Source organism: Agrobacterium pusense (assembly GCF_900102105.1).
Taxonomy (GTDB): domain Bacteria; phylum Pseudomonadota; class Alphaproteobacteria; order Rhizobiales; family Rhizobiaceae; genus Agrobacterium; species Agrobacterium pusense.
This window is the reverse complement of sequence record NZ_FNBB01000004.1, coordinates 345585-401839: the sequence shown is the minus strand read 5'-3', so window position 1 is coordinate 401839 and position 56255 is coordinate 345585. Positions and strand designations below refer to the sequence as shown.

Sequence of the window (56255 nt, the reverse complement as noted above, 5' to 3'; positions counted from 1 at the left end):
TCATCATCAGGCTACGTATCGCGTCTTCGCGCTGGGGAGCGCTCCGGGTTTTGGTTATCTCCATGGTCTGGACGCCCGGATCTACATGCCGAGAAAGACGGTGCCATCAATCAGAATGGAAAAGGGCTGCGTCACGATAGGGGGCATGCAGACTGGGGTGGCAATGCTGACGGGTCCCAATGGCTGGAATTCCATTGGTTATGCCGACTTGCAGATGTTCGATCCGGCTTCGGCAACCCCGGCACTGCTCGCCCCTGGCGATATTGTTCGCTTCATTCCTGAAAGGATCGAGCTATGATGGAGATTGTCGAGACAGGTCCCTTCAACACCGTACAGGATCTCGGCCGCCCCGGCTTTCGGGATATCGGCGTTTCGGCTGGCGGCGCGATGGATCCACTCGCTGCCAGCATCGGTAACATCCTCGTTGGCAATCCGGCTGGCTCCGCCACCGTCGAGGTGCAGACTTTTCCGTTCAAGCTGCGCTTTACAGTACCGAGCGTATTCGCGGTCACCGGGGCAGACGGTAATTATCTGCTTAACGGAAAAGAGCAGTTGTCCTGGTCTGCCCGGCAGGCCCATGGAGGAGACGTTCTGGAACTGCGCCACCCTCCGAAGATGGCGCGTGCCTACATCGCCTTCGCAGGTGGCGTGGACGTGCCGCTGTTGATGGGGTCGCGCAGCACTGCCTTGCGGGGCAACTTCGGCGGTGTCGAAGGCAGATCGTTGACCACGGGCGACATTCTGCTGTTGGGCGCGGACGGGGACGGGCTGCCCCTGCCCACGGATGGACTTGCTGCGGTGACGCCCTTGCGGGCAATGGCAGATGCCTTTCCCCCTGTCCTCGAAGGTGTGCTGCAGGTCCGTGCCATCCCCGCCGGCGAGCACCATCTTTTTGGCGAAGACGCAGAGGCCTTCTGGGGCCGGGAATGGCGTATTTCCTCACGGAGCGATCGTACCGGCTATCGGCTAACCGGCGACCCGATTAAGCCCGTTATGACGGTGGAAATGCGCTCGCATGGTGTGGTGCCCGGTGTCGTTCAGGTTCCACCTGGCGGTGAGCCGATCATCCAGATGAGTGACGCGAATACTGCCGGTGGCTACCCGAAAATCGCCGGTGTGATCGAGGCAGATCTCTGGCGGCTTGGGCAGGCGCGGCCCGGCGCGACGATCAGATTTGTCAGGTCGAGCCATGACGAAGCGCGCAGGGTGGAGAAGGCGGTTGCCGCGTATATCGAGGATATCAGGCAAACTGCGCCGATGGTGAAGCGTGCCTTGAAAGCGATGGCCTGACGAAATCGGAGAAACCATGATGAAGATCGATCTCAATTCGGATATGGGCGAAGGTTTTGGACCCTACCGGCTGTGCGATGATGAGGCGATGATGAAGCTGGTTTCATCGGCAAATATCGCCTGCGGCTTTCACGCAGGCGACCACGATACCATGGCGCGGATGGTTCGACTGGCGAAGGCGAACGGCGTCGGTATCGGTGCGCATCCGGGCTTGCCCGACAGGGCCGGCTTCGGCCGGCGCGAAATCTCTTTCCAGGCGGATGAGCTGCGTCAGCAGATGCTTTACCAGCTTGGCGCGCTCATTGCTATTGCGCGGGGCGAGGGCATGACCGTTGGTCATCTCAGTTTCCATGCGGCAATGGGAAACATGGTCAATCGTGACCCGGTGCTGGCGGATGTGATGATGAGTGCGGTTTTTTCAGTAGACCCGAAGCTCGTGGTGTTCGTAACGCCGGGAAGCGAAATCGATCGCGCTGCCAGGCGCACCGGTCTGAAGACGCTTGCGTTATTTCTTGCTGACCGTGCCTATGACGCCAAAGGCGGCCTCGTCGCGCGCGGGCTTCCTGGTGCTCTCGTGAAGGATGAGGTTTCGGTGCGTACCCGCGTTCGGCGTTTCCTGAAAGAGCAGACCGTCGAAACAATCGACGGCGCAATCATCCCCATGCCCGCCCGCTCTATTCTTGTCCATAGCGACACGCCGGGTTCGCTGGAGCTTGCAGGTATTGTGCGCAGCGAAATCCTCGCCTCTGGCGCCATTCTCGCGCCAGCCTCCGAACTTGCATCCTAATGGGCTCTACGTGGCCCCGGTTCCATATCCCAGTGAAAGATCACCCTGATGCCCTCTACAGCCGATCGACTGAAAAACGTTTCCGTTTCCGCCTCCGCCGCCATGACGCAGCGCGCCAGAGAACTATCGGCGCAGGGTATAAAGGTGGTCAGCCTTTCCTCCGGCGAGCCTGATTTTCCGACGCCCGCACACGCAGTCGAGGCGGCGCATGAGGCCGCACTGAGTGGGCAGACAAAATACCCGCCAATGGACGGTACACCGCAGCTGAAGGCTGCGATTGCCCGCAAGTTCAAGCGCGACAACAACCTTATCTATGATGCCAGCCAGATCATTGTATCGGGCGGAGGTAAGCAGGTGATTTTTAATGCGATGTTGGCAACCTGCAATCCCGGCGACGAGGTTGTCATCCCAAGCCCGTCATGGGTCAGCTACGCGGACATCGTCAAATTTGCAGGCGGCGTGCCGGTGGCCGTTCCCTGTGTCGAGGCAACGGGTTTCAAGCTTCGTCCGGAGGATCTGGAAGCCGCGATCACTCCCCGGACCAAATGGCTCCTCCTGAACTTTCCGAACAATCCGACGGGTGCGGCCTGCTCCCGGCGCGAGATGGCGGCGATTGCCGATGTGATGTTGCGGCATCCGCATGTCTGGATATTGACTGACGACATCTACGAGCATCTTGTCTATGACGGGTTTGAGTTCGGTACCATCGCCGATGTAGAGCCCCGCCTTTACGATCGTGTTCTGACGATGAACGGTGTTTCTAAAGCCTATGCGATGACCGGCTGGCGGCTGGGCTATTGCGCCAGCGGCTCCAGGGAGCTGATTTCGGCGATCAGCAATGTCAACGGGCAGAATAGCGGCGGTATCGCGACCGTTTCGCAGGCTGCGGCTATTGCCGCACTGGACGGCCCGCAGGATCTGCTGAAGGAACGCGCTGCCATCTATAGTGAACGCCGTGACTTCGTGTTGAGCAACCTGGCGGCGATTGACGGTCTCCGGTGCCACAGGCCGGAAGGCGCCTTTTATCTTTATCCGAACATGGCCGGCCTCATCGGCAAGACCACAAAGGGTGGCCGAAAGATTGAAAGCGATGTCGATTTCGTCATGGCACTGGTTGATGAACACCACGTTGCCACTGTCCAGGGGGCGGCTTACGGCATGAGCCCTTATTTCCGCATCTCCTATGCAACGAGCATGGATATGCTGAAGGAGGGATGTGCCCGCATTGCGCAGTTTTGCCACGACATGCGGTAATCACGATGCCGTTGCCCCGCTCTGCGGGGCAACGAGCCCGGCGGTCAGAGCTTCAGTTTCTCCGCCAGTTCCATCAATATATCCTTCACGGCGAAGGCGGGCTCCGACAGCGAGGTCTGGTCGGACATGCAGAGCGACAATGTCTCTTCGATCCGCGGTGATAATGGCCGGCAGACGATCGGTTGATTGCTTTCGGAAACAATCCGATCGGCAATCGCCTTGGGCATGATGCTTGCGCCTAGACCCATGGCGACAGCCTGGACCAGCGTCCTCACCGTTTCGATTTCGGCGACGACCTTGAGATTGATCCTGCTTCGTGTGAACGAAGTTTCCACGGCGCGACGGACGAAATTGTAGATCGGTGGCATCAGCATCGGCATACCGTCCAGCGATGCGATGGGCACCGGCTTTGCATCGGCATCGAATCCAAAATCGCGATGGGCGACCAGAAAGAACTCTTCGGTGAGAAGGGGCTGGAACTTTACCCCCTTGATGGGCCCTGTTCCGTGGATTAACGCCAATTCCAGGCGGCCGTTCATGATCATTTGGCTATATGCCTGCCCGACGCTTTCCGTCAGGTGGATGAGGATGCCCGGATGCCGCTTCCGGGTGTCGGCGAGCAGGTCAATTGAAAGGGTTGCTGCGCTGCTGAAAGGCACGAGACCTACGGAGACGCGTCCGGCAATCGAGGTGCCGGCCGCCGCGGCGTCAGCCTGTGCCTGTTCCATCTGGCGCAGAATGATTTGTGCATGTCGATACACGGCCTGACCCGCATCCGTCATGGTGACGCCCTGTTGGCTGCGGATCAGCAGTTTCTGGCCGAAGTGATCCTCCAGCGCTGCAAGCTGCTGGCTAAGTGCCGGTTGGGCGAGATGCAAGATGTCGGCCGCCCGGGTGATGCTGCCGCTATCAACGATTACGATGAAGGATTTTAAGCGTCTGATGTCCATGCTGATGCGACTGTATTGTTGTCGAAGCAGCTTACATCCAATCCCCTGATTTGCAATGTGGCCACGGCCTCGGAGGAAAGAGCGCAGACTCCGGGATCGTTGTTATACTTCAAACAGGAAGGCCTCTCAGACACTCCATAAAACTTGCTTATTACCTCAAAAGTAATCGGTCTTAGGCAAGCACAAAAAGCTTCGCTAATGTCCATGACAACAAAAAGGGGATCATAATGCCTTTCTCCGACTACAAGACCGCACTCATCACGGGCGCTTCTTCCGGTATCGGCGCCGCAGTCGTTGAACGACTTCGCAGGGAAAATATCGAAGTTCACGCGGTTGCCCGCAGCGCCGCTGCTCTCCACGATCTGGCGCAGCGCACTGGCTGTGTAGCGCACGCCATCGACGTCACCGATCGCGCCGCCATGAGCGCGCTTGTCGATACCGTGCAGTTTGACATTCTGGTCAACAATGCCGGTGTCGATCGGCCCAAAAAATTTCTTCAGGCCGACGCCGAAGATATCGATCTCCTTGTCGATGTAAACCTTCGTGCCGTCCTGCATCTTTGCCGGCTGGTGGTGCCCGGCATGGTGGATCGTGACCGCGGGCACGTCATTAATATTTCCTCGATTGCCGGAAACTACAATTTCGGCGGCAATTCCACCTATCATGCGGTAAAGGCGGGCGTTGCCATGTTGTCGAACCAGTTGCGGATCGACGCATTCGGCAAACGCGTCCGTGTAACAGAAGTCTGCCCCGGCCGCGTTGCGACAGATATCTTCAATCATGTCCATGGCGACGACCCGAGCGTGCGTGAACGCTTCATCGACGGTTTCGAACTGCCAAAGCCGGAAGACATTGCGGATGCGATTGCTTTTGCTATCGCCGCACCGGTTGCCGTCAATATCGGCCATATGGAAATCACGCCCACCCTGCAGGTGATGGGCGGTCTGCAGACGGCCAGACCGCAGGACGTCAATGAAGCGCGCAACGCCGGGGAGCAAAAGCCGTGAACGGCTTTGATCTTTCGGCAATACTCAGCAATCCCGAATATCTGGGAATGCTGGCGCACGGTCTTGAGATGACGTTTGTCATCTTCTTTGGGTCGTGGTCGCTGGCCATGGCCCTGGCGCTTATTCTCCTGTGCATCCGGTTCTCACCCTTCCGTTTCGGTGACCGCCTCGTGGCGGCTTATGTGTCGTATCACCGCAATGTCCCGACGCTGGTGCAGCTCATGCTGTGGTACTTCGGCATATTCACCCTGCTCCCGTCGGGTCTATCGAACTGGCTAATAAATCATAATGCAGAGTCGATTTTTGCGGTTGTGGGACTTGGCCTCTGTCAGGCCGCTTACTTCAGCGAAGATTTGCGTTCCGGCCTCCGCTCTGTCGGCCCCGGCCAGATGGAGGCAGCAAAAGCGCTCGGCCACAGCTATCTGTCTGCGATGCGTTTCGTCATCATGCCGCAAGGGGTGCGGAATGCCTTGCCACCCCTTATCAATCATAGCGTCTCGCTTTTCAAGAACAGCAGTCTGGCATTGGTGATCGGTGCGTCTGAACTGACCCACGCCATCAAGGAAATCGAAAATCTCAGTTTCCAGACGTTCGAGATCTACCTCGTCGGGACGGTGCTCTACCTTGCGATTTCACTGCTCATCATGGCGGCCGGCGCTTATCTTTCCATGCGGCTCGATCCCGCGACGAGGGCCCGCGCATGATCGGCGACATCATTACCATTATTCAAGATCATTGGTTGCTGCTGCTGATCGGCCAGTATCCTAACGGTCCGCTGGGCGGTCTTGCGAATACGGTCATCCTGTCGGCGCTTGCCATCGTCCTGGCGTTCCCCGTCAGCATTCTCATGGCGCTTGCGCGTCTGTCCAAATGGCGTCTGTTGCGGTGGCCGGTCACGGCGCTCGTTTACGTTACCCGCGGCGTACCGCTGCTGATGCTCATCCTGTGGACCTACTTCCTTTTTCCGCTTTGGACCGGGGCGGACGTGCCAAGCTTCATGATCATGCTGGTGACGCTGGTCGTCTATCAGGGAGCGTTCCTCAGTGAGGTCGTAAGAGCAGGGATCATAGCCGTGGGGGAAGGCCAGTTGGATGCCGCAAGAGCCCTCGGCCACAGTTATATGGGCGCGATGCGCTTCATCATTCTGCCGCAGGCGCTGTACAACATGATCCCGAGCATGATTTCCACCTTCGTCGCGACAATCAAAGACACGACGCTGGGTTACGTCATCAATGTGCCAGACCTAACGTTCGCGGCAAGCCAGGTGAACAACCAGCTTCTCACGCAGCCATTCCAGGTCTTCCTGATCCTCGCCGTCGTTTATTACGCGATCTGCTGGAGCCTCACCTATCTCGCCAATTCGGTCGAACGCCGCATCGCCAGACGCCGCGCCGGCGTGGTGGCCCGCACGCAACAGGCAGCAATGGCTCAAGCCAAAATCATCACGGAGCAGCCATGACCACGTCAGCATCCTCGACACAGCAGACGATCCGCATTGCTAATGTCTGCAAAAGCTATGGCGACTATCAGGTTTTGAAGAATATCGACGCCGACGTCGCTCGGGGCGAAGTTGTCGTTATCTGCGGCCCGTCCGGTTCCGGCAAATCCACGCTGATCCGCACGGTCAACCGGTTGGAGGAAATCAATAGCGGTTCAATTACGCTCGATGGCCAGGATATTCACGCTGCGACGAAAACCAGGGAGCTTAATCTGCTGCGCAGCCGCGTCGGGTTCGTTTTTCAGAGTTTTAATCTGTTCCCGCATCTCTCGGTGCTGGAGAACATCACAATTTCACCCATCCGCGTCAAAGGCGTGTCGGCGGATGTTGCCCGCTCCAAGGCGTTGCAGCTTCTCGAACGCGTTGGCCTTTCCGACAAGGCGGGAGCTTACCCCGGGCAACTATCCGGCGGCCAGCAGCAGCGTGTCGCGATTGCTCGCGCTCTTGCCATGGAGCCGCCGGTGATGCTGTTCGATGAGCCCACCAGTGCACTCGACCCCGAAATGGTCGGCGAGGTACTGGCCGTCATGAAGGGCCTTGCCGCCGAAGGCATGACCATGCTGTGCGTCACCCATGAAATGGGCTTTGCGAGAGATGTCGCAGACCGCATCTGGTTCATTGATGCCGGTGAAATCCTGGAGAAGACGACGCCACAGGAGTTTTTCACCACACCACGCCATCCGCGTGCGCAGCGGTTTCTGGCCGACCTGCGCCACTGATACATAATCAACCATAAGAGGAGAACGAGACATGAACTGGAAATGCCTGACACTCACAGCGATCATCGCCGGTACGGCACTTGCCGCACCCGCGTCAGCCGACCAGCTGGACACCATCTTGAACAACAAGGTGCTGCGTTGCGCCACCTTTGCGGACGTTGTGCCCTTTGCTGCGCCCGACCCCAAAACTCGCGAAATGGCCGGATTTGATGTCGACCTCTGCAATGCGATTGCTAGAGAACTGGGCGTGAAGGCTGAAATCAAGCCGGTTTCGGTCGAGGCGCGTGTCCCAGAGGTCAAGCTCGGGCGCGTCGACATTACCGTCGCCAACCTTGCTTACACGCAAAGCCGCGCCGAGCAGATCCAGTTTAGCGATCCATATTACCTCGCCAAGGAAATGCTGATCGTTCCCGTTGACGATGCCGGACAAAAGAAGGCCGATTATGAAGGTCAGCGTGTGGCCTCGACGAAGGGCTCGACCTCGGAAATGTCGATCAAGCTCAACAAGTCAGAGCCCTTGACGTTCCAGGACACAGCCTCCGCCTACCTCGCCGTTCAGCAGGGTAAGGCACGCGGCATGGTAGCCAACACCATGACGACGACCAAGTTCGTCAACGAGTCCAAAACCAAGGGTAAGCCAATGCGCATGATCGAGGAGCCGATGTTGTATCAGCCGATCGGCATCGGTATGGCGAAGGATAATCCGAAGCTAACTGCGAAGGTCAATGAAGTGCTTCGCAAGCTGGATGCTGACGGCGAGATCAACAAGATCTGGGACAAGTGGCTCGGCCCGAATACTGAATACAAAATGGCCCGCACCGACAAGGTCGTTCCGCTGTCCGAACTGAAGTTCGATCCCATTCCCTGATCCTGCCCCGAGTTACTCTCGGGCAAGAACTCCACCAGACGAAACATTCATTGCAGGCGGCGGGATGCTCTCGCCGCAGGCCTTACCGTGGGAGGTCTTATGATCCACATAAAAGATATAGCAGAGCGGCCGGGCAAGGCCGACATCGAAGCACTTTCGCAGTTTTCGCCAGCCACCATTCATGAGGCGCAGGGACGCAGGGGCGCGCTGTCATCGCGGCTTAAACCCGTTGATCACCGGATGAAGCTGTGCGGACCCGCATTTACGGTCAAATGCGCTCCCCGCGACAACATCATGTTGCAGCTTGCTATCAACTACGCCACACCGGGCGATATCATCGTCGTTTCCGCAGGCGAGTATGAAGAAGCCGGTTCTTTCGGCGATGTGCTTGCCAATGCCTGCCTGGCAAAGGGGATCGGCGGATTGGTTACCGACACCGGTGTCCGCGATACCCTGCAATTGAGAGAACTTGGCTTTCCGGTATTCTCGCTCAGCGTCTGCATCAAGGGAACTGTAAAGGAAACCATTGCCGCCGTGAACGACAGCATCATCGTTGGCGGTGAGATTATCAATCCCGGAGACATCATCGTCGGTGATGCCGATGGTCTCGTGGTCGTGCGTCGGGAAGACGCCCAGGAAACCGCCCGGCTATCCCGGGTTCGCGAAGATGCCGAGGCGGGCTATATCGAGGCCTACAAGCAGGGAAAATCCGTTATTGAAGTCAGTAATCTTGAGCCTGTCTTGAAGGCCAAAGGTCTTCTCGTCGATATCTGACCGGGAAGGCAACGAAAGCCACGAGTGCACCAAGCTCCAGCAACTGAACGGCGCAGGCGACCAGCGCGCCGTTTCACGTCGGAGATTCCGACGACGCTTTCGCTTTGCGCTCTTTCCGCGTCACTTCGTTGAAATCCGGGTGCTTTTCCGGCGATCGACCGACGGATGGATGGGAGAAAGTGGAACCCGATGGACCGCCTGAGCTGCATCACAGGCGTTCCATTGCGCGGCACGCCGCCATCCTGGGCCAGTCTCACCACGGTTAATTCAGTCTCAGGCCCGATCCGGGATCAAAGACGTGAATATCAGAAGAGGCGACTTCGACTCCGATTATTTCGCCGATTGCTGGTCGTATCTCGGCGGGCACGGAAATGTTGATCTCGTGGCGATCATTCTTGAGGCAGATAAGGCGTGTCTCGCCGTGGAACTCATTGCGCTCAACCGTTCCGCGAAACGCCTTGGCATCGTGGTTCAAGCGGAATGATCCCGGCCTGATCCCGACGGTGACCTCACCGGAGCGCAGACCAGCAGGGGCTGCAAACTTCACGAGATCGTCGCCGACGCCCTCCGGCGTCATCTGCAATTGCAGGAAATTCATGTTCGGAGTGCCGATGAAGCCTGCGGCAAAGATGGTTCGGGGTGTCTGGTAAATCTCTTCAGGCGTGCCCATCTGCTCGATCCGTCCGTCTTTCATGAGGACGATACGATCGGCAAGCGTCATGGCTTCGAGCTGGTCATGAGTGACGTAGATGCTCGTCGTTTTCAGGTCCCTGTGGAGCCGTGCGATCTCAACACGCAGACTGCCCCGCAGCTTTGCGTCGAGGTTCGAAAGCGGCTCGTCGAAGAGAAAAACTTCCGGCGTCTTGATCATGGCGCGGGCAATCGCCACACGCTGTTGCTGTCCGCCCGACAGTTCCGTGGGCTTGCGCGCAAGGTAGACGCCAAGTCCCAGCGCATCGACCACGGGTGCAAGACGCTGATCGATTGCAGACTTTCCAATACCGGCCCTCTCGAGCCCGAAGGTGATGTTGTCCCGTACGCTCATATGAGGGTACAGCGCATAATTCTGAAACACCATGGCGATGCCCCGGTCGCCGGGGTCGCGGTCGTTCATCCGCTCGCCGCCGATGAGAAGATCTCCGCCGGAAATTTCCTCAAGCCCGGCAATCATTCGCAGCATGGTGGATTTCCCGCAGCCTGACGGTCCGAGAAAGACGACGAATTCGTGGTTATCGATCTTGAGGTCAAAATCCCGCATGACCTCCAGCGAACCATAGACTTTCCGGATTCCCCGGCACTCGACGGTGGCCATCAACGCGTCTCCCCATTCATCACGATCTGAAGCTTCACATCTTCAGGCCGGCCTTCGGCCGCCCTCTCGAAAGCGGCAATCGATTGATCGAAGGCATAGGTGCCGGAGACCAATGGTTTCAGGTCAACCTTGCCGGCGGCAATCAGCGCCAAAGCGCGATCGAATACGTTGGCGTAGCGGAAAACCGTCTCGATACGGCATTCGCGGAAGCAGGCTGCGGCAAGGTCAACGGCGACGGGTTCCGGCGGCAAGCCGACGATAACAACCGTTCCGCCTGGGCGGACGACCTTGAAGAGATCGCGGACCGCAGCCGGCGCGCCCGAGCATTCGAAGACGATGTCCGCTCCCCAACCTTCGGTTTCCTCATTGACCGTCTGAACGAGATCGGCCTCCTTCAGGTTGACACCGGTTATGCCGCCATAGCTTTCGGCAAGTTTGAGCTTGGTCGCGGAAATGTCCGAAATGATCACCCGAGAGCAGCCACCGGCCAGAGCGGCGAGCGCCACCATGATGCCGATCGTCCCGCAGCCGGTAACGACCGCGGTATCGCCAGGCGTGATGTTGGCCCGGGCGGCCGCCTGCATGCCCACGGCAAATGGTTCGACCATCGCCCCTTCGGCAAAGGAGACATTGTCCGGCAGCTTGTAGGTGAAACTCGCCGGATGAACCGTTTCGGGGCAAAGCACACCGTGCACCGGTGGCGTCGCCCAGAAGGTGACAGCGGGATCAACATTGTAGAGGCCGAGCCGCGACGCGCGAGATTTCGGATCGGGAATGCCGGGCTCCATGCAGACGCGGTCGCCGGGCTTCAAATGCGTTACATTGGCTCCGGTCTCGATGACAGTCCCCGCGGCCTCGTGGCCGAGCACCATTGGCTCATTGACGACGAAGTCACCGATGCGCCCGTGCGTATAATAATGCACGTCGCTGCCGCAGACACCGACGGTATGCAGACGAATGCGAACGTCATCCGGCCCCAATTGCTGCGGAATTTCGATGTCGCGCAGGGAAAGTTCGCCGACACGTTCGAGGACAAGTGCTTTCATGGGTCAGTCAACCTTGATCAGTTTTCTTGGAAAATGCGGCATTGAGGCCACCTGCAAGCACGCCGAGCAGGATCAGTGGCGGCAGCGACAAGAGGACGACGGCGGCGTTGAGGATGCCCCACGGCACGTTCATGCCGAGCTGCGACATTTCCGACGCGATGATCGGCAGGGTCTTCGCCTTCGAGGTCGTGAGCATCATGGCAAGCAGGAACTCGTTCCATACAAGAACGAATGAGAAGGCGACCGCGCCAAAGACCTGGAAACGGGCAATTGGCAGGGCGATGCGGAAGAACGTCGCATAGGGACCAAGTCCATCCACCCGGGCAGCCTCTTCAACGTGTAGGCTGACGCGCTCAAAAGCCGGCACGGAAAGCCATATGGTTATTGAAGCGGTGACGATGAGATAGGTCACGATCAGCGAAAGTCTGGTGTCGTAGAAATCAAGACCAAGCCAGATGACCAGCATGGGAATGGCGATCGCGACGGGCGGCAGGAAACGGAGCGACAGGACAAAAAACTGCGCTTCCGCCGTGATCCTGTTCTTGAATCGGGCAATCACATAGGCGGCGGGCACACCGAGTACTGCGCCGAGGACGACCGCACTCGAGCAGATGATCAACGAGTTGGTGAGCGCGCGCGCGACCGAACGGCGATTGAGCACATAGCTCATATTGTCTAGGACAGGCTGGAAGACGAGTTTAGGCGTCGATACCAGCAGGTCGGCATTGGTCTTGAAAGCGTTGAGCAGGGTCCAAAGCAGCGGCAGCACGACAAGTGCGGCGGCCAGAACCAGCAACATCCTGAGGAAGAAAGTGGAGACTTTCATCGGTTCAGCCTCTTCCACGTAAAGGTAAAGGTGACAATGGTCAGGACCATCATGATGACAGCCATGGATGAGGCGTACGAAATCTTGCCGGCTTCGATGAAGCCCTGCGAATAGGCGTACATGTCCAGCGTCTCGGTAGAGATGCCGGGACCACCGCGCGTCATGACGTAGACGAGATCGAAGGAACGCAGGCTCTCGATAGCCTTGACGAGGAGCAGGCTGATCAAGGGCGCTTTCAGCATCGGAAGCGTTACAAAACGATGGATTTCGAAGCGGCTCGCGCGATCGATACGTGCGGCTTCCAGCGGCTGCGGCGGCAGGGATTCCAGAAGCTTCAGGATGATGACTGCAAAGAACAAACCCCACTGCCAGACATCAACGAAGGCAACGGCAAGAAGGGCGCCGAGGGGTGTCGACAGAATATCGGGCGTAATGCCGGTGAGTTCCCTGACCGGCCAGGTCAAGGCGCCGTAGAGCGGATGAAAGGCGAATTTCCAGACGAAAGCGGCGCAAACCCGTGGCAAAAGAACGGGAATGATGAAAAGCACGCAGAGAACGTTTCGTACGCGAGGGCTTGCGGCCTCGAACATCGCAATCCCGAGAGCAAGCCCGGTCACCATGGTCATTGAGACGCTGATGACCTCCCACTTGAACGACACCCAAAGCGCGTTCAGAAAACGTGCATCTGAAAACAGCGCGGCATAATTGGCAAACCAGACGTAGTCCGCGTCGGGCGCAGACAGCGTGCGGTTTTGCAAGGAGATGTTGATGGCGTAGACCGTCGGCACGAGCGCCAGAACGATCAGGATGCTGAGAGTGGGTCCAAGAAAGACGTAAGGCAGCGAGCGGCCGCGGCGCATGGCAGATCCTCGGGTGGGGAAAAGGGGGCGCGTCACTGGACGCGCCCTTCAGACGGCTTGGGAGGCGTCAGAGTTTGGCGGCGAAAGCTTCGAGTTCGTTGAGCGTCGCCTTGATATCGGTGCGGCTGCCGGTGATCAGCTCTTCGAGCATGATGCCCCACTGGTTGCCCAGTTCCTGCCAGCGCGCATCCTGCCAGAAGGTCACGGTGGTCTTTTCACCGGTCGCGGCCATGGCATCGGCAAGGTTCTGGCCGAAGGTCTTGGCATATTCTGGGCTCTGGTAGGTGCTGGTGCGCGTCAGTTCGCCCGGCTGGCCGGCGGCGAGGCGGCGTGCTTCCTGTTCCTTGGATGTCGCCCAGGCAACGAAGAGACCGGCGCAGGCCTTCTCCTCGTCAGTCTTGTTGGCCTTGGAAGCAATCGCAAAACCATGGGCGTAACCGGCGCCGGGCAGCGGCGACGGCGGAACCGAGAAAGCGACCTTGTCCGCAACCTGGCTCTGGGCCTTATCGACGGACATGCCGCCAAGAGGTGCGGATTCGATGATGATCGCCACCTTGCCGGAGCGGAAAGCGCCGGTGGACTCGTCCCAGGAGCCGGTCTGCGTGCCCGGTGCGGAATATTTGAAGAGCTCGAGATAGGTCTCGGTCGCCTTTACGGCCGCATCGGAATTGAAGGCAGGCTTGCCATCCTTGAACCACTCGCCGCCATTTGCCTTGAAGAAGGGCATCCAGCGCCAGACATTGGCGCCTGAACCGCGCTGACCGCGCAGGGCAGTGCCGTAGACGCCATTGGCCGGGTCATGCAGCTTCTTCACGGCGGCAAAATATTCGTCCCATGTCTTTGGCGGGGCGATGCCCGCCTTTTCCAGAAGGTCGGTGCGATAGACCATCAGGTCGCCGCCGCCCTGTACCGGTGCAAACCACTCCTTGCCGTCGTAGGTCGCAGCGGCGCGCATGCCGGCGTCGAAGTCCTTGTAGTCGTATTCTGCCGGGTAAAAGCCTTCGAGCGGAACGATCCACTTTGACGAGGCAAAAAGCGCCAGATTGGCTTCGTCAACGTAATAGACGTTGAAGCTACCGACTGTCGAGGCGTCGGCCTGCGACTTTGCGCGGCGATCATTCTCGTTGAGATAGCTGATCTCGAAGCCTGCGCCGGACAGTTCTTCGAACTCATCGACATATTTTTCGAGAAGGGTCAGTCCGTCGCGCGGCTGTGCCAGAACACGCACGTCGCTCGTGCATTGTGCGGCGGCAAACGCGCTGGACGCGGCAAATAGGGCAACAACCGCGCAGCCTGCGCGGAGAGCATTGAGTGTCATGATGTCCTCCCTTGGTGGCAACTCCCGTGCCATCGACGCGTCCAGATTTGCGCAAGCGACGGGCGCAAACTAGTTGGCGTCAGTCACAGAACTGGTATTATCTTGACATTTGTGCGCCATAACATGAGCAGATGAATGCGTATTGCATCAGACTTTCCTCAATCAGTATCTGAGGCCTTCACCGCCACGCGCGAGCAGATCGTCTTGCCCCGAGGCGCTTCCTATCTGATCCGCCGGGACGACTATCCCAACCCGATCTGCATCTGGAACTATCATCCCGAATGGGAAATTCACTTCATACCTGATGCTACCGGCTTCGCTTATGTGGGAGACTACATCGGTTCGTTCCGTCCGGGGCATCTGGTGCTCACGGGGACAAACCTTCCCCATAACTGGATTACACCGGGCGCGCCGGCCTTGCCCGGCCGTGACATGGTCCTGCAGTTCGACGCGGATGCCTTGATTGGCGTCCGCTCGGTCTGTCCGGAGTTTGACGTGCTCTACCGACTGAAACCCCTGGCGCAACGCGGGATCGAGGTTCTGGGGGAAGACGCGTTCACTATCGGGGCGAAGATCCTCAGGCTGCATTCGGCAGGACACCGCGGCGGACTGGGCCTTTTTCTGGAAATCCTCGAGGATATCGAAACAGCCGCCGAGAAGCGGCTGCTCGCCAGCGAACACTTCATATCCGTTTATAATCAGGTGTCTGACCGCAGACATCGCAGGATCGATCAGGCGATCCAGATACTGCAATCGAATCCTGCCGCGCAAATGCGGGAAGTGGCAGAACTGGTCGGCTTCGAGCCCTCCGCATTTTCGCGTGCCTTCCGGCGCCTGACCGGCATGAACTTCTCCGACTATAGCCGTTCGGTGCGTGTGTGGCGCGCGAGAACCCTGCTTGCGGAGACCGAGACATCGATTACGGATGTCTGTTTCGAGGCGGGCTTCAACAACCTGTCGAACTTCAATCGTTACTTTCGGATGGAGATGGGGCTTACACCTCGAGCCTACAGAAAGGCCGCTCGTATCAGGGCGAAATCCGTTATCGCAGGACCATCAGCGAAATAGGGTTTGCCGATGGCCTGAACGGGCCAGCCTGTGCAACGCTTTCTGACTCGGATGCGTTCTATGCCGCCAGCGTTCGTCTTTCATCGCTGTGGGGTATGCCGCAAAGGCGGGCGGATACCTGGACCTATGGGCGCCATCAACAGGAGGAGTTCATGCACACAGGCGTCAAGCAGCTGATCGGAGCGCTAACGCTTGCGGTTGCGCTATCGGCGCAATCCGCTTCCGCCGCCAGCCCAAAGCCGGTGCCGGTTGGGAGCGATCATTACCGCGGCAAGTGGCTTGAGATTGGCCGTATGCCGATGCTGCTCACGGACGGCTGCGTCGCCGGCTATTCGACATACCGGCAGGGCAGGGCTGCAAACGAGGTTCTGGTGGAAGACGGCTGCCGGGTCGACACTCCGCAGGGCCGGCTGAAAACCATCAGGGGCGTCGGCAAGATAGAGGACTTCGGTTCTGCGAATGCAAAGATGCGGGTTCGCTATCCTCTCCTCATCACTTTCAACTATTGGGTCCTGTATAAATCCCCGGACAAATCGTGGTTCATCAGCGCCAATCCCTCCACGGATGACGTGTGGATCTACGCCAGAAGCGTTCCCTCCAAAAGCAAACTTCAAAGAATGATCGCAGAAACGCGCAAGCTGGGTTACGACGTCAACAAGCTTGAGTTTCCAGCTCAGCGCTAAAGGACCCTGACGATGCTGCATTCCCTCGCAAATGGTTACAGGGCGATCGTGATAGGGGCATCCGGCGGCATAGGAGGGGCTTTGCTGTCTCTTCTTCAGACAGATCCTCGCTGCGCGCTCGCCCTGCCACTCTCGCGCAGTGGAGGTGATCTTGATATCACCGACGAGGCGAGTGTCGCCGGGGCTGTCAGCCGTCTGTCAGATCAGCGCGGCTCGTTCGATCTGGTCTTTAATGCAACGGGTGCGCTGACGATCGATGGCGTCGGACCGGAAAAGACGATCAAGGCGATTGATCCTTCCCAAATGGCCAAACAGTTCGCTGTCAATTCGATCGGACCAGCCCTGCTGCTGAAGCATTTTGCGCCGCTTCTGAAACGGGAGGAACGGTGCGTTTTTGCCTCGCTGTCCGCACGCGTCGGATCGATAGGAGACAACAGACTGGGCGGCTGGATTTCCTACAGGGCATCGAAGGCCGCCCAGAACCAGATAATCCGAACCGCGGCGATCGAAATCGCGCGTACCCATCCGCAGTCCATCGTGGTGGCGCTCCATCCGGGCACGGTGGATACTGACCTCTCGCAGGCCTTTTCAAAGGGCCGGGAGCGCTTTTCACCGAAACACGCCGCAGCAAGTCTCCTGGTAACGATAGATGGACTTACGCCCGCCCAGACAGGGCAGTTCTTCGCCTATGACGGCCGCAGGATAGAGTGGTAGGGCCGTGACAGCGGCGAAGGGAGGCGTCAAACACCTCCGTCAAGCGATTAAACTCTACCTTCCGGGGTCCGCTGCAGCCGATCATAGGAACTGGCAGGTCTCCGTTACCGCGACGCCAGGAGATCATCTGTTTGCCGGTACCTGTCCGTGTGAAAGCCCAGCTTGATCAAGCCACGGCTGACCTCCGCCGCATTCATGAATAAATCCCAGATCAGGCCGCTGCGATGGTTTTCCATCATAGCAACTACGGGCCCCTGATCGATGGCGAGATGGGTTTTTGAAACCCAGCCGGTAGACGGCTGGAAGGAATCCATCAGGCCGAAACGACCCCTTAGTGCGCCGTCACGCCATTGCAGAAAGCGCACAGCCGCCCGTATCGATCGAACCGGCAGGAACGGCATGCTGGAGAGCGCAGCCGTCGTGGCAATGATGCCATGGTCATCGGTTGGAGAATTGACGGCATACCCCTTCGGCCCGTCGCAGGCCGATAGACCCCATCCGTCTTCCGGCGCATAACGGGTGCTGCAATACCGATAGTTGATGAGGCTATGGGCATGGACCTGCTCGAGATAATCACTGCAATAGACATCACCCAAACCGCGCGGATCGAGAGTGCAGAATGAATATTGCGACAGGAAGAGCGGACCTCCATACGGCTCGCCGAGCGGCAGCATGACGCCAAGATATTTCGCGCCGTTTCTGATCTCGCCATCGCGCGCCCAGCCGGAGTGGTAGGAGACCGGGTTTATTGCATGCGCGGCCGATCCTGCCGCAAGAACGTAAGTGACCAGAGCCTCGTTCCATCCCGCAATCGGCAGGTTCTTCGCCCAGCCGAAGCGGGGGCTCCAATGCCAGTAGAGAGGGCCGGGCTTTCCCTGTGTAAACCAGTTCCACTCCACTGCCTCCACGATGTGGGTAACCGACCGGCGCAGGTCCATTTCAGTTGATGTCGGCTCGTCAAAGAACTCGCGGGCGCAGATCAGCGCCTGAACCAGAAGTGCAGTCTCAACGAGATCGCCGCCGTCATCGAACTTCGCAAATGGAATTGTCTTTCCGCCGGAGCTGTGGACAAAATGCGGAAAAGCGCCGTGAAATCGTTTCACCGCGCCGAGAGATCGCAGCATAAGGTTCGCCCGATCGATCGCCTCCTGCCGCGTAATCCAGGACCGGTGAACGCCGACAATGAGCGCAAGAAATCCGAACCCCACCCCCGATATGGATGTGATTTCGTGAATCGGCTGACCATCTGATCCCATGCGGTCCCTGGGAAGTCCGCTCTCGCGATGGCTGCCGGACCAGAAGTAGTCGAAGGTAGTGCGATGCAAGTCATCAAGTTCAGCAGAAAATTCGTCCGTCACCTCAAACCTCGAATGATCCGCAGCAAATCGCAACCACATCCGCAAACAGGCTTATCCGACTTGGCCATTGATTCCAAATACCCGTGGAAGTGGTGGACATCGTATTGGTAGACAAAATCGGGGCGGGCTTCTGTCTCGCGCCAAGGGAACATCGTCGGGTCAGCTTGGTTGAAATCTGTGACCACATCCGATCATATAAGATTAGTTAGAGACCAAAGCTCCCATGATCCTATCAATTTCCGGCCTCAGAAAGACCTATCAGACCGCCGAAGGGACGATACCGGTTCTCAATGGCGTTGATCTGAGCGTTGACGCGGGAGAGAGCCTTGCATTGACGGGAGAATCCGGCAGCGGCAAAAGCACGCTCCTGCATCTTGTTGGCGGCCTTGATCTGCCCGACAGCGGCACCATCATGGTGAACGGCCGTACGATCACCGATCTTAACGACAGAGACCGCGCAATATTTCGCCGGCTTGACGTCGGTTTGATTTTTCAGCAGTTCAATCTGATTCCGAGCCTCGATGTCGGCTCCAATGTCTCTTTCCACGCAAAGCTCGCGGGCCGTTTTGATCGGACGTGGGAAAAGACACTGGTCGAAGCCCTGGGAATTGCGGTGCTCCTCGACCGTTATCCCGAGCAGCTCTCGGGAGGGCAACAGCAGCGGGTTGCGATCGCAAGGACGCTTGCGGCCCGGCCGCCGCTGATCCTTGCCGACGAACCGACCGGCAATCTCGACGAGAACACCGCAGATATCGTAATCGACATCATGCTGCGACTGACGACGTCAGCGAAAATCGCGCTTCTGCTCGTCACCCATTCCAGCCGGCTCGCCGCAAAACTCGATCGGCGCATTGCCCTCAGCGGCGGAAAGGTGTCGCAATGAACGCGACCGCCTTCAGTGCGCTGCTCTCGCACTGGCGCTACAGACCACTGCAATTCTTGATGCTCGTCATGGGCGTGGCGCTCGCGACAGCGCTATGGTCTGCCGTACAGGCCATCAATTCCGAAGCGCGTGCCAGCTATGACAGGGCGGCCTCGCTATTGTCTCAAAACCAGCTGGATCAGCTGGTCGCCAAAGACGGCGGCATGATTGCCTTGGAAACCTACGCCAGACTTCGCCGGGCCGGCTTGGATGTCTCTCCGGTCATCGAAGGTCAACACCGGTTCGGGACGACGCGTATCAGGCTGATCGGGATTGACCCGTTGACGATGCCCTCGGATGGATCGGTACTTCCCCCTTCGGACCGATCCGGCCTTATAGACTTCATGACCGCGCCCGGCGTTATGATCGTCTCACCGGCGACGGCCAGCGCCTTAAAGGATACGGCGGGTCTTGCCGTCAGACCGACGGCCAATATTCCCGACGGGGCGGCCTTTGTCGACATTTCCACTGCCGCCCGCATCCTCGAACGCAAAGGAGATCTCAGCCGGATCGTCATTTCACCCTCACAAGCAGTGGATCGTCAGGCAATCGCGGTTGCAGCACCGGACCTGACAATAAGAGAAGCGGGCGGGCGATCGGACGTTGCGCGGCTCACCGACAGTTTTCATCTCAACCTCACGGCATTCGGCTTCCTTGCTTTTGTCGTTGGTCTGTTTATCGCCTATTCCGCAACCGGTCTGTCATTCGAGCAGAGGCGAGGAACCTTCAGAACCTTGAGATCGCTCGGCATCTCGCTCGGCTCACTCACGGTGATGCTCGTTTTTGAAATTACGCTTTTTGCCCTCTTGTCCGGCGCCTTTGGCGTCGTTCTCGGCTATGTCATCGCTTCTGCACTTCTGCCAGGGGTTGCCGCGACGCTCAGTGGGCTTTACGGGGCGAGCGTTTCAGGCTCACTTTCCATCAGGCCTGAATGGTGGCTGGCTGGTCTAGGCATGGCGCTGATCGGGACGTGGCTTTCCTCGCTGCAACATCTATGGCGTGTCTGGCGGATGCCGATATTGTCCGCGGCGCATAGCCGGGCATGGACAATGGCATCGGTCAGGGGGCTGGTGCTACAGGCAACAATCGGCACATTTCTGATCGTGCTGTCCGGCCTGCTTGTCTGGACTGGCAGTGGGCTCCTATCCGGATTTGCGGTTCTGGCCGCGCTGCTGCTCGGCGCGGCATTCATTCTTCCTCCTTTTCTCTCCTTTGCCATGAAGGCAGGCGAACACGTTTCCCGACACATACTGGTGCGATGGTTCTTTGCAGATACGCGTCAGCAATTGCCCGGGCTCTCCCTTGCTTTGATGGCATTGCTGCTTGCGCTATCGGCCAATATCGGCGTCGGCACGATGGTCTCGAGTTTTCGAGAGACATTTCTGGGTTGGCTCGATCAGCGACTTGCAGCAGAGGTTTACGTGACAGCGCGAGACGAGACGGAAGCCGAGAAGCTACGCCAGTGGTTTCCTCAACATACGCGCGCGGTTCTGCCCATCTGGAGCAGCCGTGGTGACGTTTCAGGCGAACAGGTGCAGATTTTTGGTGTCGCCGATGATCCTACCTACAGGGATCATTGGCCGTTGATCCTTCGCTCGCCCACGACCTGGGATGAAATTGCGAGCGGCCGGGGCGCAATCGTCAATGAGCAGTTGTGGCGGACCGGCAAGGCTTCACCTGGCCAGAAGATCCAGTTGCCAGGTGGCTGGAGCGCTACCGTCGTCGGCGTATTTTCGGATTACGGCAATCCGTCCGGACAGGTGATTATCGGCATTGATACTCTTGTTGAGCACTATCCAGATGTCGAAAAACTGCGATATGGCCTTCGCCTTGCGCCGGAGGAGGTGGCGGATTTTCGACGCAGCCTGATGGACGAGTTCGGCCTGCCGGAAGCCAATATCGTTGACCAGGCATCTCTTAAGCGGCAATCCGCAGCCATTTTCGAGCAGACCTTTGCGGTGACGGGCGCCCTGAACGTCCTGACGCTCGGCGTTGCCGGTTTTGCGATGTTTTCAAGCCTCTTGACGCTCGCCTCACTCCGGTTGCCGCAACTGGCCCCGGTCTGGGCGCTCGGACTTCGCCGTCGTGATCTGGCGTGGCTGGAGTTTATCCGCACACTCGCTTTGTGGTTCATAACTTTCGTGGCCGCCATTCCCGTCGGGCTTGTTTTGGCCTGGGTTCTCCTCGTGATCATCAATGTGGAAGCGTTCGGATGGCGGCTGCCGATGATCCTCTTCCCGATGGAATGGCTGAAACTGGGCCTTGTCGCCCTCGTGGCCGCCATCATGTCGGTTTTGATCCCGGTCCGGCGATTGGCGAAAACGACACCCACGGACCTTCTCAGGATATTTGCCAATGAACGCTAGGCCCATCATTCGTCTTTTTTTCGTCTGTTGTCTTCTCGCGCCGGCGGCATCGGTAGCGCAGGGTTTCGCCGGACTGGGGTCAAATGCGGAAGGCTTCAGCGTTCCACGACGAGGGGTGCCGCTGGTTTTTCCACGGGAGCATGGGCCGCATCCGGACTTCAGGATCGAATGGTGGTACGTCACCGCAAATCTCCAGACCGCCGACGGTGAGCAGCTAGGGGCTCAATGGACGCTTTTTCGTTCGGCGCTCCAGCCCGGCGAGCGGGCAGGATGGGCGGATCCGCAGATCTGGCTGGGCCACGCCGCCGTGACAACCGCCAGCCGCCATTATGTTGCCGAAAGACTGGCGCGCGGCGGCATTGGACAGGGGGGTGTCGGGGTCGCTCCTTTTAAGGCGTGGATAGATAATTGGGAGATGAAGACGGCAGTGACCGGACATGCCGACCCTCTCGATAAAATTGACTTGAACGCCAACGGCAAAGGTTTCCATTATCAGCTCAAACTTCAGGCAAACGGCCCGTTGGTTCTTCAGGGGGACAGGGGCTTTTCGGTCAAATCAGCCGCCGGGCAGGCCAGCTATTATTATTCCCAACCCTTCTACGAGGTCAGCGGCAACGTCGTTCTTGAGGGCCGGGTCCTGCAGGTGACAGGCAAAGCCTGGCTCGATCGTGAGTGGTCATCCCAGCCCCTCGCTTCCAATCAGACGGGATGGGACTGGTTTTCCCTCCACCTCGCATCCGGCGAAAAGATGATGGCGTTTAGGCTGAGAGATGACGAGGGAGGTTATACGTCTGCCAACTGGATTTCGGCCGATGGCACGACCTCGCCGGTCGATCCCCGGGAGATACAGATTTCGCCCTTGCGGACCGCAACGGTGAACGGCAAGGCGGTTCCGGTGGAATGGAACCTGAAGATTCCAAGCCGGGGTCTCGACATCAAAACGACGGCGCTGAACGAGCAGGCATGGATGGCGACCTCGACCCCTTACTGGGAGGGACCAGTCGAGTTTACGGGAACGGCCTCGGGACGAGGCTATCTGGAAATGACCGGTTATTGAACTCGGCTCTTAAGCGTCGGGGGTCTCACCCAGGTGAAAGGGCACTTATCTCTCTTCAGACTATTTAATCAGGCGGTCCTTGCAAGCCGCCTGATGGTTTGCGGCGGTTGTCCATACTGCCGCATGAAGGCATCGCGCATGCGCCGAAGATCGACGAAACCACTTTCGCGCGCGATCTGATCCATCGGGTGCCGGGTCTCCTCGATCATCAGGCGAGCTGCCTCCAGGCGGATTTGCTCCACGGCCTTGGCGGGTGTCTGGCCGGTTTCGGCATGAAACGCACGGCTGAACTGACGGGGCGAGAGTGCCGCGACCTCAGCCAGTTCCTCGACGGTCAAAGGGTTGGCAAGATGTGTCTTCGCATGGATCAGCGTCTTCTGGATGCGGTCACTGCTGGGTGCAAGTTGGAGCAATTCAGAATGTTGCGACTGACCACCGGCCCGGCGATGATGCATTACAAGTCTTCGGGCTATCGCGCCTGCCACATCGCGTCCCAGATCTTTTTCGATCAGTGCCAATGCGAGATCCAGGCCGGCGGTCAGGCCGGCCGATGTCCAGACCGGTCCCTCGTTTATGAAGATGCGATCGTCTTCAACGCGCACCTTTGGGAAGGACCTGCGCATCTCCTGCGCATAGGACCAGTGGGTGGTTGCGCGCCGTCCGTCGAGAAATCCCATTTGCCCAAGCAGAAACGATCCGGTGCAGAGCCCTGCGACCCGCCGCGATGCCCTGGCCATTGCGCGCAAGGTGGCAAGCGTTGCTTCATCCTGCTGCGGAGGCGGAAGGAGGCCTGCCAGAAGAAGCAGTGTATCCACCTGTCCCACCTCATCGAGTTTTGTGGTCGGTACGGAAAAACCGCTGGACGACATGACGGGGCCACCTTCGACCGAGGTGATCGAGAGCGTATAATAGGTTTCATCCTTCAACACATTGGCCAACTCGAAAGCAGCCTGGACGCCCAGCGCGAGAAACTGGAAACCCGGCGTTAGCACCATGGAAATATGAGGCACCCGTTCCTCCTATCCTGTGTCTTAAAAACGTAGTTTATACGTCATATCGGACAAATGTCATCTGGTCCATAACGTCCGTGTCGAAAGCGATGGCGCTTTCCCCCGAACAAGGAACAGATCAATGACCACAAAGGGAACTGCACTCATCACCGGCGCCTCAACCGGCATCGGCGCAATCTACGCTGACCGTCTAGCCGCGCGCGGTTATGACCTGATCCTTGTAGCCCGAAACGGGGACAAGCTGCAGTCGCTCGCCTCTGAGGTATCGAACAAGACGGGTCGTGTGGTTCAAGTGCTTGCCGCCGATCTGGGCGATACGGCCGATCTTGCCCGCGTTGAGAAAGTGCTGCGTGAAGACGCCAACATCACGGCGCTGGTCAACAACGCCGGTATCGGCACCCACACGACGCTGCTGGAAAGCGATGTCGATCGCATGGAAGCCATGATCCGGCTCAACGTGACCGCTTTGATGCGCCTGACATACGCGGCAGTGCCAGGCCTGGTGGCGCGCGGCGGCGGCACGGTGATCAATATCGCTTCGATCGTTGCGGTTGCGCCAGAACTGCTCAACGGCGTTTACGGTGGTACCAAGGCTTTTGTGCAGGCGTTTACCACATCGCTCAATCACGAACTCGCGGACCGTGGCATCCGGGCGCAGGCCGTCCTGCCCGGTGCCACCCGGACCGACTTCTGGGCAATCGGAGGCCTGCCGGTCGAACATCTTCCCGACGAGATCGTCATGCAGGCCGAGGATATGGTCGATGCCGCGTTGGCCGGGCTCGATCAGGGGGAAACCAGCACCATTCCCGCGCTCAGGGATGTCGAGCTATGGCACGCCTATGAGGCGGCACGTCTCGCGCTCGGCCCTCAGCTTTCCGCCACCCGGCCGGCAACGCGTCTGATCGCGGCAGCCTGAAACGTCCGCGCCCTTTATGGTTTGAGACATTCGGAATCTTCGCCGCAGCGTATCAATCGGTGAAAGGCACGGTGGCCTCCCTTTCCCAGGGGCCACCGAGATATCTCCACAGGTCAAGCCCTACAATCGTGATGTCGTGGGGCGAGAAGCCATCTGCAAGCGTGCGATAAAGCTCGTTCGCCTTCGCTCGCGAAGCCTTGTTCTGAACCGTGATGTGCGGTCGCCACGCCTGCATGTCTTGGGAGCCAAGCCATTGGACGAAATCGCTCCGCAGGGCACCACGAACCGAGCTCAGCGTCGCGCTTTCGATCGTGAACGCGACGCCAGCACCGAGGTGACGGACACCGCTGACTTGGGCCGAAATCACGCTGGTACCTTTCGCAATGGATCGAAGGCTCTCGCCAATTACATCAACATATTCGCCCGGCAGGCGGTAAAACATCGTCAGATGCGCCCGCAGGAAATTCCGGTCCTGCGGGAAATATTGCTGACGAAGCAGATCGAAGGGCATGAGATCGTGCTCTGCGATGCGGGCTGTCAGGATCATCGGATGGCGTGTCTTCAAATTAGCGGATCCGGGCTTGTCGCCCGGGTTTCCGAAGCGATCTCGGTGGCAGTGGCATCCCGTCGCAGCTCCTAGAACTCGATGACCTGGCGTACAGCGCTTCCGTCATGCAGGCGGTCGAAACCTTCGTTGATATCCTCGAGCTTGAGCCTTGCACTGAGCAAACGGTTCACCGGCAGCCGCCCATCACGGTAAAGTGCGATGAACCGCGGAATATCGCGGACGGGCACACAGGTGCCGATGTAGCTGCCTTTGAGTGTCCTCTCCTCGGCAACCAGTTGCACGATGTTCACCGGCAGGGTCGCGGAGGGCGGCGGCAGGCCTGCGGTCACGGTCGTGCCGCCGCGTTTGGTCATCCTGAAGGCATTTTCGAGAGCGCGAATGGAACCGGCCATCTCGAATGCATAGTCAGCGCCACCGGAGGTAAGCTGTCGAACCTGTTCGACGGCATCTTCATCGCGTCCGTTCACCACTGCTGTCGCGCCAAGTTCACCGGCAAGCGCCAGCTTTTCCTCCGAAAGATCGACGGCGACGATCTTGCTGGCGCCAGCCGCCCGGGCTCCCAGCACCGCGGCAAGACCAACGCCGCCCAGCCCGATGACGACGGCAGTTGAGCCGGCCTTTATCTCGGCCGTATTCACGACTGCGCCCACGCCCGTCAGAACCGCGCAGCCGAAAAGCGCGGCTTCCACAAATGGCAGGTCGCGGTCGATCTTGATAAGCGAATTGCGCGAAACGACGGCATATTCGGCAAAAGCGGATACCCCGAGATGATGATGGACGGTTTGACCGTGATAATTCAGCCTCATCGCGCCGCCGACAAGTGTTCCTGCTGCGTTGGCCGCAGCACCCGGTTCGCAAAGCGCTGGCCGACCTTCCGCACAAGGCAGACAATGCCCGCAGCTCGGCATGAAGACCATTACGACGTGATCACCCGGTTCGAGGTCCCGGACCCCATCCCCAAGGGCCTCGACAACGCCGGCTGCCTCGTGCCCCAGCGCCATCGGCATTGGCCGGGGCCTGTCACCGTTGATGACGGAAAGATCGGAGTGACAAAGGCCGGCGGCGCGGATGCGAACGAGGACTTCGCCGGGGCCGGGCGGCGAAAGTTCGATTTCCTCAATCGCAAGAGGCCTGCTTTCGCGGTAAGGAGGAGACACATTCATCCTCTGCAACACAGCTGCTTTGACCCGCATTATTCCCTCCTTCACCGACTTTCCCCAGAAATACACGATATCCGTCCACCAGTAATGCAAGGAGTGGCATAAACTGTTTTGAATTGGATTGACCAACCCGTCCGGCGTGCAAAAACCGGCGAGGAGCGTCGTCTGTCCCCTATAGCCAGCGCGATCTGAATGCGATGGTGTCGAAGGCGATACGCCCTCCGCGCGGCCTTTGCGCGTGGACGCGAAAGCAATGGCCAGATGCTACAGACCTGCTTTGGAGCAAGGCAGTGAACACTCCGCTCGATATCGACGGATACGGCGGTAGAACTGGGTGCGCTCGATCCCGAAATGAGCGCCCGCTCAATCACGAGTTTCGAAGAACAGTGGCAAGATCAGGATTTGCTCTTCACGAAAATCGCGCCGATGGCAGGAAAACCATTCGATACTCTTTGAGACCAGGGAGGACGCCATGAGAGCTGCTGCTTGATCACGGAAACTACGTTGCTGATTTTCGATCGGTGGAAACACACATGGCAACGCCTTCACCACGTGGATCGTGGGATCCAAGAATCGTTTCTTGATCCTGGATGCAGATGACGCCCGCCTGTCCGAAAATCGGCGACAGTGCCGGCAGTGGCAAGACGTCATGCCCAAGCGCAGTCAGTCCCCCGATAATGTTCGCGTCAGGCGACTGCTCGACTTTCAGGCTGTGATGCACGTCGGAAAATGTCTTGCCAAGCAGAAAACGAGGTTGTGCCAAAGCCTGTTCGGGCGTCATGCCGTAGTCGAGCAGGCCTGTGAGCACCAGCGACAATGTTTGCGGCTGGCCATCTGCCCCTTGCGTTCCGTAAAGCAAATAGGGGGATCCATCCTTGAACGCGATGCCCGGGTTGAGGGTATAGAAGGGCCGCTTTCCAGGCTTTATGGCGTTCGGATGGCCGCTTGCAACCGAAAACGCCGCGCCGCGGTTCTGCCAGATGACGCCGGTGTCGCCAACGACCACGCCGCTGCCCCAGTCGAAATATGTGCTCTGAAGCACGCTTGCACAGCGCCCCTGCTCGTCGGTTGCCGCGAAGAAGACCGTGTCACCATGCTGGTAAGCATGAGGCCATTCGAGCGCCCGCTCGTGGTCGATGGCCTGAGCTTTCTTCTCAAGCCGGGTTGGGTCAAGAAAGCCGGGAGAGTTGCCGTCGGCGAAATCCGGGTCGGCGATATGCTCGCGATCGAGGAACGCCTGTTTCACGGCTTCAACCAAAAGATGGTAACGCGCTGCGCTTGATGGCGGCAGTGACGCCAAATCCAGCCGGGACAGAATGCCAAGGATTGCAAGTGTGGAAAGCCCCTGCGTCGGCGGGGGCGGGGCGAAAAGCGTTAGGCCGCGATAGTCCTGCGACACGGGTTCCGCATCGCGGGTGCGGGTGAGCTGCAAGTCGGCAGCAGTGATCGGCGAGCCCAGCGAAACCATCGCCTCTCCAAGGCGGCGCGCCAACTCTCCCTCATAAAACGACCGATAGCCATGCTCGGCGATGTGCCGAAGGGTTCGAGCAAGCGGACGTTGCGTGAAAATGCCCATGCTTGCTGGATGATCAAACGCGGCTGCGAAACCCGGCCAGTGGGCTATTTCGGGGCGTCTGAATTCAAGCCAGAAATCTTGTGTGTTGCCCGGCTGGTATCCGTTTTCCGCAAAAGCTATTGCGGGCATCAGAAGATCGGAAAGCTGCTCGCGGCCTTGCCAATGCTGCTGTCCAAACGCCAGGGCATGACCCCAGCTATCTACGGCGCAGACGGTCGTGATCATGGAAGAGGGGCCGCGTAGCGGGATTGCCGTCTGATAGTCGGGAAGGACCGCCGCGGCCTGACCTATTCCCAGAAAGGACCGGCAGAGGCCCTGCTTGTCGGCGACCAGCCATACGGCATCGCCGCCCAGACCGCAAAAATGCGGCATCACCACCGCAAGCGTCGCAGCGATCGCAACGGCCGCCTCGATAGCATTGCCGCCACGTCTTAGTACCGCTGCGCCGGCTTCGCTTGCCAGGGGATGTGGACTGGTGACCATTCCCGGCAGGGCAGCTTCCGGCACACGTAGCGACATGATATTTCCTCTCTTGACGGACTGGCCGGAAACTTCCGGCCAGGGATGCACATCGTGGCCCGCTCAGTCGATCTTGTAGGCGAGCTTGCGGTCGTCCAAGGACGGCAGGAACTGGCGGGTGAATACCTGTTCGGGCTTTGGCTTGGAAGGCAGCTGATAGCCTTCGGCCACGATATCGATCGAACGCGCAAGACGAGCGTCATCAACGTCGCCGAGGCCGAGCCTTTCGACTTCCGGCGAGATGATCAGGTTCTCGTAGGAGAATTTCATGCGCGCAAGTTCGAGTTCTTCCTTGGCAAGATTGTCGTAGGCCAACACGGCCTCTATGCCTGCCCTGGAATTTTCGGCGATTTCCCTGGTGGCCTTGTTCACCGCGCGTACCAGTCCTTCCACCGCTTTCGGGTTTTCCTTGACGAGTTTCTGCGACACCATCATGCCGTTGGCGTAGAGATCAAGGCCATAATCGCCGAAGGACAGCCAGTTGTAGTCCTTTGCCGGGTCCTGGCGATTATTGATGAGGTTGAACCAGCTGGTGATGTTGAACACGAGGGCGCCGTCGATATCGCCCTTGATGAGCATCGGCTCCTGCAGGTTGGGACCCATGTTCTCGATCGCGACCTTGGTCATGTCAACCTTGTTGATCGTACCCAGCACGTTGACGAGGCGGGTTGTAGGTGTGCCCTGCGCACCGCCCAGCTTCTTGCCTTCCAGATCGGCCGGCTTGGTGATGTTGGTTTCCTTCTTGCTGACGATGGCGAAGGGCGGCTTGCTCCAAAGCTGGTAGACCATGACGGGCACGTCGTTCGGCCGTGTGGCGGCATTCTGGATGATGGCGTTGATATCGCCGAAGCCGGCATCGTAGACGCCCGACATGATACGCGTGACCGTTGCCGCCGAACCCTCGCCCTGATCGATGGTGACATTGAGGCCCTCGTCCTTGAAGTAGCCCTTCTGCAAGGCGAGCAGGAAGGGGGCGTCCGAGCCTTGCGTCTTCCAGCCCAGGGTGAACTTGATATCCGTGTCAGCCCGGGCGACACCGCCGAGGCAAAGGCTAAGTGCAAGAGTCGAGATCAGTTTCTTCAGCATGTCTGGCTCCATTTGTTTTGAGTAGATGTTCAGGCGGCAGTGAAATTCTGGCCTCGGGCGGCCCAGCCCGTGACGCGTGCCTCGATAAGGGAGAAGGCGACGTAGAGAAGCACACCCAGAAGGGCGAGGATGAAAAGGCCGGCAAAGACCAGCGGCACATCGAAATTGGACGAGGCCGACATCATGACATTGCCGATCCCGCGGTTGGAGGCCACGGTTTCCGACAGGACAGAGCCGACGAAGGCGAAGGTGACGGCGATCTTCAGCGAGGCGAAAAAGAAGGGCATCGTGCGCGGCAGTCCGACATTCCAGAGGATGTCGAGCTTGCTTGCGCCCAGCGATTTAAGCACGTCCTCCAGCTCCGGCTCGGTCGTTGCAAGGCCGGTAGCGATGTTGACGACGATCGGGAAGAAGCACATGGCGAGCGCAGTGAGAATTGCCGGCACGGAGCCGGAGCCGAACCAAAGAACGAAGATCGGCACGACCGCTACCTTGGGGATCGACGAAAAACCGATCAACAAAGGGTAAGCCGTGTCGTAAGCCACGCGCGACACGCCGATTGCAGCCCCAATGGCAACGCCGACCGCCACTCCGAGGACAAAGCCAACCATCGTCGTCCAGAGTGTCTGGATTATATGTGGCACGAGGATCGGAAAGCGCTCGACAAGCGTCTGGAAGACCTGGCTTGGACGAGGCACGACGAGATCGGACACCTGCAAGGCGATACAGAGGATTTCCCAAAGGACGAAGAACGCGAGGATGAGAGCGGCGGCCCAGAAGCGGCGGCGCAATTCGTAGGTCATGGGTCAGGCTCCCTGGATAGCGGTGTCAGACCGGGCATCGATGATGAGTTCGCGCAGGCGCTGGTTGAGCGCGACGAAATCGTGCTCGAAGGTCATTTCGATTGTGCGGGGGCGGCGGAAATCGACGGGGCTATCATCGATAATGCGACCGGGCCGCGCACTCATGACGCAGATGCGGGATGCCAGGAAACCTGCTTCCTTCAGGTCATGGGTGATGAGCAGGACGGTCGGCTTGCGCTTCATCCAGAGCGACTGCATCGTGCCCCATAGTTCTTCGCGGGTAAATTGATCGAGCGCGCCAAAGGGTTCGTCGAGCAGAAGCAGGCTGGGTTCGTGAACGAGCGCTCGGCAGAGATTGGCGCGCTGGAGCATTCCACCGGAGAGCTGCCATGGGTAATGGCTGGCGAACTTGTCCAGGCCGACATCTGCAAGCAAGGCGCGGACCCGGTCGCGGAATTCACCGTTTTTCTTCGCTCGGTATTCGGCACGGAACGGCTTCACGATCTTGAGTGGCAACATCACGTTGCGCTCTATCGTCAGCCAGGGAAGCATGGTCGGGTTCTGGAAGGCCATGCCGATGCGCAGCGCCTTGGCGCCAACTTCTCGCCCGCCAACGATGACCGCGCCCCTGGTCGGCTGCAGCAGGCCGGCGGTAAGCCGCATGATCGTTGACTTGCCGCAGCCGGAGGGGCCGACGAGTGCCACAAATTCCCCGTCGGCAATGCGCAGATTCGTCTCTTGCAGCGCAACGACTGCCTGTTCCTTGCGGCCGAAGGAAACCGCGGCTTGCGAGAGCTCCACGGCGGGAGCGGCGGATGTCGTCAGTTTAGGCACAGTCAGCATTAGGTCACCGTGAAAAGCGTTTCGATAACTGTATGCAATCAACGTGCCAACATACATGCATGTTCAATTGTCTTGTTCTGCATGCGATATCTCCGACGTGTAAAATGAATGCACTAATTGTATGCATGTGTTTTGGGCATTTTTGATTTGCCTTGCATTTAAATGCGGCAGCGCGCCGAGTTGATTTTCCCCGTCGCCTCGCTTATCGATTGGCCGTAGAAGAGGGTTGGCAATGACCGGCAGTAAACGTTCGGTAAGAGGTGAAGGGGATCGCGTCGCAGCGATTTGTACGGCTCTGCGCCGTGCCATCATCGAGCGGGCGCTGCAGCCGGGTGACCGGCTGCCGGAGGATGCGCTCGGTGAGCGGTTCGGTGTCAGTCGCACTATTGCCCGTCACGCGCTCGGCCAGCTTGCGGCCGAAGGTCTCATCGACCTTCGGCGAAACCGTATCGCCGTGGTCGCTACGCCATCCTTCGAGGATGCACGGGATATTTTTGACATCCGCCTTGATCTGGAAAAGCAGGTGGTGAGACGTCTCGCGGGCAAGTTGACGGACGCGCAGGCCAAGCAGCTGAGGGCAATCGTTGAGGCCGAGCATGAGGCCCGGCACGGGCCTGAAGGCGCTTCGATCCGCCTCGCCACAGACTTCCACGTGCTTCTGGCAGAGATGACCGGCAAGCCTATCCTGATCCGATATGTCACGGAAATCTGTTATCGTGCAGGCCTGTCGCTTGCTGCCTTCGGGCGGCCACACTCCTCCGACTGCGCGGTCAGCGAGCATCTTGACCTGATCGAGGTGATCCGCACCGGGCCGGCGGAGAAGGCTGAGGCGATGATGGTCGAGCATCTCGAGGCGGTTGCCTCGCGGGCGCTGTTGCAAAGCTCAGGCGCCAAGCCACGCGACCTGATGGATATCCTGGCGCCTTATGCAGACTGAAAGGAGCCGGGCTCCTCTGACGTTTAGCGGGCGACGGATGGGTCGAGTATCCATTCGGCGCTGTCGTTCCAGACGTCTGTATCCAGGATCAGGCCGTCACGCACGGTGAATCGGTCGATATATCGGTTGTTGTCGAAAGGGGTGCCGTCCGGCCATTCGCCGTAGAGATAGCCGAGGCTATAGATGATGGTTTCCGTTTCGCCAGGCACGACGTCGTAACGCTCGATACGCTTCTTCACCCATTTATAGCGAGCCGTGTTGAAGTCGGTTGGGCCGCTCGGTGTGTCAAAAAGCCGATTGCCGGTAAAGCGGCAGATGAAGCCCGGGGCGACATAGGTCGCGGCGCCAGCAGGATCGCGCGCCATTGAGGCAGCGAGATAGTCCTTCACCGATTGCAGATCGCGTTCTGTTGCCTCGTTCATGGGAATCTCCAAATCTGTTGCGAATGTTTCTTCAAAAGTGCATACAGTTATTGTTACGCAAACTACCCATCGAGTTGCAATATGTCATTTCAAGAATCCTTCGATCTTGTGCTGCGCGATGCACGCGTGAACGGATGCGCCGCGCTGCAGGATATAGGCGTCACCAATGGCCGCATTGCCGCTATTGGTCAGATCGCGACGGGAGCAGGCCGGAAGGATGAGGCAGTCGGTGGGAGGCTGGTGCTGCCGGGTTTCGTCGATACCCATGTTCATCTCGACAAGTCGTGCCTCTTGTGCCGTTGCAGCGATGCAGGAGGCGGGCTGAAGGGCGCGATTGCCGCGGTTGCCCGTCTGAAGCGGGACTATACGGTCGAGGACGTCTATGCCCGCGGAGCCCGGACGATAGAGATGGCAATTGGCAAGGGTACGATGCACATGCGCACCCATGTGGAGGTTGATCCGCGGGTGGGCTTGCGCAGTTTCGAGGCGATGAAGCGGTTGAGACAGGATTATGCTTTTGCACTCGATCTTTCCATCTGCGTGTTTCCGCAGGAAGGGCTGACCAATGATCCGGGCACGGAGGAATTGCTCGAACAGGCGCTTGTCGAAGGTGCGGACCTTCTCGGCGGCTGCCCCTATACAGACAGCGATCCGTCCGGCCAGATGGAACGGCTTTTCGCCTTGGCCGCGCGACATGACGTGGACCTGGATTTCCATCTGGACTTTGACCTCGATCCAAGCTGGGGGCATCTTGAGGAGATTTGCGACCGGACGGAAAAAGCCGGTTGGGGCGGGCGGGTGGCTGTCGGCCACGTGACCAAGCTTGCAACCATGAACGAAGCAATATTTGAACGTCGGGTCGCGCGGTTGTTCCAAGCGGGCGTCGCGGTAACGGCGCTGCCTTCGACCGATCTCTATCTGAACGGTCGGGAAGCCGGTTTTCGCGCCGTGCGAGGCATAGCACCCGTGCATATCCTCAAGGATCGGGGCGTCACGGCATCGATCGCCAGCAACAACATACTCAACCCGTTCACGCCCTTTGGCGACTGTTCACTTCTGCGCATGGCCAATCTCTACGCCAATGTGATGCATCTCGGGCCGGAGGATTTCGCGGCCTGCCTGGATCTCGTCTCGGAGGATGCAGCCCGGCTGATGCGGATCGACGGTTACGGGCTGGTTGTCGGCGCGATGGCCGACATCCTCGTAATGGAAGGCGAAGACGAGACCGAGGTCTTCGGCGGGTTGGGCGAGCCCGTCATGGGTTTCAAGCGGGGGCGCAAGAGTTTTGTCAGGCCAGCCGCTACGGTGTTCCGGCCTTGACATTTTTGGAGCACCGCTGCGTCGTTCTGGTTCTCCTCCGACCTGCGGTCCCGGTGGGCCGGCGCCGGCCCCGAACAGGATAATATCCTGCGAAGCGCTCTTATTCCGCTTTAAGGTTGTTTTCCCGCACGCAATAGCACGAGGCTACGGTCGATCAGAACATATTCGGCGGCTTCGATTTTTCGGTCAGTCGCTTCGGGATCGACTGTCGTGAGGACTTCCACCCATCCTCCGCTCACCTCCGGAAGAGCGAATGGAACGGACCCGTCATGGGGATTGAACAGGATGAGGATATCATCCCAACCTTCTTCCTCATCGTGATCGCGGCGAACACGCAGCCCGATGGTGGTGGCGCCGGGATCATCCCATTGCTCCCGGGTCTGCTCGCTGGCCGCCGGGTTGTACCACGTTATGACCATTCCGTCGCGCCAGTCGTCGCGCCTCAAAATCGAATGTTCGTGACGCAGCGAAATCAATCTGCGGGCGAAATCGCGCAGTTGTGCGGCGCTTGCGGGTAGATCCTCCCAATGCACCCAGCTCAGTTCGTTATCCTGGCAGTAGGCATTGTTGTTGCCCATCTGGCTGCGGCCAAACTCGTCGCCAGCCAGAAGCATCGGTGTTCCATGAGAAAGAAAAAGCGTCGCAAGAAAATTTCGCTTCTGACGGTCGCGGAGAGTAATCACTCCCTCGTCATCGGATGGCCCTTCCACGCCAAAATTAAAGCTTCGGTTGTCGCCATGACCGTCCTTGTTATCCTCCCCGTTCGCCTCATTGTGCTTGTCGTTATATGAAACGAGATCGTTGAGCGTGAAGCCGTCATGCGCTGTCAGGAAATTTACGCCGGACCAGGGACGACGGCCGCGCAAGTCATAAACATCGCCGGAGCCGAGGATACGGGCGGCGAAATCTCTGGTCGTGCCATCCCTGTTTCTCCAGTAATCCCGCACGGTATCGCGGTACTTGTCGTTCCACTCGGCCCAGCCTGGCGGAAACCCGCCGACTTGATAGCCGCCCGGCCCAATGTCCCACGGTTCTCCAACAAGCTTCAGACGTGACAGCACGGGATCCTGCCCGACGGCATCGAAGAAACCGCCGCGCTGGTCGAACCCTTCCGGCTCGCGTCCCAGGATCGTGCCGAGATCAAATCGGAACCCGTCGATCTCCATCTCCTGCGCCCAGTAGCGCAACGAGTCCGTAACCATCTGCAAAACGCGCGGGTGGGAAGTGTTTACCGTGTTTCCGGTGCCGGTGTCGTTGATGTAGTAGCGCGGTTCGTCCGGCATTGTGCGGTAATAGGAGAAGTTGTCGATGCCTCTGAAAGAGAGGGTTGGTCCCATCTCATTGCCTTCGGCGGTGTGATTGTAGACGACGTCCAGGATGACCTCGATCCCGGCGCCATGGAAAGCGCGAACCATGTCCCGAAAGCCCCGGATGCCCCGCGGACCCATGTAGCGGTTCGCCGGAGCGAAGAAGGCAAGCGTATTATATCCCCAATAGTTTTTCAGACCTTTTTCCAGCAAATGGGCGTCGTCCGGAAACCAGTGTACCGGAAGCAGCTCAATGGAGGTGACCCCCAGACTCTTGACGTAGTCGACAATCTCTTTCTCCCCAAGGCCCTCAAATGTGCCTCGTAGAGCTTCCGGAATGGCGGGGTGAAGCCGCGTGAAACCCTTGACGTGGGTCTCATAAAATATTGTCTTCGACCAGGGGATGTCGGGGCGCTGTTGACCCCTTGGCGCATCGGACCTGGCAACCACGCGAGCCTTTGGCACAAACGGCGCGCTGTCAGTGTCGTCGAAGGACAAGTCCTTGTCCGGACTGTCTGTCACGTAAGCAAATTGCGGCTGCCCCCACTCTATGTCGCCCACGACTTCGCGCGCATAGGGATCGAGCAGAAGCTTGTTAGGGTTGAACCGGTGCCCGCTTTCGGGTTCGAACGGCCCGTAAACGCGGTAACCGTAAAGTGCGCCTTCTTTCAGGCCCGGTACATAGCCGTGCCAGACCTCGTTGGTGTATTCCGGAAGCTCGAGGCGTTCGATCTCCGCGGTCCCATCGCTTGAAAACAGGCAGAGTTCCACCCGCTCCGCATGGGCGCTGAACAGCGCGAAATTCACGCCATCTCGGTCCACAGTCGCGCCGAGTTGACGGTGGTCACCGGCGAGAATACGGGAGTTTCTGCTGATCATGGATGCCTCTGGAAAACGGGTGGGATCTTGCGGGTGAGTGGAGACGCGGTGCTTTCGTCGCATGAGAAACACGGATGCGTCAGGAACGTTCCCTCCCGTATGGCGACAATCTTGCAGCCAGAGGCATGGGCCATTCGGTTTCGCGAGTGAGTTCTCCGATGTCGGCCGGACAGACAAAGACCGACGGGCGCTGATATTATCGCCCCGGCGATGAGCGACTGTTCAGGACGTTGCGCCGCTCCTGAACAGTCTGGCAGTTTTGTGGTGAAATCGAGCTTCTGTTACGTTTGCGGTGACAGGTTTTCCTCCGCTGCGCCGTCCGGGACCGGGGCGTCGACCGGACCGAATTCACTTTCCCACTCGGCACTTGCGGCATGCCACTGCTCTTCGTCCTGACCTTCCGGACGACCGGCCTGCTCCCACAGTTCGTAAGCGCGCTTCGAAATCCATTCCTCGCGATCGGTGCCCATTTCATTCTCCCTTTGAGGTGTGAAGCAATATTGTCCTGCCCCAACCTTCGCCACCAACGAAAGTTCCGGTCGCGCCGCGTGGGCATCAGGCAACCGTCACCATTGTTGTCCGCGAACATGGCGATCTCACTGAGGCGGATGACGCGCCCGGTATTGTGGGAACAGGAAGAGCCCCGGAACGGCGGAAGCAGCCGGAGTGTGTGAGGATGACCCCAAAGGCGGGCATAGCGTGAACGACGCGGCGGCTCAGTCCGGATTTAGATGGCGTTGCAGGCCTTGTGTCGGATGATTTCTGGACGGCGGATGCCGAGGGCTCGCTTCACGAAACTTCGAGCGTCCTGACGAAGTCGGCAGTCTGATGCGCGTGAACACGCGTGAAGCGGATCAACTCATCGAAGTGCCGCTGCATCTTTCGGATGGATTCAGCATTGTTCAGCACGAGATACATGCCGCCGACGAAAATCGCAGCGCGTTGCGATCCGAAAATCGTATAGGGCACGGAAAACCGTTCTTTCTCATTGAACAGGAACAATCTGAACGACGGATAGAGTTCATTGATCAGGTTTGACATGTACTGAAGCTGCTCGGCACGTATCTCCCTTTTCAGTCCCCGCCACATGCCGCTCCCCTGGGCAAAGGCCTCAAGTGTCTCGCGTGGCATACACACTTCCATGTCCGTGCCCGGTTGACGATTGTAATCGAGCCTGAATGCCGTTTCGCTTGCTTGCGCCTTGACGCTTTGATGCGCGGATCTCGCCTCGAATGCGATGATCTGTGGCGTGCGGAGCAGGTCGGGAATACGGGCCGGCACGTAGCGTATCTTGGAGCCCGCGGCCTCTGCATGCCACTTCATCAGGAGGGTGTCGGTGTAGTCTTCGCCACCTTCCTCTATCTCGAAGCTCGGGCGCAGTTCGCCCATCAGCCCCGGATCGTGCGAAATGCCAAGCAGCCAGTCCAGTGAAACGGAATGACGTTCGGCAATATTCAGAAGCGTTTCAACGCGCGGCAGCCGCGCCGAATCGCTTGATAGAAGCTGCGACAGAGCCGACCGGTCGATCCCGATCTCGGCTGCAAAGGCCGAATGACTTAATCCGGAGCGGGAAACCAGCTCCGTCAGCCTGATGCGAAACAGGTTGGAAAGCGCGCGCTTGTCCACTTTTCACCTCGTTGTTTACAATTGTCACCATATTCTACTTTTTGTGATCAAAATCAACGGTTGGTAACCATAATCCCGTTGTGTACCGCGCCCTGGGGTGAAAATCTCTCATTACATTCTAATCGAGGGATATTATGAGTGACATTGCCAGTGAATCCAACGCAGTAAGCCGGCCTCGCCCGAAGTCGCTCAGGATCGAGTGGCCGACGATAGGATTGCTGATCGTCTGTTATGGTCTCTGGGCCGGCGCTGGTTACGCCCTCTATCCGCTTTATCCGTTTGCAGCGCTTGTCTTGATGGGCATCGCTGTCGCGTTGCATTCATCACTTCAGCACGAGGTGCTGCATGGGCATCCGACCCGCAACGCAAGGCTCAATGAAGCGCTGGTGTTTGCCCCGCTCGGGATTTTCTATCCCTACCGCAGCTACAAGCGGACACATCTGCAGCACCATGCGGATGAGCGGCTGACGGACCCGTTCGATGACCCGGAAAGCTATTACCGCGCCATGGGCGACTGGGAGACTTTGCCTGGATTTTTAAAGACATTGCTCGGATGGAACAACACGCTGATTGGACGCCTTCTGATCGGTCCGCCGCTGATGGTCGTCGGATTCACGATATCGGAGTGGCGAAAGATCGCCAAAGGTGACCGGCGGGTCATCTATGCCTGGGTTCTGCATATGGCTGGTCTCATTCCCACGTTGCTGGTCATATCCCTGCTGTTCGGTATTCCGCTCTGGCAATATATCGGTGTCGCTGCCTATCTCGGCATTTCCATCATCGCCATCCGCTCCTATTGTGAGCACCAGTGGGCCGAGCGGCCGGACGGGCGAACGATCATCGTCGAGAACTCCGTTCTGGCCCCCCTGTTTCTCTACAACAACCTGCATTTCGTGCATCACAAGCTGCCGACTGCGGCGTGGTATAAGCTGCCATCGCTTTATAAGGCCAGACGCGCCGAATGGCAGACGATGAACGAGGGCTATGTTTTTGCCAATTACTTCGAGGTTTTCCGCGCTTTTGCCTTCCGTGCGAAAGAGCCGGTGGTGCATCCCGTATTGGGACGGCCCGAATTGGTTCCCGCAACAACGGCCGTCGCCTATGTGCCAACTGATTTCGTAGCCTACGTGATGCCCGATAATTCCTTGAGATCGGACGCCTCGACGTGACCTTGATAGCGGCGCTGCCGATGTATGACTGGCCGGAATTGCGTGCTGAGACCGATGCCATGTGGGCGGGAATGCGCGTAAGATTTCTTGCGCAAGGTATCGGTGCTCCCGAGCGTCTTGTCCGGAGCAACGCAGATATGCCGCCTGTTCCCGGTGGCATTCGTGATGAGGCAGGATCCGTCATCGCTCCGGATCCTGCCACGCTTGATCCTTTCTCCCTCGATCTCGCAGTCTTGTGGCGCCATCCAAACCTTCTCGTTTCCCAGACATGCTGGGGTCCTATGGAGCTTGGCCTCGAAGATCACGTCGAGGTCATCGGTCAGGGCAATTATGACGGGATCACAGGCGGCGCGGGTGCATTTTACTCAAGTGCCCTCATCGCCCGGATTGGTGAAGGCGGCGACGACGTCGCCCCGTCCGAGGAAGGCGAGGCAATTCTGCCGCTCGGATTTTTCGGTCAGAAAAGGCTGGCGTTTAATGAGCACCGGTCCCTGTCCGGTTATCTTAGCCTCAAACGCGATTTACAGGCGGCCGGTCAAGGCCTCGATATGTTCCCGGAACTGGTTGAGACTGGCTCGCACCGCGCTTCGGTGATTGCCGTTGCCCACGGTGATGCCGATATTGCCGCGATTGATTGCAAATCCTGGATGATTGCCCAACGATATGAGCCGGCAGCAGCAGGCCTTCACGTTGTCGGCTGGACCGCGCGGCGCAGAGGCCTGCCCTTCATCCGCGCTAAGGGTATGGATATTAAACTCGCGATGTGACGGAGAAGCTGGAGACAGTGTGGCCGTCAACCGGTTTTGCATGTGCCTGTAGCGCCGCCTGATATCAGTTTGGCGGCGTGTTTTGCGACATAAGGGATCGGATAGCCTCGATGTCCGCCGAAGGCGGCCGGTCATCTGAGTAAGGGGCGACATGGGTGCGGAGCAGGCCGTAGAGCGCGTCGGTACCGGGCGCCCTTGCCGCAACGGATTGAATGAAATCATGCGCCTGTGTCGCCGCCATCCATTCTATCGACAGGATATATTCGGCATTTTCGATAATTGCGAGGAGCTTGTTGGCGGCGGCGGTTGGATGAGCCAGGAAGTCTTCTTGCAGAGCGGAGGTCAGCCCGCCATCGGTGGAAGCGGGCGCCGCAAGGCGCCGGTTTTCGTTGGACAGCGCAGCTGCGGTATATTGCGCGATCATGAAACCGGAATGGCTGCCGGGATCGGAAGCGAGAAATGGAGGAAGCCCGCTCACCAGAGGGTTGACGAGCCTGTCAATCCGCCGTTCGCTCATCGCCGCGATCTGGGAGAGTGCGATGGCAAGACTATCGGCTGCCTGTCCAAGGGCCGGGGCCACCGCGTGAGCCTGCGACCATACGATGGGCTCTTCCGGTGACCCGGCGAGCGCCGGATTGTCTGTCACGGAGGCCAGTTCTCGGTCGATGATGGTCGCGCAGCTATCGAACACATCGCGTGCCGCGCCATGCGCGTGGGGAATGGCGCGCAGGCTGAGGGCATCCTGTGTACGCTTGCCAAGCGACGCTTCGATGAGACCGCTGCCTTCAAGACGCGTCCTGAGGGCTTTTCCCACCGTTGCCATGCCCGGTGAGGAGCGTAGCGAGAGCACGGCTTCTTCGAAGGCCGACATCTGGCAACCGACCGCTTCCAGAGTCAGCGCGGCAATAGCATCCGCCCAATCAAGCAGCCGTGCTGCGCGTGCCAGAGCGACACTGGAGAGGCCCGTCGCACATGACGTGCCATTGACAAGGCTCAAACCTTCCTTGGCGCCAAGAACGAGCGGTTGAAGGCCCATTTCCGCCAAAGCGTCCCGACCGCTGAATGATTTGCCACCGAGCTTTGCCCTGCCTTCGCCAATCAACACGAGCGCAATATGGGCATTATGTATCAAATATCCGGCTGACCCTTTTGAGGGCACATCAGGGATACAGTCGCATTCCAGGAACCTCGTCAGATGGGCAACGATCTCCCTGCGGACACCGGAGTAACCATGGGCGAAGTTGGCTATTTGTGAGGCAATGATTGCGCGTACCTCGTGACGGCCAAGCAATGGGCCGACGCCGCAGGCGTGACTGAGAACGATACTGCGGGAAAGCTTTCCCTGGGCAGCGCGATCGACCACCGTGTCAGCCAGAGCGCCAACACCTGTGTTGACGCCATAGGCACGGATACCGTTTTCAACGATGCCGTCGACAATTCGGCTTGCCCTTTCGATCCGCCGGTAGGCTTCGTCCGAAAGGACGAGATGATCGCCTTGGCTCACAAGGGCGACATCGTGCCAGCTCAGGGCCTTGTCCAACATGACCGTCATGAGGTTCTCCTCGGGGAACGCCGTCTAGACGGAAGACGACGACATTGTGTTGCCATTGACTGATCCGGTTTGTACGCCTGCCTGTGTATCAGGTGCTGTACAGGCGGTAGCGGCTTCCGGGATAGAGCAGGCGCACCGACGAGATGACACCAACGTCAGACCATGTCCGGCGTCGCACCAGAAGGCAGGGCTCTGCTTTGGAGATCGCCAAAAGCTTGCATTCCCAAGGCTGCGCTGTAACGGCCTCGATATGTTGTTCAGCCCTGATGATCGGTGCCACGGCGGTGAGATAGCCGTTCGGCGTTCTGGTGCTGAAGTCCTGATTGACGTAATCCGGAACGATCCCGTGGTTTACGAAACGATCTTCGATCTGCATCGGGACGGAATCTTCCGCGTGGACGATAATCGAATGAGCAACCGTCGCGCCCACATCGACAGAGAGCGCTTCGGCGAGTTCGGCATCGCATGTCTCCGTGCGAAGCAGAACGATCTTTGCCGTGTGAATGCCGCCATTCTGGTTGATCTCGTCGGCAATATTGGGAACACTTTGGAATTGGGACGTTCGCTTTTTACTTGCAACGAACGAGCCTTTGCCTCGGACACGAACCAGAAATCCTTCGTCCGCGAGTTCGCGCAGCGCCCGGTTGGCGGTCATGCGGCTGACACCGAGCATGTCCACCAGTTCATTCTCCGATGGTACACGCTGGCCGATCGACCATTCGCCCGTTTCGACGCGGCTGCGAACGTAGTCCTTGAGTTTGACGTAAAGCGGCGGGGAAATTGCCGCTTCATCCTGCCGATTTTCGACCTGTTTCTTTACCGTGTGCATGGGTTCCAAGTCGCTTGGTCGTCACAGCCCGAAATCTCGGCGTCTGACATAGGGAAATGCATGTATGCGGGTAATGGGTGTGCCATACCCGCAAATGATGGTCAGTTCAACTTGTGGGCCGTGAGCCACTCTTCGGCGACGACGCCGAAGCTGTCATGATTGGCCAGTCGACCGTTCATGACGATGAGATCCTTGGTGGTCAAGGCTGCGGATACGGCGTTGAGCGTCGTTGTCACGACATCGCTGACTTTTGGCGTCGCGATAACCGGGACGATGTTCTGTGCCGGGAAGAGGTTCTTCACATCTTCAAGAATGATGAGATCATTGGCGGCAATGGCGGGATCCGTCGAGAAAAGGTTTGCCGCCTGTACCTGATCGTTCACCAGCGCAGACAGCGTCAAGGGACCGCCGACATCGAGCGACTTGAAGGACTTGAACTCCAGGCCGTAAATGTCCTTGAGGCCGATGATGCCTTCTTTACGGGTTTTCCATTCCGGCGGACCGCCGAGCACCAATTCTGAGGCGACCGGTGCCAGATCGGCAATTGTCTTCAGCTTGTATTTCTCGGCGGTTGCGCGTGTCACGGCGACGCCGTCCGAGTCCTGTGCTTCAGATGGCGTCAGCATCGACACGCCCTTTGGCAGAGCGGCCTTGAGCGCAGCCGCCACGTCCGCCGGTGCGTGCGCGGTGGCGTTTTTGTCGAGATAGCTCAGCGTCGCACCCGCATATTCGGGCAGGAGATCGATCGAGCCGTCGAGCAGGGCAGGGATGTAGACCTCACGGCTGCCGATGCTGAGTTTCGTCTCCACCTTGATGCCCTTTGCAGCAAGCGCCTTGGCGTAGATGGTCGCCAGAAGCTGGCTTTCGGGGAAGTCGGCAGAGCCGACGATGATGGTCGAGGTGTCCGTTCGCGCCGCCGGAGCCGCGCCCAGCGGGTCGGTCTGGCCGAACGATGTGGTCGCCGAAAGCGCCATGAAGGCCAATGCGCCAGCGGCTTTTAAAATCCTGAATGCCATGCAGCTGCTCCTCTTGTTTTTTACTGGGTGAAAATGCGTCGGTCTTTCGGGCATGTCGCGCCTAATGGCGGCGCGTCAGTCCGGGTGAGATCGTCAGCTTCGAGATGATGCCTATCGTCAGGTCGACGGCCAGCGCCAGAGCGCCAACAAGCACGGCGCCCGCTGCCATCTGATAATAGTCGTTTTGCGCCCGCCCATCGATGATCAAGCGGCCCAGTCCGCCGAGTGAAACGTAAGCGGCGATCGTTGCGGTTGAAATGATTTGCAATGTCGCGCTGCGCAGACCGGAAAAGATCAGCGGCAGTGCGCATGGCAGTTCCACGTCGAAGAGAATGTCGAGCGGGCGTTTGCCCATGCCGCGCGCCGCATCGACCGCGGCCGGATCAACCGCCGCCACGCCGGCATATGTGCCATTCATGATGGGCGGCACCGCCAGAAGCACCAGAACGACGATGCTGGGGAGAATAAAGGCCATGTCTGACGAAAAGACGGGTCCGAACAGGATTACCAGCAGAACGATCAGGCCAAGGCTCGGAAGTGCACGCAAGGCATTGGCGAGACCGGCAATCAGGAAAACGCCACGGCCGGTGTGTCCGACATAGAGGCCGACCGGCAGGCCGATCAGGCACGCAAAAAAGAGGGCGATGGAACTATACACCAGGTGCTGCACAATAAGTGCGAAGACACCGTCATTGCCGGTCCAGTGTGCCGGGTTTGAAAACCAGTCGATCATCTTTCAGCACCTCCAGCCTGCCACGGTGTGAGACGACGTGCGATGAAAAGCACAATGCCATCCAGAAGGACCGCCAGAACAATACACAGGATAATGCCTGCAATGATCGGTGTCAGAAAGCGCAGTTGCAGTCCCTGTGTGAAAAGCAGGCCGAGCTGGGGTGTCCCCACGAGCGCCGCGACCGAGACGATGCTGACATTCGAAACCACGGCTACGCGCAGGCCCGCTGCAATCACGGGAACGGCGAGGGGAAGTTCGACGAAGAGCAGACGGTGCATGGGGCGATACCCCATGGCATTTGCGGCCTGGACAACATCCGGCGACACCGACTCCAGTCCGTCGCTGACGGTTCGCACCAGAAGAGCCAGCGCATAGATCGTCAGCGCGACGACGACGTTCAGAGGATCGAGGATGCGTGTACCCAACACGAGCGGCAGAAGGACGAAGAGCGCCAGCGAAGGAATGGTGTAAAGCAGCCCGGCTGCGCCGAGCATTGCAGAGCGAAAAAGACCTGCCCGCTGCGCGAGCCATCCGAGGGGCAGCGCCAGGATGAGTCCGATCACAACGGGGATGACGGAAAGCCATACGTGCCAGGCGAACAGTTCGGCGATGCGGCCGGATTCGCGGTATAACCAGTCGAACCTCATGACCTCGTCCCCTGACGGCCGTTGCGCGCGGCCTCAATCGCGGCCACAACATCAGGCAAGGTCACAGTGCCAACGAGTTCGCCGGACGGCCTCACAATCACGCCCCGGCCTGAAGGTGAACTGAGCGCCGCGTCGAGGACGTGGCGCAGGCTGCTTCCCTCGACAGCAAGGGTCCCGCTGAGATTAAGGTCGCCTTCGCGCACGGTATTTCCGGTGCTTTCAACGTCCACCCAGCCGAGCGGACGATTTGCGGCGTCGGTTATCAGGACCCAACGGTCTGTGGCAATCTGACGGAGTGACTCGGGACTGGTGCCGAGGGGCGCCGTCGGCTCCTTGCCAAGAGAAATGCCTTCCTTGAACTCGGCGAAACCGAGGATCCGGTAGCCGCGATCGCGGCCGATGAAGTCTGCGACGAATTCATCCGCCGGCCGCGCAAGCAACTCCTGTGGCGTGGCAATTTGCGCCAGCGTACCGCCGGTGCGCAGCACCGCCACCTGGTCCCCAAGCTTCAGTGCCTCGTCGATATCGTGTGTCACCATGATGATGGTTTTGCCGATTTCGCGCTGAAGACGCAGGAATTCATCCTGTAACTGCGCGCGAACGACCGGATCGACCGCGCTGAAGGGCTCGTCCATCAACATGAATTTCGGATCCGACGCCAAAGCCCGGGCAACGCCAACACGCTGTTGCTGTCCACCGGATAGCTGCCACGGATACCGATCGGCAAAGGCAGCCGACAGTCCTACGCGCTCCAGCAGATCGTGCGCGGTGCGAAGCGCCTGCTGCTTGGGGGTGCCGTTCAGGCGCGCTGTCGTCGCTATATTCTGCACCACCGTTCGATGGGGAAAGAGACCAGCGTTCTGGATGACGTACCCTATCCGACGCCGCAGCAGCGCTACGTCCATCTTTTCCGTGGGTTCGCCGTCAAGAAGGATCGACCCGGACGAAGGCGTGATCAGCTGGTTGATCATACGCAGCGATGTGGTCTTGCCGCAGCCTGAGGGGCCAACGAAAATGGTCAATTTTCCTGTCGGCGCGGTGAGCGACAACCTGTCTACAGCCGTTGTCGCGCCACGATAATGCTTGCTGACCTGATCGAACGTTATCACGCACACAATCCTCTGTAGCCGGGGTTTTTGACCACCCTCTATTGCTGCCCTCAAGTTGTCTATACAATCACGAAGTTTTCGATTTCGCAAGCGGGTGTGCCTAAAGATTTCGCGTGTCGCGATTTTGATAATTCTTTGGGCGATTTGCGTGGGGTGTGGGGAACGTGACCGTTTGAAATTGAAAGAGAAATCGCCCCGCGCTGTCTTTCGCCCAAGTCGGTGGAAAGGGGGCTGCCCCAGTTAGCAATCACGATGTCGAGAAAAAATTCTGCGCGGGCTGAGCGCGGGGCGACGGTTACGCTGGCTTCGTTTCGGAAACTCCGCGGCAGACATGTGTGTAGCCTATGAAAGATGCCGCTCGCACCGTTCCCGTAGATAAGCCGCTGGAAGCTCGCGCCCGGGTCGTGGCCCGTTGGCTGGAACGGCGCGGCTTTGAAATTGCTCTTCATCTGCATGGTTCCGAAGCCGCTGCCGCATAAGCTCTTCTCTCGCACTCGGGTTTGCGTCCGGCGAACTCTCTGGCTAGCCTGTACGGCGCTCCCGCCCGGGGGGCGAGTGGCGCGAAGTGAACGGTGAAAACTTGGCGTTGCAAGACACCCCCCACCATCCGTTAGTGTGGAAATGATCCGTGGAAGCGAGGGGTGATGGTCGAATACAATCCGGGCGCGTCTTCGATATCGTTTCAGGTTTGCGTTATTGGGGCGGGGCCGGTCGGGCTCGCGCTTGCCTTTGCACTCGAAAGACAGGGCGTAAGTGTTCTGCTGGTGGAGGCAGGCCGAAGTGGTCATGATGGACGGCTTGCCAGCATTACAAATCACCACCATGCGCCTCTGGCTTCTTCGACAGCAGGAGGGCTCGGAGGAACCACGTCACTGTGGGGCGGGCGTTGTGTGCCGTTCGATGACATTGATTTTCTCGAGCGTGCGCATGTTCCCAATTCCGGGTGGCCGATCGGTCATGGGAGTATAAGCCGCTATTATGCCGATGCCCTGCACTTTCTGAATGTCAGGGCTTCGGCTCTGTCGCCGGGCGTCGGTGCTTCACCGGCAGGAGATGTCCATCTTGACTCTATCGAGTGGTGGAGCAGCCAGCCGGACCTTGGCGTGACATGCCGGGAGCGAATTGAAAAATCCCGTTTGATACATTTTCTTTCGGATACATCCGCAACGACAATCGATGTCGACGCCACGGGGGCGGTTACGGATGTCCGGCTCAGCAACGGGCATGGCGACATGCGTGTTCCGGTAACGACGCTTGTGCTGGCCTGCGGCGGCGTGGGCAATGTCCGCTTGCTTCACGAACTACGCACGAAACAGCCCGAGCGTATTTCTCCGACGCTCGGGCATTATTATCAAGGCCATCTTACCGGTTATATTGCCGTGATCGAGCTTGAGAATGACGCCACGGTGGAACAGCTGTCTTTTCAAAGAGCGCCTTCCGGTGGAATTTTCCGTCGAAGGTTCCAGCTTTCAGGCGATGTCCAGCAGCGTCTGGGTCTGCTCAATTCCGTCTTCTGGCTCGATACCATCTCCATATCGAACGCGCTTCACCATTCTGCCGGTCTTTCCGCCCTGTTTCTAGCGCTGCAATTAACCGGACTTTATGGTCTGCTGGCCAAGGGCAAGGCCGCAGGGTCCCGCCTGAGCACAGGCGTTCGTTATCGCGAGCATTTCCGGAATCTGGTCCCTACATTGTTGGCTTTTCGCGATCTGCAGGCCACAGTCGGCCAGCTCCTCCGCCGCCGCGATCGCAATAAACCGCTCGTGAATCCGGCACGGCGCTATCTCCTGCGTTATCACGCAGAGCAGATACCTGATCACGCCAGCACGGTTCTGCCGGCTCCCGCCGGCGTGGAGGATCGGCCCGCCGCTGTTGCGATAGACTATCGGGTCAGCGAGGAAGATCTTGAGTCGATCGAAAAATCCCATGCTTTTCTGGATCAGTGGCTGCGGGAAAATGGGGTTGGGAAGCTCGACTTTCTACACCCCTCTTCAGAGCGGAGGCAGGCTCTTCGTGTTCAGGCCTATGACGGGTTCCATCAGATCGGCTTGACCCGGATGGCCGCAACAGCCGATGCGGGCGTGGTCGACAGTGATTGCAAGGTCCACGGTGTCACCAATCTCTATGTCGCCGGGAGCTGCGTGTTCCCGACGGGCGGGCACGCCAATCCCACCTTGCCGGCCGTGGCGCTTGCCATGCGGCTTGCCGACCATCTGGGCCAAAAGCTCAAGGGCCACGAGCCAGCGTTCCACGCCGGTCCGTGAAATACGTCCTCACGAAATGTTAAATCTCGGAACTCCTTTCGGGCCGCGCAGTTCGACTGGTGAGGGCCATGAGGCGCGCGAGTGATAAATCACCAACATGAGGAGACATACCATGGCAAATCAGGGTGGTACGCACGAACAGCACGTGAAAGCAGGCCAGCAGAGCCATAAAGGCAGCGATAAGCGTTCGCAGTCTGCATCGGCCTCCGGCGGCGGTGACAACGGCAAAACCCGCGGCGGCACGCATGAGCAGCATGTAAAGGCCGGCCAGCAGAGCCATAAAAACTCCTAGTGACTACCGATAGCCGAAAGATCCCCGCGCGCGCCGCGGGGATTTCTTTGTTTATTTTGTGAAAGACAGGAAAGCTCCATGACCGGTTACCCGCAGCCCCCTTTTCCAGAACAGCAACAGAAAATCCCAGGCCGTACCAATGACATGTCACCTGTTCCTGATCACGGTGAAAAGACCTATGTAGGGTCTGGCCGACTGGAGGGAAAAAAGGCGATCATTACCGGTGGCGATAGCGGTATCGGGCGGGCAGTCGCCATCGCTTATGCGCGCGAGGGCGCCGATATATTGATAGCGTATCTCGACGAACACGATGACGCTGAAGAAACGAGGCGTCTGGTAGAGGAAGCCGGACGCAGGGCGGTTCTGGTGGCGGGCGACATCCAGTCATCCTCCCATTGCCGCCAGATTGTCGAAAAGGCCCGTACGGAACTGGGCGGCATCGACATCCTCGTCAACAACGCGGCCCATCAGAACACCTTCACCGAAATAGAAGACATCAGTGACGACGAGTGGGAGATGACTTTTGCCGTCAATATCCACGCAATGTTCTATCTGACGAAGGCAGCCGTTCCACACATGAAGGCCGGGGCGGCAATCATCAACACCGCCTCCGTCAATTCCGACAGTCCCAATCCGACTCTCCTTGCTTATGCGACCACGAAGGGCGCGATCCAGAATTTTACGGCTGGCCTGGCGCAGCTGCTGGCGGAAAAAGGCATCCGGGCGAATGCGGTCGCGCCCGGTCCGATCTGGACACCCCTCATACCGTCCACCATGCCCGCGGAAAAAGTAGCCGAGTTTGGCAAGCAGGTGCCGATGAAGCGCCCGGGCCAGCCGGCCGAGTTGGCGACAACCTATGTCATGCTGGCTGAGCCTCTGTCGAGCTATGTGTCCGGCGCAACCATAGCCGTGACCGGCGGCAAGCCGATCATCTGAACCCGGTGGGCAAGCCGTGTGGAGGGGCGCGTGCCTGGGTGACGGGTCTGCTGCCTTGGGGCTCGCTTCGGCCGCGGCGATGACCCCGACAGCGTCGTATCGTGGAGCCGAATACGACTCTCTTGGAAAATGAGCATCCCGACGGCAATCGGCGGGGTGCGACAGGAGCGAGGAACGGACAATGACCACAGCAGCCGATATTCTGGTGGAGACATTGATCGAATGGAACGTCGATACCGTCTTCGGTCTTCCGGGCGATGGTATCAACGGCGTGATGGAAGCGCTGCGCAAGCGTCAGGACGCCGTAAGGTTTATCCAGACCCGGCATGAGCAGTCTGCGGCCTTCATAGCGACGGCCTACGCCAAATGGACGGGAAAGCTGGGGGTCTGTCTCGCGACCTCGGGACCCGGCGGCACCAATCTGCTGACAGGCCTCTATGATGCCAAACTCGATCAGGTTCCTGTCCTTGCGATCACCGGGATGCAATATCATGACCTAGTCGAAACCTTCACGCAGCAGGATGTTGACCTGACACGGGTCTTTGAAGATGTCAGCGTCTACAATACTGTTGTCAGCGACGCGGCACATATGGAAAATGTCGCCAGCCTTGCCTGCCGGACCGCTCTCGCCCGCCGCGGTGTGGCGCATCTTTCGGTCGCCAACGACACGCAGGAAAAGCCGGCAGAAGAGGAAGGCCGATCCCGGCGAAACCTGCCGAGGCACGTTCCGAATGAATGGTTCTCTTACCGCCACGAACCCGCTGACAATCTTGTCCGAGAGGCCGCCGGCTTGCTCAACGACGGAAAAAGGGTGGCTATCCTGGCCGGGCGCGGTGCTATCGAAGCGCGCGACCAGCTGAAGCAAAGCGCGGAACTGCTGGGCGCACCGGTGGCGAAGGCGCTTCTCGGCAAGGCGGCCTTGGATGATGACGACCCATACACCACCGGCGGTATCGGTATCCTGGGCACTGCACCATCCCAGGAAATCATGAAAAACTGCGACACGTTGCTGATTGTCGGATCGACTTTTCCCTATATCGAATTTTACCCTGATCCCCGGGCAGTCAAGGCAGTCCAGATCGATCTCGACCCGCAACGCATTGGGCTTCGTCATCCGGTGCAGTGTGGCCTTGTGGGCGATGCGGGCGACATATTGCGCCGCCTGAACGCCATGCTGGACAAAAAGGGCGACCGGTCTTTTCTTGAAGCCGCACAGGACCAGATGCGCGGGTGGCGTGAGCAGATGGCGCTTCTCACCTCGGACCGCTCGCACCCATTGAAGCCGCAGCCGGTGGCTCATGCCTTCGGGCGACGCATGGGTTCGGACGCAATGCTCGTGACCGACTCAGGCCAGAATACCGAGTTGGCGGCGCGCCACATCGATCTTAGGACCACAAATGCCTTTTCCGTTTCGGGTGCACTCGCCTCGATGGCCTCCGGTTTGCCCTATGCAATTGCCGCAGGACTGGCGTGTCCCGGCCGGCATGTGCATGCGGTTGTGGGCGATGGCGGCCTTGCAATGCAACTGGGCGAATTTTCCACCGCCGTGCGGCATCGCCTGCCGCTCAGGATCCTGGTCATATGCAATGGAATGTTGAACCAGATCGCTTGGGAGCAGATGATGTTCCTCGGCCACCCGCAATTCGCCTGCGAACTCGCGCCGATCGACTTTGCCGCGGCGGCAGATGCAATGGGGGGAAGAGGTTTCACGATCTCCACATTTGATGAGATCGAGCGGGTTCTTGACGAGGCGTTCGCAGTGGAGGGACCGGTCATTATCCAGGCCGATGTCGATAGATACGAACCGATGATGCCACCGAAAATGCCGAAGGATTACGCAGCAAACTTCAAGAAGGCTCTACCGGAAACCTCTGGCCATCAGCGGATCGAAGAAAACATCGCGCGCGAACCGCTGCTGACGATGATGCGGGGCGGAGAGAACGCTGAAACCGAGGGGGACTGATCGGTGCCGGTTGGGAAGGGAGGTGACCGCCCGTGGCTGATTGTTCAGCCACGCAGGCCTCCTGAACGGTTTCCCCGGCATTCATGTTGCACGCATCGGATGTCATGACGTCATGGACGTCATCAGCGCCTCTGGTTGGCGAACACACGATCGGTTTACGGTTCAATGCTGTGCATGCTGTTCATTGCGCTTGCGGGTGGCCGCAGCTTTCTTGGCGGAGGCGGACCGTTCGGTCTTGGGTCTCGCAGCCGCGGCCTCGCCGCCCTTGCGGCCACCCTTTTTCGATGGCGCGTGGTTTTCCGCGTGTCCGCGGCCGGCGCCGGATTTCTTGCCACCGCCGCTCTCCTTGTTCACCGTGGCCCAGGCCCTGCGTTCGGCCTCTTTTTCGGGTACGCCACGATCCTCATATCCTTCTTCGATATGTTCGGCCTTGCGCTTCTGCTTGTCCGTATAGGACGATTTGTCGCCGCGGGGCATCGCGTTTCTCCTGTTGTTGAACCGCCCCTAACTCGCCTCGCCAGATGATGTTCCCGCCGGCTGAGGTTCGCGCTTTTCTCTCAGGGGTATCAATTGCTGCCCCTGGGATGCGCATGAAGTCAAAAAACGCCTTTCAGGGAACAATTGCCGCAGTGCCCGGTTCGAGGGCGGCCCGTCCGATGGGCTGTGTGGCCAAGCGCTCCGAAACTGCCCCTGGCTTGGTCACCGTGGACGACCTCCCCAACTGGCCTCCTCCAAGATGCTTTTGGGGAGGTCTCTTTTTGAGATATCGCAGTTTCAACCTGTGTTGCCTGCCAGCCCGGGATTCGACCTCGCACACGACCATGTCCTATTTGCCCGCCGCCTTGATGATTTCGGGAGAGACGCCGTATTTCTGCTTCGTGTGACGGTGGTAGGCAAGGAATTCGCTGGCGGGAAGCGCTTTCGCAAACAGCCATCCTTGACCGAAATCCACACCCTGACCTTCCAGATAGTCCCGCTGGTCTTCCGCCTCGATACCTTCTGCCACGGTGAACAGGCCAAGCGCTTTCGCCATGCCGATGATGTGTGATGTGACCGAACTCGTTGCGGTATCTTTGCCCACCGTGTCGACAAAGGATTTGTCTATCTTCAACGCGTCCAGGGGAAGGCCCTGCAAATATTGAAGGCTGGAGTAGCCGGTTCCGAAATCGTCGATCGCCACCGAATGGCCGCGCTGGCGCGCCTCGGCAAGGGTGACCTTTGCCGCGTTGATGTCGATGAAGCCACGCTCGGTGGCCTCAAGCCAGATCTGCTCGGGCCGGATGTCTGTATGCTGAAGCTTGCTGGCGATGACCGCGAGAACACGCCCAGACTTGATGTCGTCCGCGCAGAGATTAATGGCGATGTGCAGGGTTCGGTCCTCGACAAGCACCTTGCGAAGATCGGCGATGACGGCGTCGATGACCTGATCGGTGATCGGCATGATCAGGCCGCTTTCTTCCGCCAGGGGGATAAACAGGTCGGGGCGGACAAGCGTACCGTCCGGCCGCCTCCATCGCACCAGCGCTTCCGCCCCAACGCAGATGCCCGTCTTCAATTCCACGATGGGCTGGTAATGAACGATGAATTCCCGTTTGCGAACGGCGATCTCGAGCTCCGCGAGTGGCGACAGGCGCCTCTTCGACAACCATGCCACGATGCCGACCACAAAGGTCGCGACAATTGCCCCGGCGGGAAGAAACAAGATCCGTTCACGCCGCACCTGCTCTGCGACGTTGGAACGTGGCTCCATCGCAATCGCCACCAGATCGTCACGGCGGCTGACAGCATAGATGGTGTCTTCCGTCATGCCCTTTTGGGGCTTGCCGAGCGGTGCCGGCACCAGGGCGCGGTCAGGTGCATTCAGTTCATTTATCAAAATGCCCCGGTCGTTCGTAAGAGCCAGGGACATGCTGTCATCCATGAGGATGTCGACAAAACGCGAGGGTTTGACAAGTGCGCCGTGCGCGCCGTGGTGAAGGGCGATCATCCGTGTGCCGCGACTGGCGCTTGGCTCCACGCGAATAGCCACCTCTAATCCCTGCCCGGTCGTAAAATCGATCGGCGATTGGCGTATCGTTTCCTGGGTGGCTCCCCAGGAGGTGCATTTCAGGACGCCGTTTTCGAAATATCCGATTTCTTCCACTGAGGGTGCATTTATCGTCAGTCTGCGCATCAGTTCTATGTGGTCGTTGGAACAGGAAGGCAAGCGGGCAGCTTCCACCTCATCGAGCGCATTCTCTGCGTCCCTGAACGTGTCCGACGCCCGTTGAATAGCCTGATCGGCAAGCGTCTTCAAAATGTCCTGATCCTTCCTGACCGCGATGATCCATGATGCGTAGGCCATGGTGGCGATCGGTATCATCGCGCCGAGAAGCCCCAGAATTATTCCAGTCGTGATGACGCGGTTTCGTCTTGTTTCCATCACCGGTCCCTCGGCATGTGCAATGCTGGCCCCATAGCCATCAACCCCATGAGATATTCCTGCCGCAGATGGTCGCCTGCCGATGTGCACCCGGAAGGGGCGTCCGAAGGTTTGACCAAATGGCTGCCCTGATCGCTGCATACACGTTTTCGTTGAGCGGGTCTTGATCCGAACTGATCCCTCGACGCAATTCCAAGCTCTGTCGGAATTATCTCAACGATCCGGCCTGCCGTTACGCCGGATTCTTACGGGTGGTTTCTCGGGCTTTGTTAAGGGTCGTTGTTCATCTGAGGTTCATGTGCAGGAGGCGAATTTGTCTCCGGTCGCTCCGCCAAGCGGCACGATAGAGGCTCGTTGTTTGAAAAGAACAACGGGCCTCTTTTGGTTCTGGGGCAAAACTGCATTGCGTTCATCCAAAAGCCGCGCGAATGCGGTGGCCTTGGGTGGAATGTTTCAAGGGGTCAACCCTGGAAGAACGGCACGGATGTGATCACCCAAGGCCCTGGCCGCCGGGGAGCTCTGCGGGCCGGAGCATTCGATTGCTATGCCGATTGTCGGCAGCGGAGGCAGCCAGCTTTTAACGACGTGCAGATCCGGTGGAACAGCGGTTCTCGTGAGCACGCTGATGGCATGGCCGGATCGCGCAATTGCGATGAGGCCCGCTAGGCTGTTGCTGGCAAAGGCGATCCTGTAGCGGCGATTGGCTGTTTCCATGGCGTTGCACGCCGCGCGATGATCCAGGGTCGCCGGTGCCGAAAGAGCGAGCGGCAGCACATCCTTGGCAAGAAGTTCCGTGTCCGGCCTGTCCGCCACCCAGACGAAGCTTTCCCTTCGAAGAACCTCGGAGTGATCCGGTTCCGAGCGCGAAACCAGCGCCATGTCGATCTGACGGCGGTGAAGGAGAGGGCGCAGCTCTATCGTCGGCGCGCAGACCATACGCAAATCCACTTCCGGATAGGTGGCGCAGAAGCCCCTGAGCAATTCGGGAAGAAAGGCGATGGAGTAATCTTCGGGACATCCGAGGCTAACCGTGCCCTGAACCGTGGCGCCGTTCATGTCGGCGAGGATTTCGTCATGACGGGCCAGCAGGGTGCTGGCATGGGCCAGCAGTTTTTCGCCCGCTGCCGTCACCCGTACCCCCGCACCGGTTCGTTGCAGCAACGGTTGCCCCACCTGTTCTTCCAGCCGCTGCATCTGTGTGCTGAGCGCCGATTGCGTGCGCCCCACCTGCGTCGCTGCGGTGCTGATGGAGCCTGCGCGCGCAACGGTAACAAAGTTCTTCAGAAGTGTGAGATCAAGCATGGCGATATCAAAATTATCTATATCCGCTTGAAATACTATCAATTGGACTGCCTCTGCAAGAGCCTGTTATCGTCCGGCAAAATCAGACACAGGGAACCTCGGCATGGACGATCTTTCGAAGAACTTCACATCGTTGAATGAGGAGCCGGCCTTCTGGGCGGCGGCCAACAGACATCTCACCCGTTATGGGCCTGCCTTCGAGGAGATCATTGTTGAGCGGGCCGAGGGGAGTTTCGTTTATGATGCGGATGACCGTGCCATCCTCGATTTCACCTCCGGCCAGATGAGCGCCCTGCTCGGGCACACCCATCCCGACATCGTCGCCACCGTCAACCGGCAGATGGCGTCGGTTGCGCATCTGTTTTCCGGGATGTTGTCCCGTCCCGTGGTCGAGCTCGCGGCGAGGCTGGCAGCCCTCGCGCCGGGTCTCGACCGGGTACAATTGCTGACCACGGGCGCCGAATCCAACGAGGCGGCCATCCGTATGGCTAAGCTCGTCACCGGTGGCCACGAGATCGTCGCTTTCGCCCAGAGCTGGCACGGAATGACCGGCGCAGCGGCTTCCGCGACCTATAGCGCCGGCCGCAGGGGCTATGGCCCTGCAACGGCTGGCTCGCTCGTCATCCCGGCACCGAACGCCTATCGTCCGCGATTCACGAATTCTGATGGATCGAATGACTGGAAGGCGGAGCTTGATGACGCCTTCGAACTGATAGACCGCCAGTCCACCGGCAATCTTGCCGCCTTTATTGCCGAACCAATTCTGTCGAGCGGTGGCATCCTCGAATTGCCCGTCGGCTATCTTGCTGCGCTCAAGAAGAAGTGTGTCGAGCGCGGCATGCTGCTCATCCTCGATGAAGCCCAGACCGGGGTCGGAAGGACCGGGCACATGTTCGCCTTTCAGCGGGATGGCGTTACACCCGACATTATGACGCTGTCAAAAACGCTGGGGGCCGGCCTCCCGCTCGCCGCGGTAATGACCAGCGAGGAGGTGGAGCAGAAAGCCTTTGAGAGAGGTTTTCTCTTCTATACGACCCACGTGTCGGATCCGTTGCCTGCGGCTGTCGGCGTTACGGTTCTCGACGTGGTGGCCCGCGATGGCCTTGTCGAGCAGGCAATCGCCCGTGGCAACCGCCTGAAGGAAGGCCTTCTGTCACTTCAACAGCGGTTCGAGTGTGTCGGCGACGTGCGCGGCCGCGGGCTTCTGCTGGGGCTTGAGGTCGTGGCCGACAGGCATACGAAAGCGCCCGGTTTCGAGCTGGGCGCCCGCATCATGCAGGAGGCGATGCTGCGAGGGCTCAGCATGAACATCGTCAAACTGCCCGGCATGGGCGGTGTTTTCCGCATTGCGCCGGCGCTCACCGTATCCGATGCCGAGATCGACCTCGGGCTGGAAATACTGGCGGACTCAATCGAATCCGCCCAGGCGACGCGGTAGCATGTCGATGCCGGGCTTCTTTCCTGAAAATCAGGCGAGAAGCGCCGGCGTCTTCCGAAGTGCTTCCGCCCAGACCGCGTAACCTGCGGTGTTAAGGTGAACCAGGTCGGGAAGATAATAGCGGAACATCGGCAGGCCGTTTTCCCCCATAAGGCCGGCATTCGGGT

55 protein-coding genes (2 of these 55 cut by a window edge) are annotated in these 56255 nt (G+C 58.9%); 26 read left to right on the top strand and 29 right to left on the bottom strand.

What is annotated here, in order from left to right:
- The 4 genes in view from pxpB to BLU28_RS13660 are tightly spaced (at most 48 nt apart) and all read left to right on the top strand, a layout consistent with a single transcriptional unit that may run on beyond the window.
- Positions 1 to 298, top strand: partial view of a 5-oxoprolinase subunit PxpB gene (pxpB, locus tag BLU28_RS13675; protein WP_077986470.1) — the end only. The gene continues 410 nt to the left of window position 1, outside the view; the window shows 298 of its 708 coding nt (coding positions 411-708); the start codon falls outside the window, past its left edge; the stop codon is at positions 296 to 298.
- Positions 295 to 1290: a 5-oxoprolinase subunit C family protein gene (locus BLU28_RS13670; RefSeq protein WP_022563504.1), complete on the top strand. Its 996-nt coding sequence runs from the start codon at positions 295 to 297 to the stop codon at positions 1288 to 1290. Before pxpB ends, BLU28_RS13670 begins: the two co-directional genes overlap by 4 nt.
- A 19-nt stretch (positions 1291 to 1309) precedes the next feature.
- A complete protein-coding gene (locus tag BLU28_RS13665) occupies positions 1310 to 2077 on the top strand; it encodes a 5-oxoprolinase subunit PxpA (RefSeq protein WP_004438027.1) in 768 nt (255 codons plus the stop codon).
- A gap of 48 nt (positions 2078 to 2125) precedes the next feature.
- Complete coding sequence (locus BLU28_RS13660; protein ID WP_004438028.1) at positions 2126 to 3331, top strand: pyridoxal phosphate-dependent aminotransferase; 1206 nt, start codon at positions 2126 to 2128, stop codon at positions 3329 to 3331.
- 44 nt (positions 3332 to 3375) lie between these two features.
- On the opposite strand, the gene nac is transcribed toward BLU28_RS13660, so the two are convergent.
- A complete protein-coding gene (nac, locus tag BLU28_RS13655; RefSeq protein ID WP_077986469.1) occupies positions 3376 to 4281 on the bottom strand; it encodes a nitrogen assimilation transcriptional regulator NAC in 906 nt (301 codons plus the stop codon).
- Between the two features lie 227 nt (positions 4282 to 4508).
- Here nac and BLU28_RS13650 point away from each other — a divergent pair, with 227 nt between their 5' ends.
- The 6 genes from BLU28_RS13650 (at position 4509) to BLU28_RS13625 (ending at position 9147) form a co-directional block, all read left to right on the top strand.
- Entirely contained in the window at positions 4509 to 5288 is a 780-nt protein-coding gene (locus tag BLU28_RS13650; protein ID WP_077986468.1) for an SDR family oxidoreductase, read from the top strand.
- Positions 5285 to 5992, top strand: a complete 708-nt coding sequence (locus tag BLU28_RS13645; protein ID WP_004438031.1) for an amino acid ABC transporter permease — start codon at positions 5285 to 5287, stop codon at positions 5990 to 5992. Before BLU28_RS13650 ends, BLU28_RS13645 begins: the two co-directional genes overlap by 4 nt.
- A complete protein-coding gene (locus BLU28_RS13640) occupies positions 5989 to 6747 on the top strand; it encodes an amino acid ABC transporter permease (protein ID WP_077986467.1) in 759 nt (252 codons plus the stop codon). The genes BLU28_RS13645 and BLU28_RS13640 overlap by 4 nt, the downstream gene beginning before the upstream one ends.
- On the top strand, positions 6744 to 7505 hold the full coding sequence (locus tag BLU28_RS13635) for an amino acid ABC transporter ATP-binding protein (protein ID WP_022563508.1): 762 nt from the start codon (positions 6744 to 6746) through the stop codon (positions 7503 to 7505). The genes BLU28_RS13640 and BLU28_RS13635 overlap by 4 nt, the downstream gene beginning before the upstream one ends.
- Before the next feature lie 31 nt (positions 7506 to 7536).
- Complete coding sequence (locus tag BLU28_RS13630) at positions 7537 to 8373, top strand: ABC transporter substrate-binding protein (protein WP_004438038.1); 837 nt, start codon at positions 7537 to 7539, stop codon at positions 8371 to 8373.
- 99 nt (positions 8374 to 8472) lie between these two features.
- On the top strand, positions 8473 to 9147 hold the full coding sequence (locus BLU28_RS13625; protein ID WP_004438040.1) for a 4-carboxy-4-hydroxy-2-oxoadipate aldolase/oxaloacetate decarboxylase: 675 nt from the start codon (positions 8473 to 8475) through the stop codon (positions 9145 to 9147).
- Positions 9148 to 9409: 262 nt separating this feature from the next.
- On the opposite strand, the gene BLU28_RS13620 is transcribed toward BLU28_RS13625, so the two are convergent.
- The 5 genes from BLU28_RS13620 to BLU28_RS13600 form a co-directional block, all read right to left on the bottom strand.
- The gene (locus BLU28_RS13620; RefSeq protein ID WP_004438043.1) at positions 9410 to 10459 is read right to left on the bottom strand and encodes an ABC transporter ATP-binding protein; all 1050 of its coding nucleotides are present in this window, start codon (positions 10457 to 10459) and stop codon (positions 9410 to 9412) included.
- Positions 10459 to 11505 carry an NAD(P)-dependent alcohol dehydrogenase gene (locus BLU28_RS13615; protein ID WP_077986466.1) on the bottom strand — a complete coding sequence of 349 codons (1047 nt, stop codon included), beginning with the start codon at positions 11503 to 11505 and terminating at the stop codon, positions 10459 to 10461. The genes BLU28_RS13620 and BLU28_RS13615 overlap by 1 nt, the downstream gene beginning before the upstream one ends.
- 7 nt (positions 11506 to 11512) lie before the next feature.
- A complete protein-coding gene (locus tag BLU28_RS13610; RefSeq protein ID WP_077986465.1) occupies positions 11513 to 12331 on the bottom strand; it encodes a carbohydrate ABC transporter permease in 819 nt (272 codons plus the stop codon).
- Positions 12328 to 13191: a carbohydrate ABC transporter permease gene (locus BLU28_RS13605; RefSeq protein ID WP_004438055.1), complete on the bottom strand. Its 864-nt coding sequence runs from the start codon at positions 13189 to 13191 to the stop codon at positions 12328 to 12330. The genes BLU28_RS13610 and BLU28_RS13605 overlap by 4 nt, the downstream gene beginning before the upstream one ends.
- Positions 13192 to 13258: 67 nt before the next feature.
- Positions 13259 to 14509, bottom strand: a complete 1251-nt coding sequence (locus BLU28_RS13600) for an ABC transporter substrate-binding protein (protein WP_004438056.1) — start codon at positions 14507 to 14509, stop codon at positions 13259 to 13261.
- 135 nt (positions 14510 to 14644) lie between these two features.
- Between BLU28_RS13600 and BLU28_RS13595 the strand changes: the two genes are divergently transcribed.
- From BLU28_RS13595 to BLU28_RS13585, 3 genes are all read left to right on the top strand, one after another.
- On the top strand, positions 14645 to 15577 hold the full coding sequence (locus BLU28_RS13595) for an AraC family transcriptional regulator (RefSeq protein WP_077986464.1): 933 nt from the start codon (positions 14645 to 14647) through the stop codon (positions 15575 to 15577).
- Between the two features lie 152 nt (positions 15578 to 15729).
- Positions 15730 to 16260, top strand: coding sequence for a lipocalin family protein (locus tag BLU28_RS13590; protein WP_072493660.1), 531 nt, complete (start codon positions 15730 to 15732; stop codon positions 16258 to 16260).
- Between the two features lie 12 nt (positions 16261 to 16272).
- On the top strand, positions 16273 to 16974 hold the full coding sequence (locus BLU28_RS13585) for an SDR family NAD(P)-dependent oxidoreductase (protein WP_169692150.1): 702 nt from the start codon (positions 16273 to 16275) through the stop codon (positions 16972 to 16974).
- A 104-nt stretch (positions 16975 to 17078) separates the two neighbouring features.
- Here the strand turns inward: BLU28_RS13585 and BLU28_RS13580 are convergent, their stop codons facing one another.
- The gene (locus tag BLU28_RS13580) at positions 17079 to 18230 is read right to left on the bottom strand and encodes a glucoamylase family protein (protein WP_077986501.1); all 1152 of its coding nucleotides are present in this window, start codon (positions 18228 to 18230) and stop codon (positions 17079 to 17081) included.
- 325 nt (positions 18231 to 18555) lie between these two features.
- On the opposite strand from BLU28_RS13580, the gene BLU28_RS13575 reads away from it, so the two are divergent.
- From BLU28_RS13575 to BLU28_RS13565, 3 genes are read left to right on the top strand one after another with little or no spacing between them, the layout of a single operon-like run.
- On the top strand, positions 18556 to 19215 hold the full coding sequence (locus BLU28_RS13575; RefSeq protein ID WP_077986463.1) for an ABC transporter ATP-binding protein: 660 nt from the start codon (positions 18556 to 18558) through the stop codon (positions 19213 to 19215).
- On the top strand, positions 19212 to 21620 hold the full coding sequence (locus tag BLU28_RS13570) for an ABC transporter permease (protein WP_077986462.1): 2409 nt from the start codon (positions 19212 to 19214) through the stop codon (positions 21618 to 21620). The genes BLU28_RS13575 and BLU28_RS13570 overlap by 4 nt, the downstream gene beginning before the upstream one ends.
- Entirely contained in the window at positions 21610 to 22677 is a 1068-nt protein-coding gene (locus BLU28_RS13565) for a lipocalin-like domain-containing protein (protein WP_077986461.1), read from the top strand. The genes BLU28_RS13570 and BLU28_RS13565 overlap by 11 nt, the downstream gene beginning before the upstream one ends.
- Before the next feature lie 68 nt (positions 22678 to 22745).
- Here BLU28_RS13565 and BLU28_RS13560 read toward each other — a convergent pair whose 3' ends face one another.
- On the bottom strand, positions 22746 to 23687 hold the full coding sequence (locus BLU28_RS13560) for a GlxA family transcriptional regulator (protein ID WP_234794413.1): 942 nt from the start codon (positions 23685 to 23687) through the stop codon (positions 22746 to 22748).
- A gap of 121 nt (positions 23688 to 23808) precedes the next feature.
- Between BLU28_RS13560 and BLU28_RS13555 the strand changes: the two genes are divergently transcribed.
- Entirely contained in the window at positions 23809 to 24603 is a 795-nt protein-coding gene (locus BLU28_RS13555) for an SDR family NAD(P)-dependent oxidoreductase (protein WP_077986459.1), read from the top strand.
- Positions 24604 to 24655: 52 nt separating this feature from the next.
- On the opposite strand, the gene BLU28_RS13550 is transcribed toward BLU28_RS13555, so the two are convergent.
- From BLU28_RS13550 to BLU28_RS13525, 6 genes are all read right to left on the bottom strand, one after another.
- The gene (locus BLU28_RS13550; protein WP_223216989.1) at positions 24656 to 25168 is read right to left on the bottom strand and encodes a 2'-5' RNA ligase family protein; all 513 of its coding nucleotides are present in this window, start codon (positions 25166 to 25168) and stop codon (positions 24656 to 24658) included.
- A 71-nt stretch (positions 25169 to 25239) separates the two neighbouring features.
- Positions 25240 to 26364 carry a zinc-dependent alcohol dehydrogenase family protein gene (locus tag BLU28_RS13545; protein WP_077986458.1) on the bottom strand — a complete coding sequence of 375 codons (1125 nt, stop codon included), beginning with the start codon at positions 26362 to 26364 and terminating at the stop codon, positions 25240 to 25242.
- A gap of 466 nt (positions 26365 to 26830) precedes the next feature.
- Positions 26831 to 28390 carry a gamma-glutamyltransferase family protein gene (locus BLU28_RS13540; protein ID WP_175477698.1) on the bottom strand — a complete coding sequence of 520 codons (1560 nt, stop codon included), beginning with the start codon at positions 28388 to 28390 and terminating at the stop codon, positions 26831 to 26833.
- Between the two features lie 99 nt (positions 28391 to 28489).
- Complete coding sequence (locus BLU28_RS13535; RefSeq protein ID WP_004438105.1) at positions 28490 to 29512, bottom strand: ABC transporter substrate-binding protein; 1023 nt, start codon at positions 29510 to 29512, stop codon at positions 28490 to 28492.
- A 29-nt stretch (positions 29513 to 29541) separates the two neighbouring features.
- Positions 29542 to 30315 (bottom strand): ABC transporter permease, encoded by a 774-nt coding sequence (locus BLU28_RS13530; protein WP_077986456.1) that lies wholly within the window; start codon positions 30313 to 30315, stop codon positions 29542 to 29544.
- 3 nt (positions 30316 to 30318) lie between these two features.
- Complete coding sequence (locus BLU28_RS13525) at positions 30319 to 31158, bottom strand: ABC transporter ATP-binding protein (RefSeq protein WP_006698709.1); 840 nt, start codon at positions 31156 to 31158, stop codon at positions 30319 to 30321.
- Positions 31159 to 31390: 232 nt separating this feature from the next.
- On the opposite strand from BLU28_RS13525, the gene BLU28_RS13520 reads away from it, so the two are divergent.
- The gene (locus tag BLU28_RS13520) at positions 31391 to 32095 is read left to right on the top strand and encodes a GntR family transcriptional regulator (RefSeq protein WP_037090971.1); all 705 of its coding nucleotides are present in this window, start codon (positions 31391 to 31393) and stop codon (positions 32093 to 32095) included.
- Positions 32096 to 32118: 23 nt separating this feature from the next.
- Here BLU28_RS13520 and BLU28_RS13515 read toward each other — a convergent pair whose 3' ends face one another.
- Positions 32119 to 32517 carry a nuclear transport factor 2-like protein gene (locus BLU28_RS13515; protein ID WP_077986455.1) on the bottom strand — a complete coding sequence of 133 codons (399 nt, stop codon included), beginning with the start codon at positions 32515 to 32517 and terminating at the stop codon, positions 32119 to 32121.
- 81 nt (positions 32518 to 32598) lie between these two features.
- Here BLU28_RS13515 and BLU28_RS13510 point away from each other — a divergent pair, with 81 nt between their 5' ends.
- A complete protein-coding gene (locus BLU28_RS13510) occupies positions 32599 to 33837 on the top strand; it encodes an amidohydrolase family protein (RefSeq protein WP_077986454.1) in 1239 nt (412 codons plus the stop codon).
- A gap of 110 nt (positions 33838 to 33947) precedes the next feature.
- Here the strand turns inward: BLU28_RS13510 and glgX are convergent, their stop codons facing one another.
- The 3 genes from glgX to BLU28_RS13495 all read right to left on the bottom strand — a co-directional run bounded on the left by glgX (position 33948) and on the right by BLU28_RS13495 (position 37649).
- A complete protein-coding gene (gene glgX / locus BLU28_RS13505; RefSeq protein ID WP_077986453.1) occupies positions 33948 to 36023 on the bottom strand; it encodes a glycogen debranching protein GlgX in 2076 nt (691 codons plus the stop codon).
- A 281-nt stretch (positions 36024 to 36304) separates the two neighbouring features.
- Positions 36305 to 36493: a DUF2934 domain-containing protein gene (locus BLU28_RS13500; RefSeq protein ID WP_004438121.1), complete on the bottom strand. Its 189-nt coding sequence runs from the start codon at positions 36491 to 36493 to the stop codon at positions 36305 to 36307.
- A 319-nt stretch (positions 36494 to 36812) separates the two neighbouring features.
- On the bottom strand, positions 36813 to 37649 hold the full coding sequence (locus BLU28_RS13495) for a helix-turn-helix domain-containing protein (RefSeq protein WP_006698704.1): 837 nt from the start codon (positions 37647 to 37649) through the stop codon (positions 36813 to 36815).
- A gap of 134 nt (positions 37650 to 37783) precedes the next feature.
- Here BLU28_RS13495 and BLU28_RS13490 point away from each other — a divergent pair, with 134 nt between their 5' ends.
- A complete protein-coding gene (locus BLU28_RS13490) occupies positions 37784 to 38818 on the top strand; it encodes a fatty acid desaturase (RefSeq protein ID WP_022563528.1) in 1035 nt (344 codons plus the stop codon).
- 20 nt (positions 38819 to 38838) lie between these two features.
- Positions 38839 to 39585 (top strand): phosphate/phosphite/phosphonate ABC transporter substrate-binding protein, encoded by a 747-nt coding sequence (locus BLU28_RS13485; RefSeq protein WP_044459936.1) that lies wholly within the window; start codon positions 38839 to 38841, stop codon positions 39583 to 39585.
- Positions 39586 to 39649: 64 nt separating this feature from the next.
- On the opposite strand, the gene BLU28_RS13480 is transcribed toward BLU28_RS13485, so the two are convergent.
- The 7 genes from BLU28_RS13480 to BLU28_RS26880 form a co-directional block, all read right to left on the bottom strand.
- Positions 39650 to 41137 carry an HAL/PAL/TAL family ammonia-lyase gene (locus BLU28_RS13480; RefSeq protein ID WP_004438133.1) on the bottom strand — a complete coding sequence of 496 codons (1488 nt, stop codon included), beginning with the start codon at positions 41135 to 41137 and terminating at the stop codon, positions 39650 to 39652.
- An 88-nt stretch (positions 41138 to 41225) separates the two neighbouring features.
- On the bottom strand, positions 41226 to 41966 hold the full coding sequence (hutC, locus tag BLU28_RS13475; RefSeq protein WP_022563531.1) for a histidine utilization repressor: 741 nt from the start codon (positions 41964 to 41966) through the stop codon (positions 41226 to 41228).
- A 101-nt stretch (positions 41967 to 42067) separates the two neighbouring features.
- Entirely contained in the window at positions 42068 to 42982 is a 915-nt protein-coding gene (locus BLU28_RS13470) for an ABC transporter substrate-binding protein (protein WP_077986452.1), read from the bottom strand.
- Between the two features lie 61 nt (positions 42983 to 43043).
- Positions 43044 to 43715, bottom strand: a complete 672-nt coding sequence (locus BLU28_RS13465) for an ABC transporter permease (protein WP_004438136.1) — start codon at positions 43713 to 43715, stop codon at positions 43044 to 43046.
- Complete coding sequence (locus BLU28_RS13460; RefSeq protein WP_006698697.1) at positions 43712 to 44362, bottom strand: ABC transporter permease; 651 nt, start codon at positions 44360 to 44362, stop codon at positions 43712 to 43714. The genes BLU28_RS13465 and BLU28_RS13460 overlap by 4 nt, the downstream gene beginning before the upstream one ends.
- Entirely contained in the window at positions 44359 to 45411 is a 1053-nt protein-coding gene (locus BLU28_RS13455) for an ABC transporter ATP-binding protein (protein ID WP_276572491.1), read from the bottom strand. Before BLU28_RS13455 ends, BLU28_RS13460 begins: the two co-directional genes overlap by 4 nt.
- Positions 45412 to 45530: 119 nt before the next feature.
- Complete coding sequence (locus BLU28_RS26880) at positions 45531 to 45920, bottom strand: hypothetical protein (RefSeq protein ID WP_158454201.1); 390 nt, start codon at positions 45918 to 45920, stop codon at positions 45531 to 45533.
- Positions 45921 to 46115: 195 nt separating this feature from the next.
- Between BLU28_RS26880 and BLU28_RS13450 the strand changes: the two genes are divergently transcribed.
- The 4 genes from BLU28_RS13450 to BLU28_RS13435 all read left to right on the top strand — a co-directional run bounded on the left by BLU28_RS13450 (position 46116) and on the right by BLU28_RS13435 (position 50926).
- Positions 46116 to 47735, top strand: a complete 1620-nt coding sequence (locus BLU28_RS13450) for a GMC oxidoreductase (RefSeq protein WP_077986451.1) — start codon at positions 46116 to 46118, stop codon at positions 47733 to 47735.
- 112 nt (positions 47736 to 47847) lie between these two features.
- Complete coding sequence (locus BLU28_RS13445) at positions 47848 to 48027, top strand: hypothetical protein (RefSeq protein ID WP_004438143.1); 180 nt, start codon at positions 47848 to 47850, stop codon at positions 48025 to 48027.
- 78 nt (positions 48028 to 48105) lie between these two features.
- On the top strand, positions 48106 to 48963 hold the full coding sequence (locus tag BLU28_RS13440; RefSeq protein ID WP_077986450.1) for an SDR family oxidoreductase: 858 nt from the start codon (positions 48106 to 48108) through the stop codon (positions 48961 to 48963).
- Positions 48964 to 49144: 181 nt separating this feature from the next.
- Entirely contained in the window at positions 49145 to 50926 is a 1782-nt protein-coding gene (locus BLU28_RS13435) for a thiamine pyrophosphate-binding protein (RefSeq protein ID WP_077986449.1), read from the top strand.
- A gap of 162 nt (positions 50927 to 51088) precedes the next feature.
- On the opposite strand, the gene BLU28_RS13430 is transcribed toward BLU28_RS13435, so the two are convergent.
- The 3 genes from BLU28_RS13430 to BLU28_RS13420 all read right to left on the bottom strand — a co-directional run bounded on the left by BLU28_RS13430 (position 51089) and on the right by BLU28_RS13420 (position 54650).
- Entirely contained in the window at positions 51089 to 51403 is a 315-nt protein-coding gene (locus BLU28_RS13430; RefSeq protein WP_022563537.1) for a hypothetical protein, read from the bottom strand.
- A gap of 349 nt (positions 51404 to 51752) precedes the next feature.
- Positions 51753 to 53348 carry an EAL domain-containing protein gene (locus BLU28_RS13425; protein ID WP_022563538.1) on the bottom strand — a complete coding sequence of 532 codons (1596 nt, stop codon included), beginning with the start codon at positions 53346 to 53348 and terminating at the stop codon, positions 51753 to 51755.
- A gap of 453 nt (positions 53349 to 53801) precedes the next feature.
- The gene (locus tag BLU28_RS13420; protein WP_048902979.1) at positions 53802 to 54650 is read right to left on the bottom strand and encodes a LysR family transcriptional regulator; all 849 of its coding nucleotides are present in this window, start codon (positions 54648 to 54650) and stop codon (positions 53802 to 53804) included.
- A gap of 103 nt (positions 54651 to 54753) precedes the next feature.
- On the opposite strand from BLU28_RS13420, the gene BLU28_RS13415 reads away from it, so the two are divergent.
- Positions 54754 to 56088, top strand: coding sequence for an aspartate aminotransferase family protein (locus BLU28_RS13415; protein ID WP_022563540.1), 1335 nt, complete (start codon positions 54754 to 54756; stop codon positions 56086 to 56088).
- 30 nt (positions 56089 to 56118) lie between these two features.
- Here BLU28_RS13415 and BLU28_RS13410 read toward each other — a convergent pair whose 3' ends face one another.
- On the bottom strand, positions 56119 to 56255 hold the final stretch of the coding sequence (locus tag BLU28_RS13410) for a GDSL-type esterase/lipase family protein (protein WP_077986448.1). The gene runs 490 nt beyond the window's last position; the window shows 137 of its 627 coding nt (coding positions 491-627); its start codon lies off the right edge, out of view; it ends in the stop codon at positions 56119 to 56121.

Bases quoted from the DNA above. Each gene is read 5' to 3' on its own strand.
- BLU28_RS13670 (WP_022563504.1), top strand. From the start codon at position 295: ATGATGGAGATTGTCGAGACAGGTCCCTTCAACACCGTACAGGATCTC.
- BLU28_RS13665 (WP_004438027.1), top strand. From the start codon at position 1,310: ATGAAGATCGATCTCAATTCGGATATGGGCGAAGGTTTTGGACCCTAC.
- BLU28_RS13660 (WP_004438028.1), top strand. From the start codon at position 2,126: ATGCCCTCTACAGCCGATCGACTGAAAAACGTTTCCGTTTCCGCCTCC.
- nac (WP_077986469.1), bottom strand. From the start codon at position 4,281: ATGGACATCAGACGCTTAAAATCCTTCATCGTAATCGTTGATAGCGGC.
- BLU28_RS13650 (WP_077986468.1), top strand. From the start codon at position 4,509: ATGCCTTTCTCCGACTACAAGACCGCACTCATCACGGGCGCTTCTTCC.
- BLU28_RS13640 (WP_077986467.1), top strand. From the start codon at position 5,989: ATGATCGGCGACATCATTACCATTATTCAAGATCATTGGTTGCTGCTG.
- BLU28_RS13635 (WP_022563508.1), top strand. From the start codon at position 6,744: ATGACCACGTCAGCATCCTCGACACAGCAGACGATCCGCATTGCTAAT.
- BLU28_RS13630 (WP_004438038.1), top strand. From the start codon at position 7,537: ATGAACTGGAAATGCCTGACACTCACAGCGATCATCGCCGGTACGGCA.
- BLU28_RS13625 (WP_004438040.1), top strand. From the start codon at position 8,473: ATGATCCACATAAAAGATATAGCAGAGCGGCCGGGCAAGGCCGACATC.
- BLU28_RS13620 (WP_004438043.1), bottom strand. From the start codon at position 10,459: ATGGCCACCGTCGAGTGCCGGGGAATCCGGAAAGTCTATGGTTCGCTG.
- BLU28_RS13615 (WP_077986466.1), bottom strand. From the start codon at position 11,505: ATGAAAGCACTTGTCCTCGAACGTGTCGGCGAACTTTCCCTGCGCGAC.
- BLU28_RS13610 (WP_077986465.1), bottom strand. From the start codon at position 12,331: ATGAAAGTCTCCACTTTCTTCCTCAGGATGTTGCTGGTTCTGGCCGCC.
- BLU28_RS13605 (WP_004438055.1), bottom strand. From the start codon at position 13,191: ATGCGCCGCGGCCGCTCGCTGCCTTACGTCTTTCTTGGACCCACTCTC.
- BLU28_RS13600 (WP_004438056.1), bottom strand. From the start codon at position 14,509: ATGACACTCAATGCTCTCCGCGCAGGCTGCGCGGTTGTTGCCCTATTT.
- BLU28_RS13595 (WP_077986464.1), top strand. From the start codon at position 14,645: ATGCGTATTGCATCAGACTTTCCTCAATCAGTATCTGAGGCCTTCACC.
- BLU28_RS13590 (WP_072493660.1), top strand. From the start codon at position 15,730: ATGCACACAGGCGTCAAGCAGCTGATCGGAGCGCTAACGCTTGCGGTT.
- BLU28_RS13585 (WP_169692150.1), top strand. From the start codon at position 16,273: ATGCTGCATTCCCTCGCAAATGGTTACAGGGCGATCGTGATAGGGGCA.
- BLU28_RS13580 (WP_077986501.1), bottom strand. From the start codon at position 18,230: ATGGGATCAGATGGTCAGCCGATTCACGAAATCACATCCATATCGGGG.
- BLU28_RS13575 (WP_077986463.1), top strand. From the start codon at position 18,556: ATGATCCTATCAATTTCCGGCCTCAGAAAGACCTATCAGACCGCCGAA.
- BLU28_RS13570 (WP_077986462.1), top strand. From the start codon at position 19,212: ATGAACGCGACCGCCTTCAGTGCGCTGCTCTCGCACTGGCGCTACAGA.
- BLU28_RS13565 (WP_077986461.1), top strand. From the start codon at position 21,610: ATGAACGCTAGGCCCATCATTCGTCTTTTTTTCGTCTGTTGTCTTCTC.
- BLU28_RS13555 (WP_077986459.1), top strand. From the start codon at position 23,809: ATGACCACAAAGGGAACTGCACTCATCACCGGCGCCTCAACCGGCATC.
- BLU28_RS13545 (WP_077986458.1), bottom strand. From the start codon at position 26,364: ATGCGGGTCAAAGCAGCTGTGTTGCAGAGGATGAATGTGTCTCCTCCT.
- BLU28_RS13540 (WP_175477698.1), bottom strand. From the start codon at position 28,390: ATGGTCACCAGTCCACATCCCCTGGCAAGCGAAGCCGGCGCAGCGGTA.
- BLU28_RS13535 (WP_004438105.1), bottom strand. From the start codon at position 29,512: ATGCTGAAGAAACTGATCTCGACTCTTGCACTTAGCCTTTGCCTCGGC.
- BLU28_RS13530 (WP_077986456.1), bottom strand. From the start codon at position 30,315: ATGACCTACGAATTGCGCCGCCGCTTCTGGGCCGCCGCTCTCATCCTC.
- BLU28_RS13525 (WP_006698709.1), bottom strand. From the start codon at position 31,158: ATGCTGACTGTGCCTAAACTGACGACATCCGCCGCTCCCGCCGTGGAG.
- BLU28_RS13520 (WP_037090971.1), top strand. From the start codon at position 31,391: ATGACCGGCAGTAAACGTTCGGTAAGAGGTGAAGGGGATCGCGTCGCA.
- BLU28_RS13515 (WP_077986455.1), bottom strand. From the start codon at position 32,517: ATGAACGAGGCAACAGAACGCGATCTGCAATCGGTGAAGGACTATCTC.
- BLU28_RS13510 (WP_077986454.1), top strand. From the start codon at position 32,599: ATGTCATTTCAAGAATCCTTCGATCTTGTGCTGCGCGATGCACGCGTG.
- glgX (WP_077986453.1), bottom strand. From the start codon at position 36,023: ATGATCAGCAGAAACTCCCGTATTCTCGCCGGTGACCACCGTCAACTC.
- BLU28_RS13500 (WP_004438121.1), bottom strand. From the start codon at position 36,493: ATGGGCACCGATCGCGAGGAATGGATTTCGAAGCGCGCTTACGAACTG.
- BLU28_RS13490 (WP_022563528.1), top strand. From the start codon at position 37,784: ATGAGTGACATTGCCAGTGAATCCAACGCAGTAAGCCGGCCTCGCCCG.
- BLU28_RS13485 (WP_044459936.1), top strand. From the start codon at position 38,839: ATGTATGACTGGCCGGAATTGCGTGCTGAGACCGATGCCATGTGGGCG.
- BLU28_RS13480 (WP_004438133.1), bottom strand. From the start codon at position 41,137: ATGACGGTCATGTTGGACAAGGCCCTGAGCTGGCACGATGTCGCCCTT.
- hutC (WP_022563531.1), bottom strand. From the start codon at position 41,966: ATGCACACGGTAAAGAAACAGGTCGAAAATCGGCAGGATGAAGCGGCA.
- BLU28_RS13470 (WP_077986452.1), bottom strand. From the start codon at position 42,982: ATGGCATTCAGGATTTTAAAAGCCGCTGGCGCATTGGCCTTCATGGCG.
- BLU28_RS13465 (WP_004438136.1), bottom strand. From the start codon at position 43,715: ATGATCGACTGGTTTTCAAACCCGGCACACTGGACCGGCAATGACGGT.
- BLU28_RS13460 (WP_006698697.1), bottom strand. From the start codon at position 44,362: ATGAGGTTCGACTGGTTATACCGCGAATCCGGCCGCATCGCCGAACTG.
- BLU28_RS26880 (WP_158454201.1), bottom strand. From the start codon at position 45,920: ATGAAGAGCAATTTCAAAGCCGCGCCGTTCCAGCCAACGGGCCACGAC.
- BLU28_RS13450 (WP_077986451.1), top strand. From the start codon at position 46,116: ATGGTCGAATACAATCCGGGCGCGTCTTCGATATCGTTTCAGGTTTGC.
- BLU28_RS13445 (WP_004438143.1), top strand. From the start codon at position 47,848: ATGGCAAATCAGGGTGGTACGCACGAACAGCACGTGAAAGCAGGCCAG.
- BLU28_RS13440 (WP_077986450.1), top strand. From the start codon at position 48,106: ATGACCGGTTACCCGCAGCCCCCTTTTCCAGAACAGCAACAGAAAATC.
- BLU28_RS13435 (WP_077986449.1), top strand. From the start codon at position 49,145: ATGACCACAGCAGCCGATATTCTGGTGGAGACATTGATCGAATGGAAC.
- BLU28_RS13430 (WP_022563537.1), bottom strand. From the start codon at position 51,403: ATGCCCCGCGGCGACAAATCGTCCTATACGGACAAGCAGAAGCGCAAG.
- BLU28_RS13425 (WP_022563538.1), bottom strand. From the start codon at position 53,348: ATGGAAACAAGACGAAACCGCGTCATCACGACTGGAATAATTCTGGGG.
- BLU28_RS13420 (WP_048902979.1), bottom strand. From the start codon at position 54,650: ATGCTTGATCTCACACTTCTGAAGAACTTTGTTACCGTTGCGCGCGCA.
- BLU28_RS13415 (WP_022563540.1), top strand. From the start codon at position 54,754: ATGGACGATCTTTCGAAGAACTTCACATCGTTGAATGAGGAGCCGGCC.